This window comes from Chryseobacterium foetidum (genome assembly GCF_025457425.1).
Taxonomy (GTDB): Bacteria; Bacteroidota; Bacteroidia; order Flavobacteriales; family Weeksellaceae; genus Chryseobacterium; species Chryseobacterium foetidum.
In genome coordinates, this window is the sequence record NZ_JAMXIA010000001.1 from 3,168,265 (window position 1) to 3,225,935 (window position 57,671).

Sequence of the window (57,671 nt, forward strand, 5' to 3'; positions counted from 1 at the left end):
CTGCAAAGGCTGATTGGGTTTGTTGCACTGAAGAATCGTGAAAATGCTGAAAAGCAGAATCAGAAAAACGCAAAAAGGATCTTTAAAAAGTTTCATTATTTATAAAAAAGCATCAATAGAGAAAACTCTACTGATACTTTTAAAGGTTACATGGTTAATATTATTTCTGAACGTTTCTGATCAGTACGATCTGTCCGCCTTCTTTGTTGGTATTTACACCTGCTCCGTCAGCATTGGCAAAACCGTTTTTCTGCCATGTGTGAGAGTGAATGTTCACTGCAAAAGTATTCGGAACACCGATGATGTCTGAAACATCGATCATCGCTCCATATTCCCAAGACCCGAATTTCTGTAGATTTCCGGATTGGTTGTAAGCTGTCTGCCATGCAGAGTCTGTTCTTCCGTGCTTCATATTCAACCATGGTTTGTAAGATTTTGTGTTGATATCCAACTGCCAGATGTAAGAATCGTGCGTTGCAGCTGGGTAATATGAGTCACCATCTTCCTGAATGTAAACGAAGTTTTCCGTCACACAAAGGTTGTCAGGATTAATCAGGTTATTTCCTGGGTTTGAATCTCCTTCTGCTACCACTTCAAGCTTTCCAGTCATCATATTGTTTTGGTTTAAAACCAGTTTATATACTCTTCCCCACATCGTCAATCCTGGTTTAGGATTTACACCGTCATTCGATTCTCCGGTAGCTGTGAAGTAGATTTCTCTTCCTTTTCCTGCACCTTTTCTGTAATCAACATCTTCCACTCTTGAAAAACGGATGGCGTTGATATCTAAATTTTTCTGATTGATCTGTGCTCCGGTTAAATTTTTAGCATTGGTAATTTCCACAAACTCCACATCGTACTGAGAACCTTTGGTCATGTCAGTTTCTGTAGTATTGTTGTTGGTTCTTTTTAAAGAATACAGTTTACCGTTATCCAAATCTCCCTGAGTATCGGCAACGTACATCAAAAGCTGACCTGCAGACTGGTGCGAAGTAGAATAAGACTGATCTTCACCAATTAAAATATAAGATTTCCCGTTGGAAACATCTTTAGGAAGCGGAACTGCATTTTCCATGGAAGCTTTACCCAAAGCTGGTTTTACTCTTGTTTTGTCTGAAGCCTGAGACGCTGCCGCCAAAGGATTCAAAGCATGAACCATACTTTCTTCACCGGATTCTCCAGCCGTAAGGAAAGCGCTGAAACCGTGCTCAGCAACCGTCGCCAAAGTAGCAGAACACAATCTCGTCATTCCACCGATTCCGTTAAGGATATATTCACCTTTTACAGGTTTGAAAGTTTTATCCAAATAAACTCTTGAAACCGACTGCGTGATTTCATGGTTGGTGATCATTAAATAACCATTGGAGTTTGGGTCTTTCATAATTCCCATTCCGTCCGGCTGTCCTGCAAATACAAAGTTGGGGCTGTCTGCCAAAACATCAGAACTTGAAATCAAAGTTGTGATGTTTAAGTTTTCAAAACCTGCCATTCCGTAAACGAAAGCCGGTTCTTTAGAAAAGTTTTCAAGTTTGATATCTTCGTTGGTTGGGTTTTCAGTATTGTCATCGTCATTACAACTCTGAAATACTGCAGCAGATAAAAACAAAGCTGCCAAAGTGTGGTTTAGTTTCATAATACTTTCTATAGTTTATTGATGTCACAAAACTAAGAGGAAAGTGTGAACTGAATTTTAACGGGACAAAACCAATCGTTTAATTTTGTTATGATTAAAATGATGATTTGTTAACGGAAAATCAATAATTGGAATGAGTTTAAATAGGAAGGAAGAGGGGAGAGGGAAGATGGGAGAAAGGAGCGGGAAGATGGAGAGATCGGAAGAGAGGGGCGAGGTGTTTTGGGTTTTTGAGATCTTGAAAGTTTTCAAATATGGCTGTAAAGTGTTGGAACGTAATAAATTATACTTGATTGCCTCAACCAAATGGTTGATCGTCTCAACTGAATGCTTGATTGTTTTATCAAATTCTTTATTGAAATTTCATCAAAATTATTTTCCCCGACCCTAAAGGGAGTAATTTTGATAAAATTTTCCGAACATTTTTGCTACAATCAGAGCGTAGGTAAACCTCATTATCTATGTTTTTCAGTCTAAAAGAGGGATAATTTTGATTAGATTTTAAAAACATTTTTCCTCCCTTTAGGGTTGGGGAAAAGAAAAATGGTTTTAAAATCTGTGATAAAATATTTGAAAAAAAATAGCAAAGCAGAAACCCAATGATTTCTGCCTTGTAAAAAAATACAGTAAAAATAGCTCACTCCAACTCCCTTTCCTTCGGAGAGGGCTGGGGAGAGGATCCTAATTCAAGAAATTAAACTTCAACTTAATTCCGAAATTTTCTTTAAACTCTGATGTCTGATAATGCCCGAGTCTGTAAGAAAATCCAAGCCCGAAACTTCTTCCCAGGAAGCGATTCCACAGTACGCCAACTTCCTGATAGTTGTGGTCGAGAACCTGAAAATTAAACTGATGATCCTGTGGATTTTTGAAAGCTCCGATGGCCGACTGATATTCAAGTTCGATGTTGGAGTATCTCGTTCCGATGGTCTGGAATCTGAAAGGCAAATACTGGGTAATTTTAAACCCTGCAAATTTATCGGCAAAGAAAGTTCCGGCAGGCATCGTAGTAAAACCTAAATTGGAAGGTGTGTTGATGTTGGAGTACCATTCATTCGGATTGGCGTCTCTGTGACCTGCAATTTCAAAATTCTTCCATATTGGCGCTGTTCCTGAAGAAATTCCGCCAAAAAGTTTGATGTTGGTGTAGCCGAGTTTTGTTCTGAACTGATGCACAAACATCGCATCCAGCCTATGGTAATCAAGATCGCCGCCTAAGACGTTGAAGCCTTTTTCAAAATTCATATAGACCTGTGGGAAACCTTTTTCGAAGGTGAATTTTCCGCTTGGGGTCATGATGTTCTTGTCGTTTGGCGAATATCTCAGGGAAAGCGTGGCGCTGGTATTGTCAAAACTGTTCCCGAGATTCTGATACTGGTATCCGAAAAGGGCATTCTGTTTCTCTTTATTCAAGGCGATTTTCATGCTTAAAGAATTCGAGAGGTCATAGGAATAGTACGCTCCCCATTTCTGATTTCTGTAAAAATTGGCGTTATGTAGATCGAGATTATTGTCTGCCAGATTCATCATCATATCCCACATATTATTGCTGAAACGCCCTGCTGCAAAGACATCATCCATATAATCAACTCTGAAAACCGAAGTTCTTTTCTGCGAAAGTTTTACATCAACTCCCAAACCGTATTTCCATCTGTGATCCTTAAATCCGTAACCAAAATAGCCGTCAGGAGAAATGGTTTTGCTGAATTTTTCGTTCAGTTTTACACCAGCTCCCAATCGTAATCCCTGATATTTGTCGTAGCTGAAAAATTTGGTCAGATCAAAATCGATTATTTTATAACGTAGATTTCCACGCATCAGCTGGGTCAGGAAGCTGAGTTTCTTTTCAAAATCATGCTTTTCCACAAACTTATCCAAAGTGGCGTAAGTCGAACTTTCCCTTGTGGTAAGGCTGTCTGTACGGTATTTGTCGAGAAGGTTGCCGTCTGAATTCTGCAATTCGAGAGAGTAGCCGTTAAACTCATTGGCTTTCTGCTCTTTGTTCAGTTCAAAATCGAAGAATCGGTTTTTCACGTACAGGTAATTTCCAAAAGTTTTTGAGTTGTATTTTGCTTTTTCGCCCGCTTTGATGCTGTCTTTTTTGGATGTGTCAAAAGACTGGTCGCCCATTTTAAGCCTGATATCTTCATAGTCGAGAAACCATTTTCCGTTGATGGGTTTCCAGACGGAGACGATGTTTCCGGCGTTTGATTTTTTGTTGACGCTTTCAAATTTTTTAAGTGCATACGTCTGCTTGTCAATAAAAATATTTCCATTGAATTTCCTCGGATTCTGTTTTTTCTTGTCTGTAATTTCCTTGAATTTAATCACATAAGTATCTCTCCCGTCAATCTGAATCGTGTCTGAAAGAAAAAAGTAGAAAAGCTGTCTGTTTTCAGGTTTCAGCTGTCTCGGCGTCCGGTTTAAATTTGAAATATTGATTGCCAGAGCTTCATAGATCGGATTTTTAAAACCCGACATTCTGTTGTCGAGGATATTGGTTTTTTCACCAAACTTTTGAGAATATTTGTACTCCGTCGCTTTTTCCCAGAGAAACATCTGCGATTCCTGTGAAGCTTCGATAAACTCTTCGCCAATCAGCGAGTCTTTGATTTCTTTAGGCTTCATTTTCAAATCTTTCTTATCCACTTTTGAAAGGGAATCTTTTCTCACAGAAAGAAAGTTTTTGTAAATGTCGATCGAATCTTTGTCTACATCGATAGAATATTTGGTATAAGATTTAAAATCATAGGAATCCAGAGACTTTGGAGAGTTTTCTTTTTCTCTTTTGTTGAATTCATCAAGAATTTTCAAAGCTCGGTCATCACTTTTGCTGGAAATCACGATCTTATCGATATTCTGCATCTTTTCAGAAAGCGGATTTAGAAAAACTTCCGTATTTTTCTTCACATCAGCCGTTGCATCATCAAAATTATTGGCAATAATTTCTACTTTTTTGCACTTGGTTTTCAAGGACAAAACTCCGTGGATATCTGTTTTCCCCAGCAAAGCATCATCACAGTAAACTGCAGCATTAGCGATGGGTTGTTTATTAGTTTTGTTCATCACCTTCAGCTGATTCTGACTGAAATAAAAGATGCTGAAAAACAAAAAGAGAGCGGATAAAAGTTTATTCATTGAAATAGTATTGATGCAGCAAAACTATTGATTAGTGTGAAATAAAATGGGGTGGGGAAATATAATGTTTTGTTAAATAAGAAAGTGATTGTTTTTCAATTGGATATGGTTAAATTTGACAAAGTTCAATTCCCTTTTTAATGATAATTTTTTTTTTAGTTAAGGTTTTTAAGGATTTTCAAGTTTGTAATTTTTATGTCTATAAAAATCATCTTGTATTGAAATAAAATTGTAAATTTATAGTTACAGTTGAATTCATAAAAGTGAGAGCGAGTATTAATAATGTTGCATTAAGAAGAGTAACTGTTTTCTTCGGGAAGTAAAACAATGCGAGCAAACGAGGAAATTTACAGATAATGAAAGTCTAAAAACTGCGTACAAAATAAAAATAGTTGCAGTTTATTTTCGAATTATTTCACAATCCCAAAACCAGAAATACAGTTCGAAAACGGCAGTCTAAAAATAGGCAGGAAATGTTTAAATTTGTAAAAGAAATTTAAATATAATGCTATGAAAGCGAAATATATAAATCCATTTACAGACTTCGGATTTAAGAAAATATTTGGTGAAGAAGCCAGTAAGCCTTTGCTTATTGACTTTTTAAACGCTCTTTTGCCACAAACGAACAAAATTGTTGATTTAAATTTTAAAAATACTGAACAGCTAGGGCAAACCGAAACTGATAGAAAAGCTATATACGATATCTATTGTGAAAACGAAAATGGCGAAAAATTTATCGTAGAACTTCAAAAAGCTAAACAAAATTATTTCAAGGAAAGAACTGTTTATTACTCCACTTTTCCAATTCGTGAACAGGCCGAAAGAGGCGAATGGAACTATAATCTAAAAGCGGTTTATTGTGTTGGTATTTTAGACTTTACGTTTGACGATTACGAAAGTGAACCAGAAAGAAGCGAAGTTGTACACACTATAAAGCTAAAAAATCAAAACAATAAAATCTTTTATGACAAACTTACTTTTATCTATTTGGAAATGCCAAATTTTTCTAAAAATGAGGAGCACTTAAGCTCTCGCTTAGACAAATGGCTCTATTTCATCAAAAACCTGGAAGATTTTCAAAGTATTCCAACTATTTTCAAAGATGAAGTTTTTACGCAAGCGTTTGAGAAAGCTGAACTCGCAAACTTCGGACAGATAGATTTGGAAAAATATGAAAGTAGCTTAAAAGCGTATCGAGATTTGAAAGGTGTCATTGATACGGCTTTTGACGAAGGAAAAATTGAAGTTGCAAGAAATTTAAAAAAATTAGGAGTTGATATTGAAATTATCTCTAAATCGACAGGTTTAACAAGTAGTGACATTGAAAAACTTTAATATATAAGTTATACCCAACTCACAACGAATTTGCTATAATAGGCGGAATGTCTTTAATTCGCTTTTTATTTTTTAACATTTAACTTTTTAACGTACGAAAACTGATAGTCTACATATATTTTAGTCGATAAAAGCGCTTACATTTCATAATTGGCGAAAAAAAGATATTAAAATGAGATATAGAATATTTATCGTAGTGATATTAACTGCTTTCTTTGCCTGCAGTGAAAAAGAAAAGGATTTTGATTCTTTAGAATATTCTTTTTATGGAACTTTTTCAACTTTCTTTTCAATAAAGTTTACGCAAAGCGACACCATATTTTTAAAAGAGCACTGGAATAGCGGACGCAATGGATATATTAGTTTTCCTAAAGCTGACAGAAATTATTTTTGATTACTGACCCAGCAGCAAAAGGAAGAGTTAAGTGGTTTGCTTCGTAAAACAGATTTTAAGAAAATCAAGTCTAAATATTCTGAAGATTACGTCGATGGCAGTATGTTTCAAATAATAATTAAAAAAGATGACCTTAAAAAAAAGGTTTTTGTTCACAGTTATCATATTCCAAAAGAGCTGGATTCACTTTCTGCTTGGATTTATAATACAAAAATGAAGCTGAAACTAACTGAAACAAATAAGAAGCTGGAATTTGAAAGTGCAAAAGAACTGTTTCCACCACCACCGCCACCGCCAATTCTCCAGTAATATTTTCTAAAGAAAAGCAAATAAAACCCTCACAACGAAACTGCTATTTTTCTTATTAGGTAAATTCTTATTTTAATGACAAAACTTGTTTTTCCATTTCAAAAAAATTCCACTTCCGAAATCTTCCTTACCTTTGCCAAAATTTTTTAAACATAACAAAATGATCAAAAAAGTATTCACCATTTTATTTTTTGCAGGTATTGGTATTTTCGGGACGCAGATGAAAGCGCAAACCATTGAGGAAATTAAACAGAAACAGGAAATTTTTAAAATCTATTCTCAGCTCCTCGATAAAAGTATGGATCTTGCAAAGGAAAGACAGAACAATGTAAAATTGGAAGCTCAGGTTAATTCGCTGAATAAAAAATCTGACAGGAAAACAGATAAGTTTACTTCATCAGACCCAAAAACCACTTCGGCAGATGCAAAGAAAACCGCAAAACTGCTCAAAGAAACCGAAGCTGCCAACCGCGACCTCGCCAAAAGCAACAGCAAAATAAAAAGCATTGAAGCTCAGATGGCAACCATCGTCAGCAAAATGGAAAAATACAAGTATGTAGTTGAGATCAAGAATAAGTAAGTAGAAAAACTCCACTGAATTTCAAACTTAGTCGATAAATTAATAAAAAAAAACAGGCTCAAACATAAAACCAGTTTGAGCCTGTTTTTTTATTTTTTAAAAGTATTCTATCTGATGATGAATTTTGAATCTAAAACCGATTTTACTTCATTTTTTCTATCTATTTAAGTTTCACTAAAAGTTTGGTAAGTTCATCCGGTGATACAACATCAATATTTCCATTTGGTTTTTCAATCACCATTATTTTAGTGAATTTGTTATTGTAATACCAAAAGAAATCTGTTGATATAGGATAAGGATGATTATCGTGAAACTTCTCTACCAGACTTTTCATACCCTGTATAAACTTAACAAAGTCTACAGGCTTTTCTGTAGTGATTTTACAGATGTTAATGAGACCTTTGTTTGGAAAAGCAACAACAGATCCCAAATCACCAACAAAGTCTGTCGAATTATTGATTAGGTCTAAAGCATAGCTGCCAGCATAAGTTTCATTTTCAATAAAGCTTATTTCAATTTTAGAACCTCCTAAATCAATCTCTTGAGTGAGCTTAGTCACAGTCTGTTTATTTATATTTTGCTGAGCTAATGCAAAGAGATCCTTTTCGTCTTTTTTCCAGAAATCAAACATTTCTTTACGCATAACATTTGTAAAAGCTGTAGGCAGATCAAGCATTAAAATTGTGATAGTTCCTTCTAAATCTTTTTTGAATACTACATTCTCCGGTTTGAAATACTGATCAAAATATTCTTCCGGATAAATGCGTAGACTTAAATGTTCTTTTACTTTATTGAAGTCTTTTAAATCCATTGATTTGGAAAAGTCCATAGAATCAAAAAGTCCATCAAAATGTTCCTTTACAATCGCAGCTAAAACTTTGTCATCATTCTGATTTTTAGATTTATAAAGCAGGTTATCCAAACCAGCCTGAAAACCTGATTCTGTTTTTATTACTCCATCATCAAGAGAAAATACTTTTTCACGTTTTGAAATTTCCTTTATTGATAAATCGGCAATCGTTTTATAATTTTTTTCACTGATCTCATTTTTGAATAATTCCGGGACAGTGTACGAAATTTTCTGCGCCGATATTCCAACAAAAAGGAGAGCCGTAAAAATAATGATGATTTTTTTTAGTAACATCTTAAATCATTAAAGATTCAAAGCCTTCTGATACGCATTTTCCAAGCCATCAAGATTTTTTCCGCCTGCAGTTGCGAAGCCAGGATTTCCGCCGCCGCCACCTTGGATTTCTTTGGCTAAATCTTTAATCAGCGCTCCTGCCTGATAGATTCCTGCCAGATCGTCGGAAACGCCAACAGTAATCATCGGTTTGCCGTCTGCATCGGATAAGACAATCGTTATAGAAGTCGGGATTTCTTTCTTCAACTGGAACACGATGTCTTTTACAAAACCTGCATCCAGAGAGGTTTTCTTAACCAATAGAAGCTTGTCGCCTTTTTGTTCGTAAGCCGTTTTCCAGTCGCCGATTTCTCCTTTTGCTTTTTCTTTTTTCAGAGATTCCACTTCAGATTTTAGTGAAGCGTTTTCGTCCATCAGTTTTTCAATTGATTTTACGATGTCTTTGGATTTCAGCAATTGAGATAATTCAATTACCTGCTTTTCCAGACTCTTGAAATATGCTTCAGATTTATCTCCGGAAATCGCTTCAATTCTTCTGATTCCCGCAGCTGCAGAAGCTTCAGAATTGATTTTAAAATGACCGATTTCGCTGGTATGTTTTACGTGAGTTCCTCCGCACAGTTCTTTTGAAGTTCCAAACTGGATCATTCTCACGCTGTCGCCGTATTTTTCACCAAATAATGCCATCGCACCTTTGTCAATCGCCTCCTGAATCGGGATGTTTCTGAATTCCTGCAAAGCAATATTCTCTTTGATTTTCGAATTGACTTTCTCCTCAATTAAAGCCAGTTCTTCCTCCGTCATTTTACTGAAATGCGAGAAGTCGAAACGGAGATAATCCGGGCCAACGAATGAACCTTTCTGCTCAACGTGAGTTCCCAAAACTTCTCTCAAAGCCTCGTGCAGTAAATGCGTTACCGAGTGATTTGCCTGAGAATTTTTTCTGTCGGTCGCATTCACCTTTGCGTAGAAAACTGCTCCGGCATCTTTCGGAAGTCCGTTGATGAGCGAAATAATCAATCCGTTTTCTTTTTTGGTTTCCAGAACTTCAAAGCTTTCAACGGCATTTTCAAGAACACCTTTATCACCGATTTGTCCACCACCTTCTGGATAGAAAGGCGATTCGCTCAATACGACCTGATAAAATTCGCCGTCTTTATTTTCTACTTTTCTGTATCTTGTGATGTAAGTTTCAGATTCAATCTGATCGTAACCTACGAAGTTTTCAGGCTTTTCTTCCAAAACAACCCAGTCGTATACTTTGGAAGCTGAGTCTTTTTTAGAACGCTGTTTTTGCTTTGCCATTTCAGCTTCAAAACCAGCTTCGTCAATGGTCAAACCTTTTTCTTCTGCAATAATTCTCGTTAAATCATCAGGGAAACCGTACGTGTCGTACAGTTCGAAAACTTCTTCAGTCGGCAATACTTTTTTGCCTTCAGAAATCGTCTGCTGAATTAATTTATCAACTCTTAATAATCCGGTTTCAATGGTTTTCAAGAAAGATTCTTCTTCACTTTTAATCACTTCAGTAACCAGTTTTCCTTGTTTTTCCAGTTCTGGGAAGAATTTTCCCATTTGGTTTTGTAGAACAGCCACCAGTTCAAATAGAAAAGGTTCTTTTCTGTCTAAAAATCGGTAAGCGTAAGAAATACCTCTTCTTAAAATTCTTCTGATCACATAACCGGCACCTCCGTTGGAAGGCAGCTGTCCGTCAGCAATCGCAAACGAAACCGCTCTGATGTGGTCAACAACAACGCGAATGGCGATGTCTTTTTCGTCCGTTAAAATTCCGGTATATTTTTTCCCTGAAAGTTCTTCAACTTTAGCAATCAAAGGTGTGAAAACATCAGTATCGTAGTTGGATTCTTTCTGCTGTAAAGCCATGCAAAGACGCTCGAAGCCCATTCCGGTATCGATGTGTTTTGCAGGAAGATTTTCCAGAGAACCGTCTGCTTTTCTGTTGAACTGCATGAAAACGAGATTCCAGATTTCAACCACCTGTGGATGGTCGTTGTTCACCAATTCCAGTCCTGAAATTTTAGCTTTTTCTTCTGCACTTCTCAGGTCAACGTGAATTTCTGAGCAAGGCCCGCAAGGTCCGCTGGCACCCATTTCCCAGAAATTATCTTTTTTGTTTCCGTTGATAATTCTGTCTTCAGAAACGAACTGCTTCCACAGATCATAAGCTTCAGTATCTCTATCCAGATTTTCTTTTTCGTCGCCTTCAAAAATGGTCACGTAAAGATTTTCCTTCGGAATTCCGTAGACTTCTGTCAGCAATTCCCAAGCCCAAGAGATGGCTTCTTTTTTGAAATAGTCGCCAAAAGACCAGTTTCCCAACATCTCAAACATCGTGTGGTGATAGGTATCACGACCCACATCATCCAGATCATTGTGCTTTCCGGAAACTCTTAAACATTTCTGTGTATCGGCAATTCTTGAGGCTTTAGGCTCTTTATATCCTAAAAAATAATCTTTAAACTGCGTCATTCCAGAGTTGGAAAACATCAAAGTCGGATCGTCTTTCAGCACGATAGGCGCCGAAGGAACGATGAGGTGTTGTTTAGATTGAAAAAAGTCTAAAAACTGTTGTCTTATTTCCTGTGAAGTCATATTTGTTGCTTTTTGCTAAATGCTTTCGGCTTTAGCTTTTTTTGATGGGCAAATTTAAAGAAAAGAGACAAGTAAAAAGTAAAAAGAACCAAGTTTTTGAAGAGTGAAGTGATTTTAGTGCTACTTTAAATTAAAATATTTAATATTTTGTAAAGTTTAAACTAAAAGGGAATTGTGATTGACCTTAATTAATAGCAATTTAATTTTAACGGTGTCATTGATAATGTGAATGCTGAATTTACTGTTATGATTATAAGCCGACATCCATCAAAGGAATAGATATTATTGTGCAAGATTTTTTTCCCAGACTTTATCAATAAATAATCCAAATACCATAAATGAAAGACTGGAGTATGGGAAGCTGTCAACTACTGAGAAAATCAATTGACCATCATTTTCAAAATTTAAAAATGCTCCCCAATATAAATAGAATCCCAAAGGATGAACTATAAAATAAAAAATTAACATCATGACTAGAATCTCAAAACCACTTTTATCTGAATGTCTTTTTGCTTCATTTTTTATTACCTTAAATATTACGAATAAAAACAGCAATAAAATAGTTGCTAAAATAAAAATTGCAAGTTTCCCCACATTGCTGTAAGGATTATTATCTACTAATCCGCAAGCAAGAATTTCTACTGGAGTTGCGTGAAGTACAGAAAATATGGGAACTACGAATGTCAGTGTCAATAAAAGAGACATGGTGGTGAAAATTATACCAATTCTAAATGCAAAATATTTACGTTTCATTTTTAAAGTTGGATTTAAATTTATGTCAACCTATTAATAGGCATGCGGATCAAAATAAGCCTTAAAAGTAAGCGGATCTTCCTGCATTTCTTCAGCAATTTCCAAATATTCGTGATACTCTTCGGGATCTTTTCCCATATCGACCATAACGATGGCAAGATTGGTGTAGAGATTTTTGTCTTCTGAACCCAGTTGCTGAGCAATTTTAAGAGCAGCCAGCGCGCCTTTGTATTCACCGGAATCGCACAAAACGGCTCCAAGATTAATGTAGGCGGAAGTATTTTGAGGGTCGGTTTTTAGAATGTCCTGCAGTTCTGTAATCAGCAAGTCATTGATGTCATCCCAATGATCTTCATTTTCCCATCTTTTTGCCTGAAGTTTAATTACTTTTTCTAATCTCTCGGTGATGTTGCTCATCCTACAAATTTCTGAATTGATTTTAGAATGCACAAATTAATCTGATTTTTTCCAAGCGGTCTTTTTGATTTCAAACAAATCCATCGTATTTCCGGAATAATCAATCTGTTTTTTGAAAGTCATGCCGTTATTCAAAGCTACGTTTTTTGAATCATTATTTTCAGGATGAATAATTGAAATTAAGCGGTTGTGAAAATCATTTTCAAAAGCAAAATCTCTGCATTTTTTTGCTGCTTCAATTCCAAAACCCTGTCCACGGAATTGCGGAAGAATAGAGTAGGCGATCTCCAGTTCAAACTCATTCTCGACTTCACGAACCAATAATCCAGATTGTCCGATTAGCTGATCAGTTTCCTTTGAAATCAAAACATTTTGTCCGCCAAGATTGTTTTCATAGCGGTGGAAAGTCCATTCAAACCATTTTTCGCAGCGTTCTTCTGGCGTTTTAAAATAATCCATTCCGAGCATTTTTGCGGTGTGCCCGTCTTTGAATAGTTCCAGCCAGATTTCGAAATCGGAAAGTTGAAGTTTTCTGAAAAGTAACCTTTGGGTTTTTTGGTTAGGTAGAAGGAAAATCGCTTGCATTTATTTCCTTTTGAAAGTGCTTAAAATCTTTTCAAAATCATTAATTAGATTTTTCTCTTGCGGCTTTACAACAGTTAAAAATGTGTAATAGCAATTATCAGAAAATAAGATTGCCTGAATTGCTTTCATCGGTTTCTTATTGTTTTTAATAAGAACATTTGCAGAAATTTGATAACCAGACATACCATCTTGGTTAATATCTTTTGAACTGATTAAGCTTATGTAATCTAACTGTGATATTGCTTTTAATGCATTAATTGATGATCCTTTTTTATCCGCAGGATTGAATTGTCTAATAGATTTGGCAACAATAAAAACTTCTTTTTCTGGTCCTTCAAAAGTTAAAGTTCCACTTATTGATTTCGTGAGTTTGTATGCAGATTTGCTATAATCAATATCAAAATCTAAAGAAGAAAATGGACTAACTTTAATTGATTCATCATATATTAAAGTTAGTACCGAAGATTTTAGATTCATTAAATTTTCTGCTTGATTTTCCGGAACATTAGCATTGATTAAAAGAGTTTTATTTTCGTCGAGTTTATAAATTAAAATTATTTTTGAAAAATAGTAGTTGTGTTGTGTGGAATATTGTTTTGCATCAATTAACAGTGCTGGTTTATTATTAATAAAATATTCTTGTTTGTCGACAAATTCCATACCTTTTTTAGACATGTTTTCTTTTGAAAAACCATCTCTCAGTTCTTTGTAAGGAGCTGGTAGTTCATTGACGATTATGCTACCATCAATATAAGAGTTTTGAAATCCAATAAAGTTGGCCGCTTTTTCGTAACCGTTGGGAGGTAATAAGTGCACACTTGTGCCTTCAATTAATAAATGTTTGTCTGTTTTTTTAGTAGAGATTTTTGTTTGTGAGAAATTAAGTAAGCTTAAAAATAAACAAGCCGTGAATAATATTTTTTTTGTCATTATGATTTTTTAAGGTAATAAACAAATTTGCGGTTTGTGTTTAAGAGACAAAAATATAAAAATTTATTTTTCTAATTACGAATTCATAAAACCAAAGATTTTTTTTGAAAAAAAAACTCCAAAAAGCCTTAACCTTTTGGAGTTTAATTTATAATTAGAAAAAATCCTACCCAAACGCCCTCTTCAACAAACTCTCCACTTTAGGCTCACTTCCTCGGAAATTTTTGTACAATTCCATCGGGTCTTTGGTTCCACCTGAAGAAAGTAAAATCTTAAATTTCGCTGCCGTATCAGGATTGAAAATTCCGGTTTCTTTGAAATACTGGAAGGCATCGGCATCCAAAACTTCCGCCCATTTGTAAGAATAATATCCAGCAGAATATCCGCCTTGGAAAATATGTGAAAAGCTCGGACTCATTGCTGTTTCAGGATTTACAGGATACAGTTGAGTTGCTTTGGTGTATGAATCCTCAAACTCCTTCACGCTCAAATTCTCCAACTCTGCAACTTTCGTATGGTAATTCATATCCAAAATCCCGAAACCAAGCTGTCTCATCGTTTGGTAACCTTCCATAAAATTCTTTGACTGCTCGATTTTTCCAATCTTTTCATCAGGAAGAACTTCGCCGGTTTTGTAATGTTTGGCAAACGTTTTCAAAAATTCAGGTTCGTAGCAGAAATTTTCCAGAAACTGAGAAGGTAATTCCACAAAATCCCATTTCACAATAGTTCCTGAAAGGTTCGGATATTGCGTATTCGCCATCATTCCGTGCAAAGCATGACCAAACTCGTGGAACAATGTCGTCACTTCCTGAAAAGTTAATAAACTTGGTGTATCTTTCGTTGGCTTACTGAAATTACACACAATCGAAATATGCGGACGGGAATTCTCACCGTCTTTCTGATACTGATTTTTATAGCTCGTCATCCAAGCTCCGGCTCTTTTGCCTTTTCTCGGAAAATAGTCAACGTACAACAAAGCTTTAAAAGTATTTTCAGGATTGTCACTTCCATCTTCCATCTTCAGTCTTCCATCTTCAAAAACCTCATACACCTTCACATCTTCATGGTATTTCGGAACATCATTTCTCTCCACAAAAGTCAGCCCGAAAAGCTGTTTTGATAATCCGAAAACTGCTTCCTGAACCTGCTCTAATGGGAAATAAGGTTTCAGTTCTTCATCGTTTAAATCATATTTTGCTTTGCGGAGTTTTTCGGCATAAAAAGCGTGGTCGTAACCCTGCATTTCGTCGATTCCGTCAGCTTTTGCCAGAGATTTTAATTCTTCGATTTCTTTTTCTGCGTACGGTTTTGCTTTTACCAGAAGTTCATTCAGAAAGTCGATTACTTTCGTTGGAGATTTTGCCATTCTTTCTTCCAGAACGTAATCTGCATAATTTGAATAACCTAAAAGTTCAGCTTTCTGCTGTTTTAAATTCAGCAACTCTCTTATTAAATTCTGATTGTCAAACTCGCCACCGTCAAAAGATTTTTTGCCGTTTGCTAATGCGATTTCCTTTCTTAATTCACGGTTTTCAGCATAAGTCATAAGCGGAATATAGCTTGGATACTGCAAAGTGACCACCCAACCTTCGAGATTTTTTTCCTTGGCTTCTTCTGCATACTGCTCGATAATCGCTTCGGGAATTCCGGCTAAATCTTCTTTGTTGGTGATGTGTTTAAAATAATTATTGGTTGAAGCCAACACATTCTGCCCAAACTGAAGCGATTTTAAAGATAAATCCATGCTGATTTTCTTTAATTTTTCTTTGTCTTCTTCATTTAAAAGTGCGCCGCTTCGCACAAAACCTTTGTACGTTTCATCCAAAAGCATTTGCTGCTCTTCGTTCAGATTGTACTTTTCTTTCTGGTCGTAAACTTTTTTAATTCTATTAAATAAAGCTTCATTTTGAGAGATTTTTGAAGAATACTCTGTTAAAATTGGCGAAACTTCCTGAGCAATCTGCTGTAATTCATCGCTGGTTTCGGCAGAATTTAAATTAAAAAAGATATTAGAAACTCTGTCCAGTTGTTCACCAGAAAAAGCCAAAGCTTCGATGGTATTTTCAAAAGTGGGTTCGTCTGAATTGTTGACGATTGCGTCGATTTCGGCTTCAGATTTTTCAATTAAATCTTTAAAAGCAGGAAGATAATCTTCATTTTTAATCTGGTCAAACGGTGCGGAATGATATGGTGTGTTGAATTTTTCTGTTAAAATTGACATTGAATTATTTTTAAGGGTAAATTTAATTAGAATTTAATTCTCAAAAACGATGCCCGGCGAAAATGTGTGACAAAAATGCTCATTCATCAAATAACTTGTCATAGGAAAAGATAAATTTGTTTGAAAAGATATATTTTTGATTTATACTTAAAAAAATAAAAACTATGAAAACATTCTTTAAAATTATCGGAGGATTAATCCTTCTGTTGGTGGTGTATTCTGTAATTGCAATGCTGGCTTTCGGAGATAATTATCATTACGAAAAATCAGTGGTCATCAATGCTCCGAAAGAAAAAGTATGGCAGCACATCAGCTCAATGAAGTCTTTCAACGAATGGAATCCGTGGATGGATTTAGACAAAAACATGACGGTTACCTACACTGGAACTTCCGGAGAAGTGGGAGATAAATACTGCTGGGACAGCAAAAATGATGATGCAGGAGCCGGCTGTCAGGAAATCAGGGAAAATATTGCCAACGAAAGACAGCGTACAGAAATGATTTTTAAAAGACCTTTTGAAGGACAGGCTTTGTCTGATCTCGTTTTGGCTGCTGAAGGGAACACTACAAAAGTAACATGGAGTATGGATACCAAACAGGAAACATGGATGAAAATTATGCGACCGATGATGGATTATCAGATGGGAAAATCTTACGACGAGGGTTTTAAAAAACTGAAAGCTTTGGCTGAAAAATAAGTAAGGCAAAATATTGTGAGAAACTGTTTTCAGATTTTGGAAGCAGTTTTTTTTGTTAAAAACCATTAATGAGATAGTCTAAATTTATAATCTTTAGTTAAACTTTTAAACAGAAATAAAATAAAATATACTTTTGAAAAAAATAATTAATGAAAAAAGAATACTTATTGTTTGTTGCTGTCTGCGTCAGTTTTTTGTCTGCATCATGTACGGTGAAACAAGGAAAAGAATCAAACGCAGATTATCAGGATAAAAATTACCTGCAAGGTAACCAAAGCGACATTGACAGGAATGTTCAGCAACTTCAGAAAAGAAAGGAAGCAGATGAGAGAAAGATTGATGCCTTTGATTATGAACAGAACAAGCCAAAATAAAAATTTTAAAACCGTTTCTTCACAGTGGCGGTTTTTTTGATTTTGATAATTAAAAAAAATATTATCTTTAGGTAAAGATTAAGATGTATGCAGAAGGCGGTTTACAATAAAAACGAGTTGAGGATTTTTGTGCGGGACATGATTTCGGGGAAAGTAAAAACTTTGGAATTTTATCTGAATTTTACGCTGGAAGCCAGTCGGGAAATCAAAAAGACTTCAAAATATGATTCTATTCGGGAAGAAATGCAGGAAGAAATTTACCATTTAGACAAGCAGATGGCGAATCTTAAAAATATGCAGCAGCAGATGAAAATGGTTTTGAATTCTGTGTCTGATCGCGCAAAAATAGGTTCTCTTGTCATCACCAATAAAGCGCGTTTCTACATTTCCGTTTCTCTTGGCGAATTTTTCTTTGAAGGCGACCGTTTCTACGCCATTTCCCCCGAAAGCCCGATGGCCAAGAAAATCATGGGCATGAAAGCCGGCGAAGAATTTACCTTGAATAAAATTCATCAGAAAATTGAAGAAGTGATCTAAAAGAGACAAGGAAAAAGAGCAGGATGGAAGAAACAAGATACAAGTAAAAGGAGCCAGCTGAAAAGTTAAAAGAGCTAGGTAGAATGCCACGAAGGCACGAATTTTTCACCAGTAAAATTTGATATTCGTGCATTCGTGGCATTTGAAAGAAAATTCATGAAAAGTTATTGATAAAATTTTGCGGAAAAAGCAGCATCATTTAATTTTGCTACGCATCCCGCATCCCGCATCCCGCATCCCGCATCCCGCATCCCGCATCCCGAAAAACTTCCATCCTCCAGCCTCCATCTTCCCGCTTTTTCCCTAAATTTGTCTACATGAATAAAGCAGAAGTTTTAAAAGAAATCATAGAGCAGAGAAGAAGTATTTTTCCTAAAGATTATGCTGAAACAGAAATCTCTCAGAAAATTATCGACGAAATTCTATACTCAGCGACGTTGGCTCCCAATCACAAACGGACAAAACCATGGCGTTTTAAAATCTTCAAAGGCGAAGAGAAAGCAAGACTGGCGGTCGAAATGCAGGAAATTTATAAAGCAACACAGGCTCCGCAGACTTTTTTGGAGAAAAAATATCAGGATATCGGTTTTAAAATCAATAAAGCAGATGCAGTTGTTTCCATTGTTGTGAATTTCAGTGGAATGGTTCCTGAATGGGAAGAGATTGCGGCGGTTTCTATGGCGGTTCAGAATATGTATCTGACCTGTACAGCAAATGGAGTAGGCTGCTACTGGAGTTCTCCTAAAATTGTAGATCATCTGAAGGATTCTCTCGCAATTGAGGAAAACCAGAAATGTCTGGGGCTTTTTTATATGGGAAAGGTTGATTAGGCAATGTAACAATTTATCAATGTAGCAGTATAACAATGTAACAATATGTGAGATGTGAACTTTCACAATTTGAAAAGTGATTCTTCTGAAATTGAGATGGTTTTTTGTCGAAATGAAAAAATTTTGATTAACACGAAATACCCTAGCCCTGATGGCAACGGCATCCTTTTGTGATGAGGTACGAAGAGCAAAAGATATAGTGGACAGCAGGTTCCCGGCTCCTAAATATTTAAAATTTAAGATTCAAGATTTAATGCGTTAATATTTTGAATTTTAAATCTTGAATATTAAACTTTTTTTCTATCTTTGCACACTTAAATATTTAATCGGGACGAGTTCCCATAAAATTCAAACATTATGTCAGTAAAAATCAGATTACAAAGACACGGTTCTAAAGGGAAACCTTTTTTTCACATCGTAGTTGCAGATTCAAGATCAAGAAGAGATGGTAGATTCATCGAAAAGATCGGAACTTACAACCCAATTACTAACCCTGCTACTATCGATTTGAACGTTGATTCTGCTGTAAAGTGGTTAAACAACGGTGCTCAGCCAACTGATACGGCAAGAGCGATTCTTTCTTATAAAGGTGCTCTTTACAAAAAACACTTACAAGGTGGTGTTGCTAAAGGTGCTTTTGATGAGGCTGAAGCTGAGAAGAGATTCGGAGCTTGGTTAGCTGAGAAAGATGCTAAAGTACAAGGTAAAGTAGAAGGATTATCTACTGCTAAAGCTGATGCTAAGAAAGCTGCTTTGGAAGCTGAAGTTAAAGTAAACGAAGCCAGAGTAGCTGCTGCTGCTCAACTTGAGGCTGATGCTAAAGCTGCTGAAGAAGCTGCAAACGCACCTGCTGTAGAAGAGGCTGCTGAAACTACTGAAGAGCCTACTGCTGAAGCAGAAGGAACTGAAGAGACTCAGGCTTAATCTTTCTAAAAAATACAAAACAAAGGCACGATTTTTTCGTGTCTTTGTTGTTTAAAAAATAAATTTGATTCCCCAGCCCTAAAGGGTGCAAATTTATTTTAGACTTTATCAAACCACTCCTCTGGATTTCTTCCTCCCTTTAGGGTCGGGGTAAAAGAAGAAATTATTCAGGATTTTTATTATTTTGCAACATGAAAAAAGAAGACTGTTATTTACTGGGAAAAATCACACGCAGACACGGGCTTGCCGGAAATGTAATTCTTAAATTAGATACAGATCAGCCTGAACTGTACAAAAAACTGGATTCTATTTTTGTGGAAATCAACGGTTTGCTGGTGCCTTTTTTTATTGAGAAAACTTCGTTCAGTAAACTTGATGCACTGAATATAGCTTTTAAAAATTCTTCTGAAGCCTTAGTTGACCAGTCTTTGGGTAAAAATGTTTTTCTTCCTTTGTCAAGTCTTCCGAAACTGACTGGAAAACAGTTTTATTATCACGAAATTATCGGTTATGAGATTTTTGATGAGCATGATAACAATTGTGGTGTAATTAGATCTGTAAACGACCAGACGGCGCAGAATTATTTCGTAACGAATCTTGAAGGGAAAGAGGTAGTAATTCCTTTAATTAAAGACTGGATTCTTGAGGTCAACCGTGAGGAGAGATTCATCAAAATGCAGATTCCTGAGGGATTGATTGATGTGTTTTTGGTGCCTTCGAAGAAGGATGAGTAATTACAGTTTTTCTTTCCATTTGTAAAAACCGAAAACTACAATTTTGTCTTCATCAGAGAGGATCTCGTAGACAATCAAATATCCTTTCACAATCAAATCCCGAATGTTGTCATCTTCACAGAAGATAGATTTTCTGTTGATTTTAGGGTAATTTGAAATATCTTTTATTTTGCGGAAGATAAGCTGATTCAGCTTTTTTGCGGCTAGAGGTTTTTCTAAGGCGATGTACTGCATTTGCCTTTTCACTTTATCTCTAAATTGCTCCGTTACTTCAATCTTCATTTTTTTGAGATTGAATTTTCGATATCTTTTTCAGCTTGGTCTAGATCTATCAAAGCCGATTTTCCCGTTTTGTAGTTGGCATAATCTTCATGTACCTGCATTTTTAAATCCTGCAGATTTTCTTTATCTTCCATTTCCAAAACACCGTCTACATATCCAAGAACTCTTTCCAGGATATTTTTCGGAGCATCCTTTAATTTTTCTTTAATTTCCTGATATATAGATTGTTCTAAAGTCGTCATTTGTCTTAAATTTTATCAAAGTTAAAGAATATTTTGATTGTAAGTAAGTGTTTTTGCATAAAAAAAGTTGGCTTTATGGCCAACTTTTTTATTTTCTGCTGTCGGGGTTGTCTACGAAACAGCTTCCGCTCCCGCTGTTGCAACCTCATGGTCATCATCCACTGTGCTTCCGCTTACACCGATGGCTCCGATGATTTTTCCTGATGCGTCTTTGATTAAAACTCCGCCGGGAAAACTAATCAGTCCGTTATTGGAATGTTCGATGTTGTACAAAGGCTGTCCGGGTTGTGATAGTTTCCCGATTTCGCCGCTGTTCATGTCGAAAAATCTTGCGGTTTTGGCTTTCTTTTGTGCGATGTCGGTGGAGCCCAGCCACGCATCATCCATTTTTGCAAAAGCAACGAGGTTGGCGCCGCTGTCAACGATGGCAATGTTCATTTTTACTCCTAATTCTTTTGATTTCTGAAGTGCGGCTTCAATGACTTTCTGAGCCTGTTCTAATGTAATGTTCATATAATTTAGGTTTGATAATTGTGTAAATCTACACAAAATCGTGCCGATAAATGAGAATATTCTTAATTACAATATTAAATTTTAGATTTTTAGTTTTTCAACCAAATCATCAATCTGCTGATACATTTTATTGAAAAATATTTTCCGGTCGCGGTTTCCCGAAGTGCTCAGTGATTTTGAATTTTTAATCTGATGCTCAAAATAATTGTACGTTTCGCTACAGGTTTTTATCTCATTAATCAGAATATATCCGAAAGTATTTAAAGGCATTGCCAGAAGTGAATTTTTGGGATGATTGAAAAATATATCATTTGAAAGTTGCATCAGTTCATTTTCGTAAATCTGATATTTCGGATTGGTGTCGGTTTTTTGCTCGATGTATTCAATGATTTCTTTTACTTCTTTCAGGATAGTTCCGGCTTCATTTTTAAGCAAAAGTCTGGTGTCGAAGTAAAACGAAATTTGTTGAAGAATGCTGGAAATCGTGGTGTCGTTCCAAATCTCGATGACGTTTTGCTCTTCATATTTTCTGCGAAGTTCTTTTGTATTTAAATTAAAATTGGGCGGCGAAAATTCTGAGAACGGAACAAAAAACTGTTTTGCATTCAAAAGATTCATCCAGACGTAAATTTTAAACCGTGAAAGCAATGTATCTGAAAGCGTATAGAAAAACGGAATATCTTTCGCCGAATAATAAATTTTCATCTCATCTGAAAGCGGAAGTTTATCAAATACACTCAGATTATTCTGGAAAAACGACTGCAAATCATCTGTTGAAATGACAGGAGTCGTTTTCTGCACCACCAGCTGATTATCGGAATTGAGAAACTCATTCAATGAAATCTGATAATATTTTGCCAGCTCCAGAGCCTCTTCAAAACTGAATTTTGCTTTGAGCGAAGTTCTTCTGTGTGCAGCATCGTAGCTGATGTTGAGAATATTGGCAATTTCATCATTCAGAGATTTGTCCCCGATTTTCTTTCTGATCTGTTTCAATAAAACTTCCTGATGCATGTTTTTGCGATTTTCACAAATGTAGAAATTTATTTTAATTTTTTTTCGCATTCGGGTGAGATTATTCTGTGGCTAGCTTTGAATTATAATTTTAAAAGAACAGTCATGAAAAATCTAATTTTTTATTTAAGCTTATCGCTCCTGACAGTGAGCTGCGCGAATTTTAAAAATATTGAGTCTGCGAAAACTGTGATCGGAAAAAACGTTGTTGATAACATTGATGGTACGTATAAAAATCTGCCTTCTTCCACAAGTGGTTTTTATGTAAGAGCGCTCACGGATGTTTTTGACCGGAATACAAATATGTTTAGCTGGAAAGAAAAATATGTGGGAGAACATATAAAAGTTAAACTTCAAATGGTTAATAACAAAAGACTTAACGTTATTATTTCTAAAGATAAAGAGGTATTATTCAATAAAAATCTGAGGGTAAAACTGAAAAACGACGGATACTTGTATTTAAAAGAGAAAAGATTGATGATTGATGGAATTCCACTTGTTTTCGGTGGATGGAATGTCCAAAAATCCAGATTAAGAGTTGATGAGAATAATAATCTGACGATTCAGAGCAATTACTTTTTTTGCAACGGATTTGCGGTTGTCATGAGCGATTGGAAAACCCTTCACTATGATTTAACTTTTGAGAAGCAGAAACCATGAAAAATATCACCTTGTGCTTCCTGTTGCTTTTCTGTAGTTTTTTTAATGCTCAAAAATGGCAGCCAATTTATTATGCAGATTACTCCTATGCCAACCGAAATCAGATAAAAGCAGGGTTGGAATGGTTTGTTAGTAATCCGGAAAATGATAACAGAGTTTTCTTAGGTTCTGGTTTTAACGTTGTTTATCATAATAATGAGATACGTTTCTTACCAGATTTGCACATCTCTCATAATTCTGAATCGGGATTTTTTATAAAAACAGGAAGTTCACTCGATCATGCTTATGTTTTGGGAGGTATTTCAATGCTTAATGCCCTTGATTTGGGTGTGGGTTATTCGGTTCCGTATCAGTTGGGCAGATTGCCAATAAAAGGTTTTACTGTTGGATTGACGGTACGATTAACCAATAACAATCAGGTTTACAATAATTTTAACATAGGATTTTGATTCTTAAAAATAAAAAAATGAAAAATATACCTTATTTATTAATCGCCGCACGCTTTCTTTTCGCACCAATTATTTTTAGTTTAGCATATTTCAGTGGCGGAGATTCACGATTTATAATCTTAACCTTAATGTTTATCGGAATACTCACAGATATTTTCGACGGAATTATCGCCAGAAAAGTAGGAGTTTCATCTGAAAAATTACGAAGACTCGACAGTCAGGTGGATTTGGTATTCTGGCTCTCCATCGGTTTTGCAGCTTACTATCTCAATTCTGATTTAATCAAATCTGAGTGGAAAAGTGTTGTATTAATTTTAATTATGGAAGCACTTTGCTACATCGTCAGCTGGATAAAATTTGGAAAAGAAACCTGCACGCATGCATGGCTTTCAAAATTGTGGGGACTGAGTCTGTTGCTGGCTTTCACTTATCTGATAGGCTTTCAAAAAGCAGGCTGGGCTTTCGATTTAACTGTAATTCTCGGACTGATTTCTCATCTGGATGTTATCTTAATTATTTTAATTCTTCCAAAATGGCAGTACGACGTTCCAAGTTCATTCCACGCATGGAAAATCCGTCAGGGTAAGCAGCGGAAAAAATCGGTATTTTTAAACTGAGTCTGATTTTAATTTAAATAACTGATATTTTCTTAAAAAGACGGCGTAAACTTTAATTTGCGCCGTTTTTTTGTAACTTTGCCAACATTAATTTTTTAGACAGAAATTTTATCATCAACAAATGAAAAAGCAGACGATTAAAGAAGTCCTTCAGGACTACAAAAAAGTATTACATCATGACATTACAGTTTACGGTTGGGTAAGAGCATTCCGTTCTAATCGCTTTATCGCGCTAAATGATGGTTCTACGATTAATAATTTGCAAATCGTTGTTGATTTTGAAAATTTTGACGAGGAAATTATTTCTAAAATCAGTACAGCTTCTTCTCTAAAAGTGGTAGGAGAGGTCGTAGAAAGTCAGGGAGCAGGACAAACCGTAGAAATTATCGCTAAAAAAATCATTGTTTTAGGAGATAACTTTACTGAAGAAAGAGACAAAACGATTCTTCAGCCTAAAAAACACTCTTTGGAAGTGTTGAGAGAGCAGGCGCATCTCAGATTCAGAACCAATTTGTTTGGGGCGGTTTTCAGAGTACGTCACGCAGTGAGTTTTGCGATTCACTCTTTTTTCAACAAAAACCAATTCTTTTATATCAACACACCAATTGTAACCGGAGCCGATGCAGAGGGAGCTGGCGAGATGTTTGGTGTAACGAATTTTGATTTAAACAATATTCCGAGAGACGAGCAGGGTGATATCGACTTCGCACAGGATTTCTTCGGAAAGAAAACTAATTTAACGGTTTCCGGACAGCTTGAAGGAGAAACTGCGGCAATGGGATTGGGGAGAATTTACACTTTCGGACCGACCTTCCGTGCTGAAAATTCAAATACCACACGTCACTTAGCTGAATTCTGGATGATTGAGCCTGAAGTTGCTTTCAATAATTTGGAAGACAACATCGATTTGGCGGAAGATTTCCTTAAATACGTGATTCAGTACGTTTTGGATAACTGTAAAGATGATTTGGATTTCTTAGACAAACGTTTTGCAGAAGAACAAAAATCAAAACCTGAAAAAGAAAGAGCTAAAGAAGGACTGATCGAAAAGCTGGAAAATGTAATTGCCAAGCGTTTCAAGAGAGTTTCTTACACGGAAGCGATTGAGATTTTATTAAACTCAAAAGAAAATAAAAAAGGAAAATTTGCTTATCCAATCGAGGAGTGGGGCGCAGATTTGCAGTCTGAGCACGAAAGATTCCTGGTGGAGAAGCATTTTGAATGTCCTGTAGTTTTATTTGATTATCCAAAAGAAATCAAAGCGTTCTACATGAAACTGAACGACGACAATAAAACTGTTGCCGCAATGGATGTACTTTTCCCTGGAATCGGTGAAATCATCGGCGGTTCTGAAAGAGAAGCGAGATTGAATGTTTTGAAAACAAAAATGACAGAAATGCACGTTGACGAGCACGAATTGTGGTGGTATTTAGATACCAGAAGATTCGGTTCTGTTCCGCACGCAGGTTTTGGTTTGGGATTGGAAAGACTGGTACTTTTCGTGACAGGAATGACAAACATCAGAGATGTAATTCCTTTCCCGAGAACTCCGAAAAATGCAGAGTTTTAAATTCAAATAAATTTATATAGAAAACCGCCGAAGATTATTGATTTTCGGCGGTTTTTATTTTTAGATAAAAAAATGACTAGTCATCAGATAATATTTTAGTCATTCCAAAATGTAAATCGAAGAATGAAAGAAGATTTTTCTGAATTTTTAAACATAAAAAAGCCCTAACGACGTATCGTTAAAGCTTTTAAAGTTCCTAATAGTTTATTATGGTGTCTTTATATCAAAAATCATGCTAAAATGCTTTTTTGTCGAAAATTTTTTATAAATTCGTAGAATAACATTTACATACACCAGATAATAATATGCTAAAACAACATTTACAACTTAGACTTGGTCAAAAACTGGCACCACAACAGATTCAGTTGATGAAGTTGATTCAGCTTCACACTCTGGAATTTGAAGAAGAACTTGAGCGTGAACTCGAAGAAAACCCCGCTCTCGAAATTGCAAAAGAAGAAGGTCAGGAAGACGAATATGCGCCGGCAGATGAAACTGTTTATGAAAATGAGGGCAATGAGAGTATTGAAACCGATTTTGACGTAGAACAATATCTATACGATGATGAGCCGAATTATAAGACGGCATCAAGCAACTATTCTGCGGACGATGAAGACTTTGACAACGAAAGTCTGCTTACAGAAGGTCAGTCGCTGTATGATTATCTTAACGAGCAGGTTCATTTGAGCAATATCGCTGAAGAAGATCTTAAAATAGCTGAATATATCATCGGAAATTTGGATACTGACGGATATTTAAGAAGAGAAATAAAAGCTATTGTTGACGATCTGGCGTTTTCTCAGGGAATTTATACCACAAAGGAAAAGGTGGAAGATGTGCTTGAAAACTACGTCCAGAAGCTGGATCCGCCAGGAGTGGGAGCTAGAAGTCTTCAGGAATGTCTTCTTTTGCAGATCGAAAAGAAAGTAAGTTCAGATAAAGCAGTTTCACTGGCTGCGGGTATCCTGAGAAATCAGTTTGATGCGCTTACCAATAAGCATTACAACAAAATCATTCAGAAATACGATATTGAAGAAGAAGATTTGAAGGCCGCTTTGGAAGAAATTTCAAAACTGTCTCCAAAAGTTGGCGGAAACTTCGATACTCAGACGATTACAATCAATCAGGAGATTATTCCGGATTTTGTGATACAGGTGAAAGACGGACAGGTGATTCCGATGCTGAACAGTAAAAATGCACCAACGTTAAGGGTAAGTGAAGAGTATAAAGATATTCTTTCAACATATTCTCATGACAAAAAATCTTCTGAGCACAAGCAGGCAGCTTTATTTATTAAACAGAAACTTGATGCTGCAAAATGGTATATCGATGCTATTAATCAGCGTCAGAATACTTTGCTTCAGACCATTAATGCAATTGTAAAGTTCCAGAAAGCATATTTCCTTACAGGTGACGAAAAGTCTTTAAGACCAATGATTTTAAAGGACATTGCCGATATTACTGGTTTTGATATTTCTACAATTTCAAGGGTTGTAAAAAGCAAATACGCCGATACTCCAAACGGAATTCTTTATCTTAAAGATTTATTCTCAGATTCTTTAACGAATGATGATGGCGAGGAGGTTTCCACAAAGGAAATTAAAAACCATCTTCAGGAAGTCATCAGCAAAGAAAACAAACGAAAGCCGCTTACAGATGATGCTTTGGTGGTGATGTTGAAAGAACAGGGCTACAATATTGCAAGAAGAACAATTGCTAAGTACCGTGAACAGCTCAATATTCCGGTAGCAAGATTGAGAAAGGAATTATAAAAACGAAAAAGCATTTCAGAACGAAATGCTTTTTTTATGTTTGAATTATAAATAAAATTAATTTGCCTGAGAATCAATGTCTTTCAGCTGTTTTAAACTTTTATCAAGTCTACCCATGATGATTCCGTAAACCAGCCTGTAGTAAAGCCAAATCAGAAGCACACACAAAACAGTACTCACGATAATTGCCATGATAAAACCATTTTTAGCGGAAGGATCAAGTTTTATTTGCTGATGATTGATGACATAAAATACAAATCCGGTGAAAGCGCCTGTAAATAACACAAATAAAAGGATATTCGTTAAAATAAATGCGTTGACAGTCTGTTTAAATTTGATAATTCTTGTGATAAATGCTTTCAGATCTTCCTGAATTTTTATTTTCTTATAATTCTGATAAAATTTAATAACAAAATATCCAGTTACAAACAGAGTGGTAATCTTGATGACGAGATAAATCTTTTCAAGGTGATTTCTCAATTCCTCATTTTCTTCCACACCTAATCTCTGCAGTAAGCTCATAAATGAATTCGAATCTTTATCCTGAATGATGTAATAAAATCCAAACAAAGTAAAAAACAGAAATTCTGCCGCGCTGATCCAGAAAATATATTTCATGTAGTTGCGCGATTTTTTATTGAGCATCTTCAAGATCTCACTGTCGTTATATTTATTCTCAACGGGTTGCTTTTGCCATGTGCTTTTAAAGCTGTCTAAATCAAAATCAGGCATATTTTTCCATCTTTTCTTTAAGAATTTTTTTCAGTCTGTTCATTTTTACACGGGCATTTACCTCCGTGATACCAAGGTTTTCGGCAATATCTCTGTACGGCAGATCATCAAGATACATCATCACAATTGCTCTTTCCACATTCGGCAACGTTTTGATGACCTGATAGAGGAGTGAAATCTGCTGTTGCTTATCGTCATTGTCATCCTCATAATCTCTGAGGTTGATATCCAGTTCATTGGTCTGTAAAGATTTGCTTTTTTTTCTGAATAAAGTAATGGCGGTATTCAATGCCACACGATACATCCAGGTAGAAATTTTAGAATTTCCTTTAAAGGAATCATAGCTTTTCCAGAGTTGAAGCACGATTTCCTGGAAGAGATCTTCCTCATCCTCAAGAGAATTGGTGTAAAGACGCGACACTTTTATAATCAATCCCTGATTATTTTTGATCAGCTGCGCAAATTCTTTTTCCTTGGTCACCAATTTAGTTTTTCAACTGCACGAAGATATGATATAATTTGAAAGTTTGAAAATTTACTAATTTGAAAATGAAACATGCAGTTTTTTTTAGAATAAAAATTACTGTAACTCATTATCCGAAGAACATTCTATGAACATTGCTGCTATTAAAGCAAGTGAAAAAATCTTCATAAGATTGCGAGGTTGGAGAAAGTATTATGTTGTGGAGAATACGGGGATCTAACCCATAACCTTCAGACTGCCAGTCTAACACCAAATAATGTGTAAACTGAAAATTTGTAAATAATCTGTGAATCTCAACGCTTAATAAAAATTTTCAAATTATCTCATTATCAGATTTCAAATTATCTATCTTTGCACCCACGAGAAAACCGGCCTGTTGATTCTCATTTTTTTGAGGGTAGGAAAGTCCGGACACCATAGGGCAGCAAAGCGGATAACATCCGTCATCTGTGAAGATAGGACAAGTGCAACAGAAAGTATGTACAGTTCGGCTGTAGTGAAACCAGGTAAACTCTTTGCGGTGCAATGGTAAGTATATCGGTGCTTTTTAGAAATGGAAATAGGGGCGGCCCGTCCTGAAAACCGAGGGGTAATCAGCTCAAGTTGTGCAGCAATGTACAACGTAGATAAATAACAGGCGTCCCGATTCTCGGGATACAGAATCCGGCTTACAGGTTTTCTCGTTTTTTTATAAATGCCACGAATGCACGAATATAATTTGTAATTATAAAAATTCGTGCATTTGTGGCAATTAAACTTGGCTCTTTTTACTTTTGCCTTGGCTCTTCCTCACTCACTTTCCAACTGCTTTTTAGCATCTTCCAAACCTTTTTTGTCTTCCTTGGAAAGTTCAGGGAATTTTAAATCCATTTTTTCCAAAGTTTCTATAATAATCTGAATCGCTGCCAGTCTTGCAAACCATTTATTATCTGCCGGAATCACGTGCCACGGAGCATGATCTTTAGAAGTTTCGTTGATGGCAGTTTCGTAACAGTCCATGTATTTGTCAAACAGAGCTCTTTCGGGAAGGTCTGCTGAAGAAAATTTCCAGTTTTTTTCCTGTTCGTTGATGCGGTCGAGAAGTCTTTTCTTTTGTTCGTCTTTCGAAACATTCAGGAAAATTTTGATGATAGTCGTTCCGTTATTGGCAAGGTGTTTTTCAAAATTACTGATACTTTCGTAGCGGTTTTTCCAGAATTTATCATCAAAATCTTTCACATCATCCCACGTTTTTTCGCTCAAATTATATTCAGGATGAACCTTGCAAACCAAAACACTTTCGTAGTGCGAACGATTAAAAATTCCGATCATTCCCTTTTGAGGAACTGCTAAGTAATGCCTCCAAAGAAAATCATGTGCATATTCTTTTGAGTTTGGAGTTTTAAAACTAGTCACATTACAACCCTGAGGATTTACGCCTCCGAAAACATGCTCGATTAAAGAATCTTTTCCTGCTGCATCCATCGCCTGAAGTACGACCAATAAAGATTTGCTTCCATCGGCATATAATTTTTCCTGAAGTTCACGAAGTTTTTCTTTTTCCTTCATGATCATTTCTAAACCGTCCTCTTTCGTAAGTTTTCCCTTATATGAAGTTTCTGTTTTTTTTATTGAAAATTTTCCTTTTACTTTAAATTCTTCTGAAAAATCACTGTTCATTTTTTAATATTTTATCTAAAATAGCAAAAAAAACCATCCCGATAAGAGATGGTTATATAATATTTTATTTTTTGAAAATTAGTTTGCAGCTTTAGCTTGTTTTGCCGCTTTTTTGGCAGCCTTTTCTGCTTTCTTAGCTTCTTTTGCAGCAATTTTAGCTGCTTTTTTATCAGCTTTTTCTTTAGCTTTGAGTTCTTCTGGAGTTAAAACTATTGGCTCAGGCGCTGGTTCAGGTGCTACCTCTACAGCGTTAGCATCTACGTTTCCTTTAATGTAAATGATGCTTCTGCTGTTTACAGGGTCATTAGAAAATACTTCAATCATTTTTGTAAAAGGTCCTGCCAAGGCGGTGTTGTATCCTACCTTAATTTTTGAAGATTTTCCAGGTAAAATAGGATCCTGGCTCCATTCAGGTGTTGTACATCCGCAAGATGGCTTCACGTTTGAAAGTACCAAAGGCTTGTCTCCAGTATTGGTCACAGTGAAAAATCTTGTACCGTCTGATCCGGGTTTGATTGTTCCGTATTCAAAGGTTGTATTGTCAAAAGTAATGGTTTGCGCAGATGCAAAAGCAACTGTTCCCAAAAACGCAATTCCAGCTAGTAAGTTTTTCATATACTTAAAGTTAATATGTATGTTAGATAATTTTGAGGAACAAAGTTAAAAATTATTTTAATTAGTGCTTACATTTTTTTACTTTAAACTATTTTTGCAAATTGTAAGATAAAGAAATTAGAATTTATGCAGATTTCAGAAAAATATAATCCTCAGGAAACAGAAAAGAAATGGTACAAATACTGGCTGGATAACAAATATTTCCACTCAGAACCCAACGAAAAGCCACCTTACACGATCGTAATTCCGCCGCCTAACGTCACAGGAATTCTTCACATGGGGCATATGTTGAACAATACCATTCAGGATATTCTCGTTCGCCGTGCAAGAATGCAGGGTTTCAATGCCTGTTGGGTTCCGGGAACAGACCACGCTTCGATTGCGACGGAAGCGAAAGTTGTTGCCAAACTGAAGTCTGAAGGCATCAATAAATCTGATCTTACAAGAGAAGAATTTTTGAAACACGCATGGGAATGGACCGACAAATACGGGGGAACCATCCTGGAACAGTTGAAGAAATTGGGTTGTTCGTGCGACTGGGACAGAACGAGTTTTACGATGGAACCGAAACTTTCGAGTCAGGTAATCAAAGCTTTTGTTGATTTGTACAATAAAGGTTTGATTTACAGAGGTTATAGAATGGTCAATTGGGATCCTGAAGCAAAAACCAATATTTCTGACGAAGAAGTAATCTTTAAAGAACAAAACGGAAAATTATATTTCCTAAAGTATAAAATCGAGGGTACAGAAGAATTCCTTTCTGTTGCTACAACGCGTCCTGAAACAATTTTCGGGGACACCGCAGTTTGTATTAATCCTAATGATGAGCGATATGCTCATTTGAAAGGGAAAAACGTACTTGTACCGATCGTCAACAGAGTTATTCCAATTATTGAAGACGAATATGTTGATATTGAATTTGGAACGGGTGCTCTGAAAATTACTCCGGCTCATGATCTGAATGATTACGAAATCGGAAAAAAACACAGTCTTCCGATGATTGACTCTCTGGATGATGACGCAAATCTGAATGAGCACGGACTGCATTATGCAGGTAAAAACAGATTTGATGTAAGAAAGCAAATCGCAAAAGAACTGGAAGAAAACGATCTTTTGCTGAAAGCAGAAGATTACGCCAATAAAGTAGGAACTTCCGAAAGAACAGGTGCCGTGATTGAGCCTAAAGTTTCTGTTCAGTGGTTTCTGAAGATGTCTGAAATCGGGAAACCGGCTTTAGACGTTGTGATGGATGATGAAGTGAAATTCTATCCTGAAAAATTCAAAAATACCTACAAACACTGGATGGAAAACATCCGCGACTGGAATATTTCCCGCCAGCTTTGGTGGGGACAGCAGATTCCTGCTTATTATTATGGTGAAGGCGAAAATGATTTTGTAGTTGCTGAAAACATTGAAGAAGCGCTGGAACTTGCGAAAGAAAAAACTTCCAACTCCGAGCTTCCAGCTTCCAGCTTGAGACAAGACCAAGACGCCCTCGATACATGGTTTTCATCATGGTTGTGGCCAATGTCGGTTTTTGACGGACTGAATAATCCTGACAATCAAGATATTAATTATTATTATCCGACTTCAGATCTGGTTACAGGTCCGGATATTATTTTCTTCTGGGTTGCCAGAATGATTATGGCAGGTTTGGAATACAGAAAAGAAATTCCTTTCAAAAATGTTTATTTTACAGGAATTGTAAGGGATAAAATCGGCAGAAAAATGTCTAAATCTCTTGGAAATTCACCGGATCCTTTGGATTTGATTGAACGATATGGCGCAGATGCTGTTAGAGTGGGAATTATGATGAGTTCAGCTGCCGGAAACGATTTAAAATTTGATTCTGAGCAGATTGATGAAGAAGGAAATGTTTTAACTGAAAAACAGGTAAAACAGAGAATGGAAGAAGGCAAAGATGCAATCTACACTTCTCCGCTTTGCGATTTGGGTAGAAACTTCGGTACTAAAATCTGGAATGCTTTCCGTTTAATCAACATGTGGAAGCATGAAGACAAGCCGGCAAATTCTACAGAAATTCAGACTATTGAATGGTTTGAAAATCAATTAAATAAATCAATTACCGAAATTAATGACCAGTTTGATAAATTCAGAATTTCTGATGCATTAAATTTAATTCAGAAATTAATTAAAGATGATTTCTGCGGCTGGTATCTTGAAGCGATTAAGCCAAATTTCGGAGAGGGAATTTCAAAAGAAGTTTACACAAAAACTATTTATTTATTTGAAGAATTGATGAAGCTGCTTCATCCGTTCATGCCTTTCCTTACTGAGGAGCTGTGGCAGACGATTTCAGAAAGAAAAACTGAAGATGCCTTGATGATTGCCCAGCAGAAGAAATCAGAAGCATTTGAAGACAAAATTATCAAAAACTTCGAGACGGCGTCTGAAGTGATTTCAGGAGTAAGAAATTACCGTCAGACTAAAGGGATTTCACCAAAAGAAAGTGTCGAAATATACACCAATGCTACAGAATTTGCCAACGAATCGGTGATTAAAAAACTTGGAAATATTTCAGAAATTCATTTCGGAACAAAAACAGATAAACCAAGCTTTACATTTTTGGTTGGTTCCACAGAAATTTCAATTCCTTTAAGTGAAAACTTAGATTTGGGTGAAGAAAAAGAGAAAACCGAAGAAGAATTAAAATACCTGAAAGGCTTCCTGATTTCTGTAGATAAAAAACTTTCAAACGAGAAATTTGTTGCCAATGCAAAGCCTGAGATTGTGGAAGTTGAGCGTAAAAAACAGAAAGATGCAATTGATAAAATTGCAATTTTGGAAGAGAAGCTTAAAACTTTATAATTATAAACCTTCAAGGTTTTTAAAATCTTGAAGGTTTCGATACTGAATGAAACATATAGAAAATATTAAAAAACTCTTCTCAAAAGACTTTGTGGAAAGTCCGCTTCTGGAGAGTTTTGAAGTCGGGAAAATTTATCTTTCGAGCGGAAAGCTTGTGGCTTGCGATCCTGTTTTAACAAATGATATGAAGCCTTTCACTACAGAATTTCCAAAAGGTGAATTTCAGGTTTTGCTTCACAAAGAAAGGGAAAGCAATTGCGTGGCGTACGGTGAAATTGTTTTTGACAAGACAGAAGCAGTTTATTGGGAAATGGCAACCACAGAAGGACAAAACCTAAAAGATCTGGCTGATGAAGAGGTTTTCGGTTATCCCGTAGAAAGCGGAATGGGCTGTTTCATGGATTATGAAACCCAAAACAGTCTCAATGAACTTGAGCAAAAGCTTTTTCAAAGAAAAGGAGACGATTTCATGGGAATCTATGAAGAATTTTTCCATGAACATTTTTTTGATGAAAACGGAGCCATTGATCAGTACGCATTTCTGAAACCGGACGAAGAAAATCCGCGAAATATTTTCGCCTTTGAAACAGGTTATGGAGAAGGATTTTATGCAAGTTACATCGGATTCGATGCAAATCATAAGCCTGTGAAGATTGTTACTGAATTTATTGAAATTCAGTAAAACCTATTGTTTTTTGAGTTAAATTAGTCGGCATATTCGTATGTAAATGAAATTCTCAAAATCTCAACCTAAAGTAATTGTAATTGGAAGCTGTACTATCGATCAGATGGTCACAGCAGACAGATTGCCGAAGCCCAACGAGTTTGTTTCCGCAAGGAAATCTGAATATTTTTTTGGTGGAAAAGGAGCCAATCAGGCAGTTGGGATGTCGCGTTTGGGAGCTCAGGTTTATTTTATCGGATGTGTCGGGATGGATCCTGCGGGTCAGCAGATCATGAGAAATCTGGTGAAAGAGAATGTGAATGTAGGTTTTGTTACCGAAACCGATCAGGAAACTACAGGAAGTGCCTTTATCACAAAAACAGATCATGATTATTCCGTTGTGGTTATTCCGGCAGCAAATCAGTGTTTAACAACCCAAAAGATTGATGCTGCTGAAAAATATATACGCGAAAGCGACCTGTTGCTTGTACAGCTCGAAATTTCTGACGAACTTCTGAAACATGCTGTTTTAAAGGCCAAACTTCACCATAAAACTGTAGGTCTTTACGCTTCGCCGGCGCGTAAGGTTGATCAGATTATCTTAGATCAGGCCGATTTTATTATTGTAAGAAGCAACGAGCTTTCTTTGCTTTTTGAAGACGAAGATCTTGAAACCGTTGTAAAGAAATTTTCAAATAAATTATTTGTGCGTGACGAAACCAATTCCACTGTTTATCATGATGGAAATGAAATGAAATATCAAAGAGAGGAAAGTGAGACGATGAAATATCAGATTGGAATGGGAGATGGCTTCACATGCGGATTTGCGTACGCTTTTGCACGTGGAAATGATCTCAAAGACTGTGTAAATCTCGGTAACAAAGTTTCGGCAAAAGTTTCTTTGAAAAACGGAGCACAAACGGGACTTCCTCAATTGAAAGAACTTCTCTAAACGTTATTTAATGCATATTTAAAAAGCTTTTAGGAGTTTTTATAGTCACATAATTTTTCCACCTTTGAGGTGGAATTTTTCTTTATGGAAAGAATATATCTTACCAATCCTGATGGTGCGAAAATTTGTCTGCATATTTTCAAACCCGAAAATGACAGTAGAAAACTTTTGCTCATCAACTCTGCAACGGGTGTTCGGCAGCAGATTTATTTCTCTTTAGCTGCATTTTTAAAAAGAAAAGGCTTCACCGTTATTACTTATGATTATGAAGGAATTGGGCTTTCAAAACCTGTTAATTTCAAAAAATCAAAGGCATCAATGCGGTCATGGGGAACTTCGGATTTTAAAATAATCACTGAATTTTTAATTAAAATCTTTCCAAATCATACCAAATTTTGCCTCGGACATTCGGTTGGTGCATTGATTTTAGGAATGAATGAATATTCTAAAATATTTGAAAAATTTATTTTCGTTGCAACTCAAAATGCCTTTATCGGAAACCTAAAATGGAAAACAAAACTCGAAGCTTTTCTCGGGTTCGGATTTGTTCAGCCATTTTTTACAGAGCTATTTGGTTATTTTCCAGCACATTGGTTTGGACTGGGAGAAAGTCTTCCAAAAAATTGCGCTTATGACTGGAGAACCTTAATTTTGAACCGGAAATCCACCAACAGATTATTAGAAAAGACGATTGATTATTCTAAAGATTTAAATCAAAATGTTTTGGTTTTATACGCTGAAGATGATGTCTGGCTGACGGAAAAAGGGGTGAAGTCTTTAATGAATGAAACTTACTCCAATTTAAAACCTCAATTCAGAATTCTAAAAACTTCGGAATCTGAAAAAGGAAAAATAGGTCACATCAATTTTTTCAGAAGCTATAATGAGAATCTTTGGGATATCATTCTGCATGAGATGGAATCGTGACCATTCCTCTCTTTTGGAAATCGAGGAACGAGATTCGCCGAATCAATTAAATAAAATATTGAGGCATTGGTGGCGAAAAATCTTCGATTTTTTGACGGGGTGGTTTTCCGCGAATAACTAAATTAAAATTTAAAAATGAAGAACGTAATAGACAGCACAATAGAATTCGTAAAACAAAAACTTGAAGGCGCAGAAGCCGGTCACGACTGGTTTCACATCGAGAGAGTCTGGAAATTATCGAAAAAAATTGCCCAAACTGAAAACTGTAATCTTGAAGTTGTTGAACTTTCTGCTTTACTTCACGATATTGCTGATCCTAAATTTCACGATGGCGACGAAACTTTAGCTTTGAAAATTTCAGGAGAATTATTGGAAGGCTTAAAAGTCGATGAGAACGTTATTCAGCAGGTTTTATTTGTAATTCAGAACATTTCATTTAAAAACAGAGGAGAAGCACCAAAAGATTTACCAATTGAATTAAAAATTGTTCAGGACGCCGACAGAATCGATGCCATCGGAGCGATTGGTGTGGCTCGAACGTTTAATTTCGGTGGTTTTAAAAATAATCTGATGTATCATCCTGATATTCAGCCAAAACTCAATATGTCGAAGGAAGAATACAAAAAATCAGACGGAACAACAATTAATCACTTCTATGAAAAACTTTTGCTGTTGAAAGATTTAATGAACACCGATGAAGGAAAAAAAATAGCCGAAGAAAGGCATCAGTTTATGCTCTCTTTCCTCGACCAGTTTTATAAAGAATGGAATGTAGATTAATGTTTTAGGCTAAAAAATCTATTCATATCTTTGTTTCATGGGATTTATTCTTTCATTGGTTTTCGTGATTCTTGTGCTGTCTCTTTTTCTGTCGAAAATAAAAAAGGGACGGGCGGGGGAGCTGGCCAGATTATTCAGGGTTTTGAGTCTCGTTTTTGCCATTTCACTTTTTACCTATTGGTTTATTAAGAAGAGCACGATTCGGATTGTAGATCATTCGGTTTCGCTCCAGCTCATCAACAAACTCCCACAGCCGCTTGATTTTTATTTAATCAAAATCAACAAAAGTGAGACAGCAGAGGCGCTGGAAACAAGTCATGTCGGAAAAATCCGTCCCGAATATTACAGAGTGGAATATCTGAATATGAAAAATTCCGACGAATACTGGATTGCAGGATATTTAGGCAAAAAAAATCTTGTTTATTTCTCGCAACATGCTGTTCCCAATAAAAATATGGATCAGATAATTGAAGTTCAGAATTACATCAATCAAAGCGAAAAACTTTCAGCCATCGCAAAAAAGGAAATTGAGGAAGACAATTATAAAAACATGTTTTCAGGAATTTGGGTAACCCTGAATCTCCTCCTGATTTTCCTGAATCTCGTCCTGATTTTGAGAAAGAAAAGTTAAAACAGACTCTGGGGATTTTCCTGAGCAAGTTTAGGAATGTGAATATCAGTTTTCCATTCTTTATTCATCTCTTCAATCAAATGGGCTGAAAGCAGTGGTGAAGCTTTTTCAAGATTTTGGTGAACAAAAAAGTAGAGATTCTGCAGACCTTCTTTCTTCCATTTCGTCAGATGTTTCAACCAGTCATCAAGTCTTTCGTAATCGCTTTCATGATTGGCTCCAACGTATCTGATAAAAGCGGTTGGAGTCGTCAGTCTCATGTGAAGCATATCTCTTCTTCCGGCGGTATCAACAATGATATTCGTAATATTATTATCCTCAAAAAGCTGACAGATTTTATCAAAAATCTCTTCATCACTAAACCATTCCGTATTTCTGAGTTCGATGGCTAAGGGCACCTCTTTCGGCCATTTATTCACAAACTGCTCGAGCCTTTCGTAGTCTTTGGGTTTAAAATTATCATGAAGCTGAAGGAAAACCATTCCCAGTTTTTCATCAAAATTCAAAACTGCCGTTGCAAACTGAGTTACGACATCATCGATATTCAAAAGTCTTCTGAAATGGGAAACGGTATTGGTTATTTTCGGAAAGAATTTAAAATCTGCCGGAGTTTTTTCCTTCCATGTCAAAACCTGTTCGGAGGTCGGCATTCCGTAGAAAGTAGCGTTCAGTTCGATAGAATTAAACTGCGTAGAGTAGTAGCCCAATTCGTCCTTTGTACCTTTCGGATAAAAACCTTTCAAATCAGTTTTGTTCCATTTTGCACAACCGATCGAGATATTTTCAAGTCCCTTTTTATTTTGCTTTAAAATTTCCTTGGTTCTTGAATGATCTTTTGGTAATGTAAAATCTATTTTTGACGGGTCTTCTACTTGTCCGAATTTCATTTGGCTTAAATTTTAAGAATTATTGGAAGGATTAGATTTAAACAAATATAAATAAATTAATGCGATTGATTTGAATTTTGAGAAACAAGAATTTCATCGATTTTCTCATTAATTTCTGAAATTATTTTGTCTAAATCTTCCATAATTTCATTATTCGAAAATCTGATCACTTGTAGACCATTGCTTTCTAAAATCTCGGTTCGTTCTCTATCTTTTTTTATTTGTTCTTGAAAGTTATGATATTGACCATCAATTTCTATAATTAATTTCAATTGATGACAATAAAAATCAGCAATGAATAAGTTAATTGGATGTTGTCTTCTGAATTTAAATCCTCTGAATTGATTATTTCTCAATTTTTCCCAAAGAATTTTTTCCGTCTGGGTTTCATTTATTCGTAGTGACTTAGCTTTGCTAAAAGAACTTCCTGAAGCACCTTTCCACATTCCTTCATCATAGTTTGGTTTGAATTTTTTCATTTGTGATTTTTATTAAAACTAAGAAATTTTTAGCAAATCAAAATCTTTACCCCAGCCCTAAAGGGAGGATTTTTGAAAGAGCATTTTATGCTTTTTCAGTAATAACCTCTTAAAATGCAGAAACGTGAATTGAAATTTGCTCCCTTTAGGGTCGGGGCAACAAATTTCATAGCTCAAATGTTGTACGAAAAACATTTTTATACATTCAATCCCCATCCTCCAGCTCAAAAATATCCTCCACCTTCTTCCCGAAATATCTCGCAATCTTCAAAGCCAAAACCGTAGACGGAACGTATTTTCCCGCTTCCATAGCATTGATGGTTTGCCTCGAAACGCTGATTACTTTTGCTAAATCTTCCTGCGTGATGCCTTTTAAAGCTCTTTCGATTTTAATGGTATTTTTCATTTTTTAAGCAGTAAATAATTAAATCTGAAAACATATAAAACCAGTGGCAGAAACATAATGAGAATCATCACGGTAAGAAATAAACTTCCAAAAACGGTAACGAATAGGATAAAAACTATAGAGTAGGAGACGATCAAACTCCAGAAAACCGATTTTAATCTTAAGCTCGAAATATACTCGTCTTCAATTTTCTCTTTTGAAAATCCTACCAAAATTCCGCCGATGATAATTAAAATCCCAAAAAAATTTGGAAATAAATCAATATCTGCAGTTTTCAAAAAACCTTGATTTTCATCACTGAAAAATCCCGAATTGTAGACAACCGGCAATGAGATTTCAAAATTTATCACTCCCGAAAGAGAAATCAGTCCCAAAATTAATGAGGGAAGAAAAATAAACCAACCGATAGTTTTAAAACGGTTCGGTAAAAGTTGTAATGTGTTCATGTTGTAAAATTTTGTTTCAACAAATGTAAAAAATATTTTACAATATGTAAAGTTTATTTTACTTTTCGTTTTAAATCGAAAAGAAAGAAACTAATTTTAATTAGATTTTTAAAACCACAAAAGTCACAAAAGGTGGAGCGAAAATTATAATCCTTTAAAGTTCAAATAAGCAGAATGTAACCAAACACCTTTTTTGCTCTTTTCAAAAGTTTATTTTTAACTTTTTCCGTCAAGCATTTCTTTTGTGACTTTTGTGGTTGTAAATTTTTGGTACAAAAAAAACCGCAGGAAAAACTCCCACGGTTATATATTCACAGCCACCTGGCTCTTTTTACTTTTTACTTGTTTCTTCCTTTAAGCTTCACAAGCCGAACACGTCACAAAGTTCACCATCATCTCCTTAGAAACAGATGAACTTCTTTGGTAATACAAAGTTTTCACACCTTTCTTCCAAGCCTCGATGTAAAGGTAATTGACATCTTTCACTGGCATCGTGGACGGGATCTGTAAGTTCAATGACTGCGCCTGATCGATATATTGCTGTCTCTGTGCAGCCTGAGAAATAATCTCCATCGGAGAAATTTCTTTGAAAGTTTTAAATACTGCTTTTTCCTCTTCAGTCAGTTCAGCAAGATGCTGTACAGAACCGTGGTTCAGCATAATCGTTCTCCATGTTTCTTCATTGTCAAGACCTTTCGCTTCGAGTAATTTTGCGAGATATTTATTCTTACGCATGAAGTTTCCTTTTGCCAGACCAGCTTTGTAATAGTTTGAAGCAAAAGGCTCAATTCCTGGAGAAGTCTGTCCCAAAATTGCCGAACTTGAAGTGGTAGGAGCAATCGCCATTACCGTTGTATTTCTCATTCCGTAACCTTTCAGTAATTCTGGTTCACCGTAGATGTTGGCCAGTTCTTTTGATGCGATATCTGCCTGTGCTCTGATGTGTTTGAAAGCTCTTGCATTAAACTGCGTTGCCTCAAAACTCTCAAAAGGAATCATGTTTTTCTGAAGGTAAGAGTGGTAACCCAAAACTCCCAAACCAAGCGCTCTGTGACGCATTGCGAAGTCTCTCGCTCCTTTCAGGTAATAGTTTCCTTCCGTTTTTTCGATAAACTCAGACAAAACAGCATCAAGGAAATAAATCGCCAACTGTACAGCGTTCGTATCTTTCCATTCGTCGTACAATTCTAAGTTCATAGAAGAAAGACAGCAGATGAAAGATTCCTCTCTGGTAGAAGGAAGCATAATTTCCGAACAGAGATTACTCGCATTAACGGTTAATCCTAGGTCTTTATAAACTTGTGGCTTGTTTCTGTTCACGTTATCCGTAAAGAAAATGTAAGGAAGACCTTTTTGCTGACGGCTTTCCAAAACTCTCGCCCAGATTTTACGCTTGTCGGCATCACCATCAATCATATCCTGCATCCAGTAATCCGGTACGCAAATCCCTGTAAACAGGTTCTGAATTGGACTTCCGATGTCTTTAATTGATAAAAATTCTTCAATATCACCGTGGTCAACATCAAGATATGCCGCAAAAGCACCTCTTCTCACACCGCCCTGAGAAACGACATCCATCGACGTGTCAAACAGTTTCATAAACGAAACCGCACCAGAAGATTTTCCGTTATCGGTTACCGCAGTTCCTCTGTTACGAAGCTCGCCGAAATAACCCGAAGTTCCACCTCCGATTTTCGTCTGCATAATCACTTCACCCATTTTGTGGGTAATTCCTTCGATGCTGTCCGGAATATGCACGTTGAAACAAGAGATTGGAAGACCTCTCTGCGTTCCCATATTCGCCCAAACCGGAGAAGAAAAACTGATCCATCCTTTCGTAATCATCTCCTTGAAAGCCGGCTGCAGTTCAGGTTTGTAAAGTTTTTTTGCTGCGGCAGTTGTGATTCTGTCGATTGCACCGTCTACGGTTTCGCCCTTCAGAAGGTAACCTCTGTTCAGCATTTGCTCAGATTCTTCGTTGAGCCACCAGATATCGCTTTTTTGTTCTTCCATCTTTTTATATTGTTATTGTCGCTTCCATTCCCGCTTGTCATTGCCGGGAATAGAGCAATCTGTTGTTTTAATATTTTTTTTAGGAGCAGAAAATATTGTCTTTCTCTTCACTCCTGTACCTGCTTTCCGCTATATCTTTTTTGTGATTGCTAACCACATTATTTTATCATTTTCACTTTTCTGCCATCGCAATCACAAAAAAGGATGCCGCTGCAATCAGGGCTAAGACGACGTTTCGTTTTTCCTTACTACCGAATCCTTTCATTGCGACCACTTTGTCATTGCGAGGAACGAAGCAATCTCTTTCAATTTGACTTTTCTGCTTTTATTTAAATCGACCTTGTCAAGGTCTTTTGCGCAAAAAATACTTTTTTAAGTTTTGGCTAAAGCCAAATGAATTTCTTTTTTTTACAAACGGGCTAAAGCCCGTTCCTATTGAAGTTTCCAGCCAAACCTCATAGGTTTCCAAAACCTATGAGGTTTTATCTAATTCTCCGTCATTGCGAGGAAAGAGGCAATCTTTTCTTTTTGTGGAAATGCTTCGACAAGCTCAGCATGACATCTCTAATACTATTCTTTCGTTTCTCGAATCACTCGCGCCCCGACTTGAACGGAGCTCTTTTTGTTATTGTGATTCGAAAATAGTTCAAAAAACTACTTCTGCTCTGTCGCAATAACAAAAAAGCGGGAGTGGAAGGCGGAAACAGGCGCCCAAATAATCTTAAATCTTGAATTTTAAATCTTAAATCTAGAATAGATCATTCGCCGTAATACTCTTATCGTGCTTCGTATAATCCACCGGTCTTTTTGCGAAGAAATCGTCCATAGAATTGGCAAAAACTTCCTCTTCAAACCATTTCATCGGGCTATATTGTTCTGCAGTGGTGTTGTAACGTTTTTCCATGTTGATTTTGGTTAAACTTTCGTCAACACGGTATTTCATAAAGTTGATTAAATCCTGTTTTGAGAACTTATCCAGTTCGCCCATTTCAAAGATCCAGTCCAGAATTTCTCCTTCCACCTCGATAGATTGGTCTACCAAAGTATAAATATCTTCAATATCAGAATCAGTCAAAAGGTCAGGCTGCTCTTCACGGATTTTGTTGATCAGATAAATCCCACCGTTCGCATGAATCTGCTCATCAATAGACGTCCATGCAATAATATTGGAAACATTTTTCATGAAACCTTTAAATCTTGTAAACGACAAAATAATGGCAAACTGCGAGAACAAAGACACATTCTCAATCAGAATACTGAACAGAAGCAGTGACGAAACATACTCTTTCGGAGTCGCTGAGTTAGCATGCTTCAGTACATTAGATAAAAACTGAATTCTCTTTTTCAGGGCAGGAACTTCGATTACGTGAAGAAATTCTTCATTGTATCCCAACACCTCAAGCAAACGCGAATACGCTTCCGAATGACGGAATTCGCACTCTGCAAACGTAGCACCCAAGCCATTCAGTTCAGGCTTTGGAAGGTGGTTGTAAAGATTACCCCAGAATGATTTTACAGAAACTTCGATCTGAGCAATCGCCAAAAGTGCATTTTTTACCGCATTTTTCTCGTGCGGCTCCAGCTGCGACTGAAAATCCTGAACATCTGCCGTGAAATCTACTTCTGAGTGTACCCAGAAAGACTTGTTGATTGCTTCTGTAAACTGAAGAACTTCAGGATACTCAAATGGCTTGTAGCTTACTCTTTTATCAAAAATTCCCATATCGAATTGTATTGTCTTTAAAATTTAAAAAAATGATCACTGTGTATAAAACTCAGGAGAGGGATAACTTTCTGATTCATCGATGTTTGAATCTTCAACTTATCAACTTTTGCGCTCACTCATCTCCTGTACCGTGCGAAGCACAAAGTTCGAAAAAAAGAAACGATTTGGAAAGGGCTAAAGACTAATTGGCTGTCTTTTAACCTTAAAAGTTTTCCACAATTACCTCAAACTCGCTCTGCCATTGGTTTAGAGTGGTTTATGCTTTTTAAAAGCCGTCTCTGTGAAATCTGGAATTAAACAGTGTTCTGTATTTATTTGATTATTAAAATTTTATATATCAAACACATCTTTTTTTTTAATTAATTGCGCAATCTGTAACAAATCTTTTCTCCAAGCTACTTATTGAATACAAAAACAAGAATCACTGCATGCTAGTAATTGAGGATTTACACAAATCATACGATACAGGAAAAAGCAAACTTCACGTACTGAAGGGCATTAACCTTACTATTTCTGCCGGCGAATTTGTCTCCATTATGGGAAGTTCGGGCTCTGGAAAATCCACTTTACTGAACATCATCGGGATTCTGGATGAGAAAGACAGCGGCGTTTACGACCTCGACGGCATTCCCATCGAACACCTGAATGAAGTGAAAGCAGCGGAATACCGTTCAAAATTTCTGGGTTTTGTTTTCCAGTCATTCAATCTGATTGGATACAAAACAGCTTTGGATAATGTTGCGCTCCCTCTTTACTACCAAAATGTTCCGAGAAAAGAGCGTAACATACGGGCCATGGAGTATCTTGAAAAGGTAGGCCTTGCACAGTGGGCAAATCATTTACCCAACGAGCTTTCGGGTGGACAGAAACAGAGAGTCGCCATCGCGCGGGCTTTGATTACCGACCCAAAAGTCGTTTTAGCCGATGAACCAACCGGAGCATTAGACTCAAAAACCACTCACGATATTATGAAACTCCTTCAGGACATCAACAACGAAGGTAAAACCATCATTGTAGTAACCCACGAAAATGACGTAGCTGCACAAACCAAAAGAAACGTGATTTTAAGAGATGGCATTATTGAAAGTGATGAGTTTATAAAGCAGATTGTTTTGTAGATGGAAGATGGAAGATGGAAGATGGAAGTTTTGAGTGTGTGTTGAAGAAAATTTTAATTACAAAACTTTGGTTTCGTAAAATTAGAAAAAAACAGACAATATTTATTAAATAAAACAGCGGAAGATTGGAGACTTCGGTCTTCTATCTCCCCGCTTCAAACTAAAAAAATCAGCGGTCAGCTTGGAAACTTCCATCATCCAGCTTCCCGCTTCAAACTTAAAAACTATGTTTGACTTAGACCGTTGGCAGGAAATATTCAGTTCGATCCGAAGCAATGTTTTGCGTACGGTGCTTTCGGGTTTTACCGTGGCATTGGGGCTTTTCATTTTCATTGTACTCTTCGGAATTGGTAAAGGTTTACAGAATGCCTTTACAGAAGGGTTTGCGAGAGATGCGCAGAATCTGATTACCATCGTTACAGGAAAAACCACGATTGCATACAATGGTCTGCAATCTGACCGTCAGGTCACGATGAATAATGACGATTACGATTTTCTTGTCAATGCTGATAAAGAAAAAGTAGGATACGCGAGTCCGAGATACACGGCTAATCTTTTGGTTAAATACGGAAAAGAAAGCGGAAATTACCAAATAAACGGCTCGGTAACTGATGAAAAATTTATTGAAAACAGAAAACTTTTAGACGGCAGATATCTTTCACCGAATGACGTTAAAAACAAGCAAAGTGTCGCAGTGATCGGTAGAATGGTGCAGCGTGATTTAATTAAAAACGGTAATCCTGTAGGAAAAGATATCGATATCAACGGAACCATGTTTAAAGTAATCGGTGTTTTTTCAGATGACGGCGGCGACTGGGACGAAAGGCATATTTCTGTGCCGATTTCCACACTTCAGCAGATGAAAAAGGGCTCTGATACGGTAAGTACAACTTTCATTGCTTACGATGAAAAACTGACTCCCGATCAGGCAATTAAATACGGAGACGAACTGAAAGAGAAACTTAAATCAAGAAAAAATGTTTCGCCTGATGATGAAAATGGTGTCCGTGTCTGGAATAATGCCCAAAATATGAGCGATACTTTTGTATTCATTGCCGTGCTTACTGCAATCGTAGGTTTTATCGGTTTGGGAACTCTGCTGGCAGGGATTATCGGTATCAGCAACATCATGGTGTACATCGTGAAAGAACGAACCAAAGAGATTGGCGTAAGAAAAGCCATTGGAGCAAAACCAAAAAGTATTGTTGCATTAATTGTTCAGGAAAGTGTTGTAATCACCGTCGTTTCAGGACTTGTGGGTGTAGGAATTGGAATTTTAACGTTACATCTTATCGGCGACAGTCTTGAAGAGTATTTCATCAAAAATCCAAGTGTTGGAACCACGGAAATTATCATGGCATTTATCGCACTTGTACTTTCTGGGTTAATCGCAGGATTTGTTCCGGCATACAGAGCTTCGAAAATTAAACCGATTGAAGCGTTGAGAACGGAGTAAAAGAGCCAAGGCAAAAGTACAAAGAGCCAAAGCGAAATTGGAAGAGCCAAGGTGAAATGAAATGAAAAGAATCACTTGAATTCATAGATTTAGAGGGAAATATAAATTTCCAGTAATAAAGATATTAAAAAATGAATATTTTATTTAGCAAAGATACATGGCAGGAAATTTATTATTCTTTGAAGAATAATAAGCTTCGTACCTTCCTCACCATGATTGGAGTGGGCTGGGGAATGTTTCTCTATGTAAGTCTTCTCGGCGCCGCAAAAGGAATGGAAAATGGTTTTGATAAACTTTTTTCCGGATTTGCAACCAATACGATTTTCCTCTGGGCACAGAATACATCTATTCCTTATGATGGTTTTCCTAAAGGCAGAGAGATGAGTCTTCGCCTTTCAGATATTGATCTTTTAGAAAGAAAAGTATCGCAGGTAGATTATATTTCCCCGCAAAATTCACGCGGTAATTTCGGAAGTGCCGGCGAGCAGATGTCAAGAAACGGAAAATATGCAACGTATACTTTAACAGGAGATTCACCTATTGGAAATAAAATTTCAGAGAAAAAACTGATTTTCGGCAGATATCTGAATGATGCCGATCTTTCACAAAATAAAAACGTAGCGGTCATTGGAGAAGAAATTTATAAAAACTTTTTTGATGCGAAGAAAAATGAAAATCCACTTGGAAAATCAATCAATGTAAAAGGCGTTTTCTTTAATGTCATCGGCGTTTTTAGGGTGAAAAGAGGTGGGCCAATGGAAAATGACAGAACAGCGTATATTCCGCTTTCTTCATTCACAAGATTATTCAACAACGGAGATAAAATCGATGTTTTTTCAGTCGTAAGTAAGCCCGATGCCGAAGTAAGTGAGGTTGAGGTCAAAATTAAAGATGTTTTAAAAACTAAAAATAAAGTTTCACCAGAAGATACCAATGCTTTCGGAAGTTTCAATCTCGGAAAGGAATTTAAAAAACTAACCGGATTTTTGGATGGAATGCAGCTTTTAACAATCATTGTAGGAACCCTTACAATTCTCGCCGGAGTAATTGCTATTTCAAATATTTTATTAATCACAGTAAAAGAAAGAACCAAAGAAATCGGAATTAGAAGGGCCTTAGGTGCAAAACCTTCGGAAGTCCGTAACCAGATTTTGCTGGAAAGTGTTGTAATCACACTCTCATCCGGACTTTTAGGGTTTATTTTCGGAATTCTTTTGCTGATGGTATTAGATCTGGCAACGCAGGGACAGGAGGAATTTCCTTTTTACAACCCTACAGTTAATTATGGAAATGTTTTCAGTGCGATGTCCGTAATGGTTTTCTTAGGCTTAATTATCGGAATGATACCTGCGCAGAGAGCGGTGAAAATTCGGCCGATTGAGGCGTTGAGGTCGGAGTAGGTTTAATAAGAGCCAAGGTAAAAGTAAAAAGAATCAAGGGGAAGAGCCAAGTTAAAAGTAAAAAGAGCCAGAGAGAAGAGCCAGGGAAAAAGTAAAAAGGGTCAAGTGTGATGCAGTTTGTATGAAGTTTACTTTAAAAGATAATAAGTCCTGAAAGGACGGGCTAAATTAGCATAGGGTGAAGCCCTATGAATTTGATAAGGAAATTTCATCCAGCCCTGAAAGGGCGACGTTCATTAGCTTGGGGAACAGGACCACGATTGAGTTAATGGATTTTTGATACGAATCCTGAATGGGCGAATTCATTTTTAGAAAGAAAAAAAACGAAGAAATATAAATTGCATTCATTAAAATTCAATTTAAAGAAAAATTAAAAAAATAAACTATATATGAAAAAGAAGTTCAGCTGGAAAAAAGCGATCTACATCGTCCTAGGAATTATTTTCGCAGGCGTCCTTATCATGGGAATTACGTATTTGGTGAAGTCAAATTCAAAGGAAAGTGTCACTTTTTTAACGAGAAAACCAACCGTTCAGACCATGGATGATAAAGTGATGGCGACGGGTAAAATTATTCCCAAAGAAGAAATTGAAATCAAACCCAATATCGCCGGAATTATCGATAAAATTCTGGTAGACGAAGGCGACAGAGTAGAAGCAGGACAGTTGATTGCTACTGTGAGAATTATTCCAAATATTGCGGAGGTAAATAATGCGACACAGAACGTTCAGAATTCGCAGCTTCAGATCAGCAATGCCAAAATGAATCTTTCCAACGCGCAGACTCAGTTTGGAATGTCGGAAAAACTGTTCAAACAGGGTGTGATTTCAAAACAGGAATATCTTACCGCTCAACAGCAACTTTACACACAGCAGCAGGCTCTCAGAAATGCAAATCAGCAGTTGGTAACGGCTCAGAAATCTTTACAGATCGTGAAAACGGGTGCTATTCCTGAATTACAGGGCTTGGCGACTACACAAATCCGTTCAAAAGCTGCCGGAACAGTGCTTGAAGTTCCTGTGAAAGTGGGAAGTCAGGTAATTGAGGCGAATTCATTCAATGCGGGAACGACCATCTGTTCGATTGCAGATTTAAATTCACTGATTTTTCAGGGTGAAATTGATGAAGCTCAGGCAGGAAAACTGAAGCAGGGCATGGGAATGAACATCGTGATCGGTGCACTTCAAAATAAAACTTTTCCGGGAACACTTACGATGATTGCCCCAAAAGGAAAAGATGAAAACGGAACCATTAAATTTCCTGTTGAGGGCGACGTGAAAAACCCAAATAACGAATACATCAGAGCCGGATTTTCTGCTAACGGAGAAATTGTTTTGAAATCAGAAAAAAATGCTTTGCTTTTGGATGAATCTTTAATTCAGTACGATAAAAAGAACGGAAAAGATGTTCCTTTTGTGGAAGTAAAACAGCCAGACGGAAAATTCAAAAAAGTAAATGTGAAACTGGGAGCCAGCGATGGTATCAACGTTCAGATTCTTTCAGGAATCGACAAAAATGCAGAGGTGAAAGTTTGGAATCCTTCAGATAAAGATAAAGAAGAATTGAAAGAAAAAGCGAAGAAGTAATTTCAATTTTCAGCTATAAAGAAAAAGTCCCGGTTGATTCGGGACTTTTTTGCGTTTGTGATCGACTGTTGATGTATTTGATCAGTGAGAATTAGCTTAAAAACTTGATTTCCTTATCTTTAAATTTATTTTTAACGACAATTTTATTCATTGTTTTCATCATTTTTCTGCGAAGTTCGGCGAGTTTTCTTACGTTTTTATCTTCGCTGTAATCAAAAATATTGTCTTTAAAACTGAAAGTGTCGCCGTCCTTAAATTCAATTTTGTTTTTTTTGAATTCGCCCAAAAGCATCAGATTGGTCATGCTCTCCAAAATGTAGTGTTCGGTTGTGCTCAGCGATTTCAGAGAATTCAGCAGTTGTTTCTTATATTTTTTCTTTCCCATAATTCAGACTTTTCAATTTTTTAATTTATGCAAATATATCATTTTCATTAAAACCAATTGTCGTGCCTTACGGTGCATTATTTAATAATTTCCGGCTGAGTTGAAAATGAAATTTTACATTTGAAGGTGTCATTGATTGTTTTAAAATTAATTCTACATCAATCCAACTTTTGTCTTTAGATTTAATCTAAATTGAAGTTGATTATGATGATAAGTATCTGTTTTGACATTAACATTTAATTAACTCAACAATCCTGAGTTTTTAAAATCCAGACATCAAAAAATCTCGTAAATCAATATAAACCGGATAGAGATTATCATTTGAGTTGAGACAAAATCAGCCTGAAAATTGATTGTTTTTTGATGGTTTTAAAAATGATAAACAGTAAACAATGTTCAATAAAGATAAAATGAAAAATATATTGGTTTTGATGGCTTTTGTTTTCGGTATTACAGCTTTTGCCAATTCATGCGAAAAGGCTGTAAAATCTAAAGAAAGTTTTTCTGAACGTGAAAAGAAAGAGGAAATGGAGAATAAAAATCTGAAGGAGGTTTATTTTGCAGGAGGCTGTTTTTGGGGAACCGAGCATTTTTTCCAGCAAATAAGAGGAGTGGTTTCAACAGAGGTTGGTTATGCAAACGGAAACAAGAAAAACCCAACTTATGAAGAGGTGATCAGTCATACAACAGGTTTTGCCGAAACTGTGAAAGTGAAATACGATCCAGAGCAGGTGGATTTAAAGTTGTTGATTGATCTTTATTTCAAAACCATCGATCCTACAAGCAAAGATCAGCAGGGAAATGACAGAGGAGATCAGTACAGAACGGGAATTTATTCAACAGATAAAGAGACTGAGGCGATTATCAAATCTGAGGTTGAGAAACTGGCGAAAAATTATAAAAAACCGGTTTTGGTAGAAACAATTCCTTTGAAAAATTTCTACAGTGCAGAGGCCTATCATCAGGATTATCTTGAGAAAAATCCGGGAGGCTATTGTCACATTGAGCCGGGATTGTTTGAAATGGCAAAAAATGCAAATCCTCCAAAAGCTGTGAAATATCAGAAGCAGGATAAAAAAACTTTAAAAAGTAAATTGACTTCAGAACAGTACAGTGTTACTCAGGAAAATGCAACCGAAAGACCTTTTGAAAATGAATATTGGGACGAAACGAGAGAAGGAATTTATGTCGATATCACAACAGGCGAACCATTATTTGTATCAACGGATAAGTTCGAATCAGGTTGCGGATGGCCAAGTTTTTCAAAACCGATTACGCAAAAACTGATTGAAGAAAAAAAAGACGGCTCGGCAGGAATGGAAAGAATTGAGGTTAGAAGCAAAACGGGTGATGCCCATTTAGGTCACGTTTTTGATGACGGCCCGAAAGATAAAGGCGGTTTAAGATACTGTATCAACTCGGCATCGCTGAAGTTTGTTCCGAAAGCGGAAATGAAAGCAAAAGGTTATGGAGATTATATTTCTCTTTTAGATAAAAAATAATACGTTTTCATAGTTTATTAGTGTTTGGTTAGAGATCGCCGCGAGGCGGTCTTTTTTTTTATTGATAAATCCACATCAGAACCGGTTTTGAAGATTTTTCTAAAATTGGATCTACTGCTCTGAAGGCATTGTTGGAAAGGGTAGGACAACCCCAACCTTCCGGTGAGCCTTTCGGAAAAATTTCCTCATCGCTCATTCTTTCCCATGAATGAAAAACGATAACTCTTTTCAGCGCATTATTATTTGTGTTTTCAAGGCCGTGCATGAGATATTTTGTTTTGACACCCCATTCGCTTACACCCCGAGCACCGATTTTATATTTGCCTAAAGATGAAAGATGGCTTCCATCCACATTGCTGAATTCCGGACTGTCTTTGGACTCATCTGAACTCCAGTCATTGCTTCCGCAACCGTGTCCGACCAAATGTTGGTGAGTAATTTTTTCAGTTTTAAAATCATAAACAAAAAATCTTTTTAGACCCGAATGCAGACTCATATCGATTAAAATTGCAAAATCTGTATTGAATTTATTTTTCTTACAGAAATCCAATGCTTCCAATGCTTTTTTGTAAGTTTTCGCTGAATCTAAAATTGGTTTTTCTTCCCTCTCATTATTTTCAAAAGCGACAGACAATCCAGTTTTATCCTGAGATTTGGAGCAGGAAATAATGCTTATCAAAAGTAAAAAAAGAAATAGATTAATGATGAATTTTGTTTTCATCCAAATTTAATTTTATTTAAAAGTATTAAAAAAATAAAAGCGATCCTTTTTAAGAACCACTTTTTATAATATTTAATGTGTTACGTTTATTCAAATATCAAATATCAAATATCAAATATCAAATCAACTTACCAATCTCTCTTCTTCAAAATCATATAAGACCCTCCGATGAAGATTGCACACCAAACGATGCAGGCAATTAAACTTTCTGTTGGGTAGGTGAATTCGTATTTTAAATTCATCATTTTTGCCATGTTGGTTCTTACCATCGGATTGGGAATTAGACTCGACATACTTTCCAAAGGAAAAAGTTTACTGATAAAAAAATCGTTCTGTAAAATTTTCATGCGTTCAGCGGCTTGCGTACCGGCAACTTTAGTATAAGTTTCAATTCCGCCAAGAATACCTTCGGCCACCCAGATCCCAAAAAAAGCAAGGAAAACAAAGATGGATTTTCTAAGCAATATGGATAAAAACATCAGAAAACAGAAAAATGTAAACAGTTTCAGGAAATAATTTCCGATGAAAAATATTTCTTCATAAATCAAAGCTGAATCTGTTGTGTTTGAATACCGATATCCCAAAAACAGGGTGATTGCAAAAACAAGAATTGTGGAAATCAATGTAAAAATACCGATAGTCAAAAGTTTTGAACCAATAAATTCTTCTCTGCTTAAACCGTCAATCGTATTTTGTTTAAACATTCTGTTGCTGAATTCCTGACAAATTGAAAAAACGATAATCAACCCTAAAAATATTTTCAGCAGGGCAACAGTCCAGGTTGTGAAATTCCACACTCCTGGAAAGTTATACATTCCCTGTTCTTTCAGATTGATGGTACTTCCGAAGACTTTCACGTCAATCAAACCGATACAAAGAAAAATAACGAGTATCGCAAAATACATAATCGTAAAAACCTTAAACGGTGTGTAATTCAGATTTTTGTAGTATTCTAATTTTAATAGTTTAGTCATGATTATTTAGTGTTTTTTACAAGTTCAAGGAATTGAGTTTCAAGAGAAAGTTTTTTCTTGTTGAGGTGTGAAAGGTAAATGCCTTTTTCCGCAAGATTCTGGTTGAGCATTGAAGCTGATACCGAAGCATCGTCACGCACGTGAGCTTTTACAAATTCACCCTCAGATTGCACCGAACTGAACCAGTTTAAAGATTCCAGTGCTTGTAGAAGTGCAGCATTATTATCAGCTTTCAATTCAAAAAATCCTTTATTGCTGGTCATTTCATCCACTCTTCCGCCGTAGATGGCAGTTCCCTGTTTCAAAACAATCACATGGCTGCATATTTTTTCAATTTCATCCAAAAGGTGACTGGCGATAATGATCGTAATTCCCTGTTTTGCAATCGTTGAGATAATTTCCCTGATCTGAATAATTCCTTCAGGATCAAGCCCATTGGTTGGTTCATCCAAAATTAAAACTTCCGGATTGTTGAGGAGAGAAGAAGCGATCGACAGACGTTGCTTCATTCCCAGAGAAAATGTTTTAAAAGCATCTTTTTTTCTTTCTAAAAGCCCTACTGTTGCCAAAACTTCATCAATTCGGCTGTGAGGAGTTCCTTTAATTTCAGCTACGATTTTCAGATTTTTTTCAGCGCTCAGATAAGGATAAAAATTGGGCTGTTCGATGATGGCACCGATTCTTTTTAGGGTTTCGGGATCTGTACCTTTTTTTCCAAACCAATACCATTCTCCCGAAGTAGGATTGATGGTGGAAAGAAGCATTCCGAAAGTCGTGGACTTTCCGCTTCCGTTGGGACCAAGAAGGCCGTACACGTTGCCTCTTTCAACATCAAAAGAAATTCCGTTCACAACGACTCTTTTGAATTTTTTTGTCAGATTTTTTACTGATAAAACTTTTTCCATGTTTATTTTGCTTTACGTTTAAATAGTAGAACAATTCACGGGTTTGTTACAAAGTCGATGAATGTTTTAAATAACTAAATTTCTAATCTGTAAGAAAAACATTCAATACGGTAAGTTTTAACTTTAAATTTAAATTCATCTTTTTTTCTGCTATCATTTATAAATTCGTAAACTCTACCATTTTTACTGTCCAAATAGAATTGACTATTTCCTAAAGCTTCTTTTCGATTAAAGTTTTTCAAAATTTGATTATAAATCTCATTTGTTTTCCGTAAACAAGAATCAATTTCTTCAATTTTATATTTATCGACTCTATTAATACTATAAATATAATGTTGAAATATTTTTGGTTTTAAATGTAAATTTTTTTCAGTATTTAAAATACTTTCCATTAATTCTTCAATGATCAATCCAAATTCTTCCGGGGTAAGATTTAGCTCAGTAACAATCTTTTTTAGTTGAATAGAGAAGTTAGTATTAGTTTTCTCATATAGTTGTTTTTGTTTTTCACCCTCAAAATTCCAATAATCAAAATACATGTTTGAAAAGAAAGGAATTGCATAAAATTTATTTTTTTTACGAAAAACTAAAATTTCATCATAATCAATTTTTTCAGGATTTCTATATAGAGAAATAGATAAAGAGTCTAAATCTAATTCCTTAGATTTCTCTAATTTTTTATCTATCATCGGAAAATTTTTTAAAATAGAATTAATACTTTTTTCAGCACTGTCAAAACCTGAATTTTGTTTTTCACAAGAGGTTATCAAAAAAGATAATAAAAGAAGTAGAAAATTTATAAGTAATCTCATGATTTTCTCCCGATAATTTTAGTTTGTTATAGAACCTAAATATAAGAATAATTTGTTACTGAAGTTTTCGAAATCAATATTCAAATCTCAAATCTTGAATCTTCATCTTGAATCTTGAATCCTGAATCTTGAATCTTGAATCTCAAATCTTGAATCTTGAATCTTGAATCTTGAATCTTGAATCTTGAATCTTGAATCTTGAATCTAAATTTTGCAAAAGCAAAATTTAGTATATTTGAATATGAAGCTTACAGAACTCGCCCACGAACTCAGCATATCTCCGGAAGCCATTAAAAGATTTATTCAGGATTTCGATCTTGAACTTGGAGAGTGCATTTCTACTAATTTCGACGTAAAAGATGATTTTGAAAAATTTGCCCGCGAAAATTCAGATTTTCTGCGTCAGTATGAGAAAGATTTGGATGAAAATAAATCGGCAAAAGAAATTGCAGAAACTATACAACAACCCGAAGAAAAAGTAGAACAGATAATTAAAGAAAGTCAGAACAATATTTTTGACAATGGCTTTTTCAGATCATCGGTTTCAAGTTTTGGGGTCGATCAGAAGCTGGGTGGAAATTACCAGTTTGTCTATAATTATTTTGGAAATAAAACCAGCCTCCAACAGCGTGATTTTATAGGTTACCGAGACTTATTCTTTTATATTTCAGGAGTTTTGGAGCCATTTCTCGATCCGCAACAGATCAAAGACTGGGGAATCCACAAACCTGCGGGAATTATTTTGTACGGGCCTCCGGGAAGCGGAAAAATTTTCTGGGCTAACAAAATTGCTGAGATCATCGGCTATAAATTTAAAGAAATCAAAAAACACTATCTTTCAAATTCGCTTATAGATGGTAATCAGACAAATTTTAATGATTTCATCAACACCATGTTGAAAGATGGAAAAGCAGCTCTTTTTCTGGAAGATTTCGATGAAATTATGATGGAACGAAATGCCGAAAACAATGTTGCCACCTGCAATCTGGAAACTCAGGAAGTTATTTTGCATCACATCAGCAAATTTACCTCTTCAGATATTTTAATGTTAGGTTCGGCCAACTCGGTTTCAGGAATTGATGAAGAAGTTATTGCACCAGGAAGATTTGATGTTCTGGTTCCTGTTTTTCCTCCCAACGCGGCGGAGAGAGCGGAAATTATTCTCTATTCGATGCTGAAAGGTCTGGAAGAAGACTCTTTATTATTTAAAATTCTGAAGAGCAACAAAGCAGATAAAATTCCTTTCTGGCACAGTGTATCTACACAGATGAAGACGTTCAGCAACACCATGATCATTGATTTTAGCCAGAGTTTGAAAAAGAGGATTAAAAATCTTTACCAAAAAACAAGAAATGAAAAGTTGGTAATTGATCAAAATCTCATCAACGGCGCTCTGCGTGAAGCGGCATCCAAACTTACCGAAGAATATCTTGGGCAAGTTGCTCAGTTTATTCATGATGCCATCGTTAATAATCTTGAAGATTTTCAATTCAGAATTAAATCTTTAAAAGATGAACTGGAATCCTATCGTGCAGTAGAGCAGCCAAGAAGAGCGATCGGTTTTCAACATGGGGAAGAGGAGGAGAAAAAATGATTAGATACAAATTTAATCTTAATATTTTATCACCAATTAAATATTCTTAGAAAACAAAAGACCAGACCTAACCGCTGGTCTTTTGTTTTATTAAGATATGATGTAAATATTATTTATTCGCAAAATTGATTTGTTTTTCATGATTAATTTTCATCATTTATCCCTTTTTTAGCCATTTTCCTTAGCGTAGAGTATGTAGTGAGTACCTGTGTTTATGCGATTTACAGCTATATTTGAAAAGTAAAACATCTTATATTGGTGAATATTTATTTTTCATCTAATATTCATTTTGTATGTTATTTAAAAGGTGAATTGAAGTTTAGTTTGTCTTTTTACTAATCATTTGTGTGAATATTTAACAATTAAAAAATGAACTCATAATATTTTTTTAAACACTAGCCAAATACGCTCATCTATGAAAAAACAACTCCTTTCTCTTAGTTTGATCTTAGCTTCTTTTGCTGTTAATGCACAAACTTACCAAACTCTTTCGCTATCTGGATTTAATGCTGATGTCATTGCAAATGGTATTGGTGGTGCGTCTACGTCAACCAATGCAAGTCTGGACAAGCCTACAGACAATTTCGCTTACATGTCTAAAGATTTTAAAGTTACTGCATCATCTGCAACACTCACTTACGGTTTGCCTGAAAACGGTTTAATCACTTCTGCTGTTCCAGGTACTAGTGGTCTTACTTATCAGTTGGCTTCTTATAACGGAAATAATTCTTTAAGACTTCCCAACGCCAATGATACCGGTACGTTAACCCTTGCAACTCCGGGCTCTGCAAATACACTTTACGTTTTGGCGGTTAGTGGAAGTGGCCCTTCTACTGGTGAGATCACGGTGAATTTTGCAGATTCTACAACGCAGATTTTTGCCAATATCAATTTTCAGGATTGGTACGATGGAGCAAATTTTGCAATCAAGGCAATCGGTAGAATTAACAGGGGTTCAAACAGTATCGATGCTCCCGGTACAGCGGAAAATCCAAGGATTTATCAGATTCCGTTAGCTATTTCTGCGGCAAATCAAGGTAAAGTGATTACTTCAGTTACGGTAAAGAAAACGTCAACTGCCGTTACAGTCATTAATGTTTTTGCAATCTCTGCTCAGGGGCTTGTACTTTCTGTAAAAGATGCAGAAGCTCTGGAAAAAACAGGAATTTATCCAAATCCTTTCTCAGATTATTTAAATTTTAATGACATATCTGAGGTTGCCTCAATTAGTGTTCTAGATTTTTCAGGAAAAACTCTTTTAAAGGATGTAAAACCGGAATCTCAACTTAATTTATCAGCTCTTGAAAGCGGTGTTTATACTTTAATCATCAAAGATAAAAACGGGAAACAGACTTCAAAAAAAGTGACAAAGAAATAATCTGTTTTCAGATATTTTTTCAGAAGAATTAATGTTAGATTTTAAGATCAGACCTGTAGTTGATACAGGTCTGTTTTTTATATCTAAAGCTTTACAGAAAGTGATGATATTATGCGTAAATTTGCATTTCAAATTTTTTAGCTTTGATCAATAACGACCAGATAAAAGACACACAGGCAAGAATAGAAGATCTCAGAAAATATCTTCAGATCGATAAAAAGAAAATCGAGATTTCTAACGATGACGAAAAAACCGCTGCACCCGAGTTTTGGGACAATCCTAAAACTGCTGAAGCATTTCTGAAACAGCTACGGTCCAAGAAAAAATGGGTGGAAGCTT

At 36.0% G+C, this 57,671-nt stretch carries 58 protein-coding genes and 1 other RNA gene (2 of these 59 only partly in view); 30 read left to right on the forward strand and 29 right to left on the reverse strand.

The window, feature by feature from the left end; genetic code table 11:
- The 3 genes from NG809_RS14760 to NG809_RS14770 all read right to left on the reverse strand — a co-directional run.
- Positions 1-96, reverse strand: partial view of a cytochrome-c peroxidase gene (locus tag NG809_RS14760; RefSeq protein ID WP_262151899.1) — the start only. It extends 1,713 nt beyond the left edge of the window; 96 of the gene's 1,809 nt are visible here — the first part of the coding sequence; its start codon is at positions 94-96; the stop codon falls past the left edge of the window.
- Positions 97-160: 64 nt separating this feature from the next.
- On the reverse strand, positions 161-1,633 hold the full coding sequence (locus NG809_RS14765; protein ID WP_262151900.1) for a PhoX family protein: 1,473 nt from the start codon (positions 1,631-1,633) through the stop codon (positions 161-163).
- A gap of 681 nt (positions 1,634-2,314) precedes the next feature.
- The gene (locus NG809_RS14770) at positions 2,315-4,771 is read right to left on the reverse strand and encodes a hypothetical protein (RefSeq protein ID WP_262151902.1); all 2,457 of its coding nucleotides are present in this window, start codon (positions 4,769-4,771) and stop codon (positions 2,315-2,317) included.
- Between the two features lie 510 nt (positions 4,772-5,281).
- On the opposite strand from NG809_RS14770, the gene NG809_RS14775 reads away from it, so the two are divergent.
- The 4 genes from NG809_RS14775 (at position 5,282) to NG809_RS14790 (ending at position 7,389) form a co-directional block, all read left to right on the forward strand.
- Positions 5,282-6,106, forward strand: coding sequence for an Rpn family recombination-promoting nuclease/putative transposase (locus tag NG809_RS14775; protein ID WP_262151904.1), 825 nt, complete (start codon positions 5,282-5,284; stop codon positions 6,104-6,106).
- Between the two features lie 172 nt (positions 6,107-6,278).
- Positions 6,279-6,500 (forward strand): hypothetical protein, encoded by a 222-nt coding sequence (locus tag NG809_RS14780; protein WP_262151906.1) that lies wholly within the window; start codon positions 6,279-6,281, stop codon positions 6,498-6,500.
- Positions 6,501-6,536: 36 nt separating this feature from the next.
- Complete coding sequence (locus NG809_RS14785; protein ID WP_262151908.1) at positions 6,537-6,809, forward strand: hypothetical protein; 273 nt, start codon at positions 6,537-6,539, stop codon at positions 6,807-6,809.
- Between the two features lie 160 nt (positions 6,810-6,969).
- Positions 6,970-7,389, forward strand: coding sequence for a hypothetical protein (locus NG809_RS14790; protein WP_262151909.1), 420 nt, complete (start codon positions 6,970-6,972; stop codon positions 7,387-7,389).
- 160 nt (positions 7,390-7,549) lie between these two features.
- On the opposite strand, the gene NG809_RS14795 is transcribed toward NG809_RS14790, so the two are convergent.
- From NG809_RS14795 to NG809_RS14825, 7 genes are all read right to left on the reverse strand, one after another.
- The gene (locus NG809_RS14795; protein WP_262151910.1) at positions 7,550-8,533 is read right to left on the reverse strand and encodes a hypothetical protein; all 984 of its coding nucleotides are present in this window, start codon (positions 8,531-8,533) and stop codon (positions 7,550-7,552) included.
- 9 nt (positions 8,534-8,542) lie between these two features.
- A complete protein-coding gene (gene alaS / locus NG809_RS14800) occupies positions 8,543-11,146 on the reverse strand; it encodes an alanine--tRNA ligase (RefSeq protein ID WP_262151912.1) in 2,604 nt (867 codons plus the stop codon).
- Positions 11,147-11,428: 282 nt separating this feature from the next.
- On the reverse strand, positions 11,429-11,899 hold the full coding sequence (locus tag NG809_RS14805) for a hypothetical protein (RefSeq protein ID WP_262151914.1): 471 nt from the start codon (positions 11,897-11,899) through the stop codon (positions 11,429-11,431).
- A 33-nt stretch (positions 11,900-11,932) separates the two neighbouring features.
- Positions 11,933-12,316 (reverse strand): tetratricopeptide repeat protein, encoded by a 384-nt coding sequence (locus NG809_RS14810; protein WP_262151916.1) that lies wholly within the window; start codon positions 12,314-12,316, stop codon positions 11,933-11,935.
- Positions 12,317-12,352: 36 nt separating this feature from the next.
- Positions 12,353-12,901, reverse strand: coding sequence for a GNAT family N-acetyltransferase (locus tag NG809_RS14815; RefSeq protein ID WP_262151918.1), 549 nt, complete (start codon positions 12,899-12,901; stop codon positions 12,353-12,355).
- The gene (locus tag NG809_RS14820; protein ID WP_262151920.1) at positions 12,902-13,831 is read right to left on the reverse strand and encodes a hypothetical protein; all 930 of its coding nucleotides are present in this window, start codon (positions 13,829-13,831) and stop codon (positions 12,902-12,904) included.
- Between the two features lie 166 nt (positions 13,832-13,997).
- On the reverse strand, positions 13,998-16,055 hold the full coding sequence (locus NG809_RS14825; RefSeq protein WP_262151922.1) for a M3 family metallopeptidase: 2,058 nt from the start codon (positions 16,053-16,055) through the stop codon (positions 13,998-14,000).
- 164 nt (positions 16,056-16,219) lie between these two features.
- Here NG809_RS14825 and NG809_RS14830 point away from each other — a divergent pair, with 164 nt between their 5' ends.
- From NG809_RS14830 to rimM, 6 genes are all read left to right on the forward strand, one after another.
- Positions 16,220-16,753: an SRPBCC family protein gene (locus NG809_RS14830; protein WP_262151924.1), complete on the forward strand. Its 534-nt coding sequence runs from the start codon at positions 16,220-16,222 to the stop codon at positions 16,751-16,753.
- A 149-nt stretch (positions 16,754-16,902) separates the two neighbouring features.
- Entirely contained in the window at positions 16,903-17,127 is a 225-nt protein-coding gene (locus tag NG809_RS14835; RefSeq protein ID WP_262151926.1) for a hypothetical protein, read from the forward strand.
- An 87-nt stretch (positions 17,128-17,214) separates the two neighbouring features.
- A complete protein-coding gene (locus NG809_RS14840; RefSeq protein WP_262151928.1) occupies positions 17,215-17,664 on the forward strand; it encodes a GreA/GreB family elongation factor in 450 nt (149 codons plus the stop codon).
- A gap of 317 nt (positions 17,665-17,981) precedes the next feature.
- Complete coding sequence (locus NG809_RS14845; protein ID WP_262151930.1) at positions 17,982-18,494, forward strand: nitroreductase family protein; 513 nt, start codon at positions 17,982-17,984, stop codon at positions 18,492-18,494.
- 357 nt (positions 18,495-18,851) lie between these two features.
- On the forward strand, positions 18,852-19,418 hold the full coding sequence (locus NG809_RS14850; protein ID WP_262151932.1) for a 30S ribosomal protein S16: 567 nt from the start codon (positions 18,852-18,854) through the stop codon (positions 19,416-19,418).
- A gap of 191 nt (positions 19,419-19,609) precedes the next feature.
- Complete coding sequence (gene rimM, locus NG809_RS14855) at positions 19,610-20,152, forward strand: ribosome maturation factor RimM (protein WP_262151934.1); 543 nt, start codon at positions 19,610-19,612, stop codon at positions 20,150-20,152.
- Here the strand turns inward: rimM and NG809_RS14860 are convergent, their stop codons facing one another.
- From NG809_RS14860 to NG809_RS14875, 4 genes are all read right to left on the reverse strand, one after another.
- On the reverse strand, positions 20,153-20,434 hold the full coding sequence (locus NG809_RS14860) for a type II toxin-antitoxin system RelE/ParE family toxin (protein WP_262151936.1): 282 nt from the start codon (positions 20,432-20,434) through the stop codon (positions 20,153-20,155).
- Positions 20,431-20,676 (reverse strand): hypothetical protein, encoded by a 246-nt coding sequence (locus NG809_RS14865; protein ID WP_262151938.1) that lies wholly within the window; start codon positions 20,674-20,676, stop codon positions 20,431-20,433. The genes NG809_RS14860 and NG809_RS14865 overlap by 4 nt, the downstream gene beginning before the upstream one ends.
- A gap of 111 nt (positions 20,677-20,787) precedes the next feature.
- Positions 20,788-21,189, reverse strand: coding sequence for a GlcG/HbpS family heme-binding protein (locus NG809_RS14870; protein ID WP_262151939.1), 402 nt, complete (start codon positions 21,187-21,189; stop codon positions 20,788-20,790).
- Positions 21,190-21,270: 81 nt separating this feature from the next.
- Positions 21,271-22,203: an XRE family transcriptional regulator gene (locus tag NG809_RS14875; RefSeq protein ID WP_262151940.1), complete on the reverse strand. Its 933-nt coding sequence runs from the start codon at positions 22,201-22,203 to the stop codon at positions 21,271-21,273.
- A gap of 105 nt (positions 22,204-22,308) precedes the next feature.
- Here NG809_RS14875 and NG809_RS14880 point away from each other — a divergent pair, with 105 nt between their 5' ends.
- The 5 genes from NG809_RS14880 to rpoN all read left to right on the forward strand — a co-directional run bounded on the left by NG809_RS14880 (position 22,309) and on the right by rpoN (position 27,271).
- On the forward strand, positions 22,309-22,863 hold the full coding sequence (locus NG809_RS14880; RefSeq protein ID WP_262151942.1) for a hypothetical protein: 555 nt from the start codon (positions 22,309-22,311) through the stop codon (positions 22,861-22,863).
- Positions 22,860-23,312, forward strand: coding sequence for a hypothetical protein (locus tag NG809_RS14885; RefSeq protein WP_262151944.1), 453 nt, complete (start codon positions 22,860-22,862; stop codon positions 23,310-23,312). The genes NG809_RS14880 and NG809_RS14885 overlap by 4 nt, the downstream gene beginning before the upstream one ends.
- Positions 23,313-23,329: 17 nt before the next feature.
- Positions 23,330-23,929, forward strand: a complete 600-nt coding sequence (locus NG809_RS14890) for a CDP-alcohol phosphatidyltransferase family protein (protein WP_262151946.1) — start codon at positions 23,330-23,332, stop codon at positions 23,927-23,929.
- Between the two features lie 121 nt (positions 23,930-24,050).
- Positions 24,051-25,499 (forward strand): asparagine--tRNA ligase, encoded by a 1,449-nt coding sequence (asnS, locus tag NG809_RS14895; RefSeq protein ID WP_262151948.1) that lies wholly within the window; start codon positions 24,051-24,053, stop codon positions 25,497-25,499.
- A gap of 305 nt (positions 25,500-25,804) precedes the next feature.
- A complete protein-coding gene (rpoN, locus tag NG809_RS14900) occupies positions 25,805-27,271 on the forward strand; it encodes an RNA polymerase factor sigma-54 (protein WP_262151949.1) in 1,467 nt (488 codons plus the stop codon).
- A 57-nt stretch (positions 27,272-27,328) separates the two neighbouring features.
- Here rpoN and NG809_RS14905 read toward each other — a convergent pair whose 3' ends face one another.
- The gene (locus tag NG809_RS14905; protein ID WP_262151953.1) at positions 27,329-28,003 is read right to left on the reverse strand and encodes a beta-carotene 15,15'-monooxygenase; all 675 of its coding nucleotides are present in this window, start codon (positions 28,001-28,003) and stop codon (positions 27,329-27,331) included.
- Positions 27,996-28,487, reverse strand: coding sequence for an RNA polymerase sigma factor (locus tag NG809_RS14910; RefSeq protein WP_056077017.1), 492 nt, complete (start codon positions 28,485-28,487; stop codon positions 27,996-27,998). Before NG809_RS14910 ends, NG809_RS14905 begins: the two co-directional genes overlap by 8 nt.
- 360 nt (positions 28,488-28,847) lie before the next feature.
- Here NG809_RS14910 and rnpB point away from each other — a divergent pair.
- Positions 28,848-29,174, forward strand: an RNA gene (gene rnpB, locus NG809_RS14915) — RNase P RNA component class A.
- Positions 29,175-29,276: 102 nt separating this feature from the next.
- On the opposite strand, the gene NG809_RS14920 is transcribed toward rnpB, so the two are convergent.
- A complete protein-coding gene (locus tag NG809_RS14920) occupies positions 29,277-30,146 on the reverse strand; it encodes a PPK2 family polyphosphate kinase (protein WP_262151957.1) in 870 nt (289 codons plus the stop codon).
- Positions 30,147-30,224: 78 nt separating this feature from the next.
- A complete protein-coding gene (locus tag NG809_RS14925) occupies positions 30,225-30,761 on the reverse strand; it encodes a DUF1573 domain-containing protein (protein ID WP_262151959.1) in 537 nt (178 codons plus the stop codon).
- 126 nt (positions 30,762-30,887) lie between these two features.
- Between NG809_RS14925 and NG809_RS14930 the strand changes: the two genes are divergently transcribed.
- From NG809_RS14930 to NG809_RS14955, 6 genes are all read left to right on the forward strand, one after another.
- Positions 30,888-33,590, forward strand: coding sequence for a valine--tRNA ligase (locus tag NG809_RS14930; protein ID WP_262151961.1), 2,703 nt, complete (start codon positions 30,888-30,890; stop codon positions 33,588-33,590).
- A gap of 46 nt (positions 33,591-33,636) precedes the next feature.
- The gene (locus tag NG809_RS14935) at positions 33,637-34,272 is read left to right on the forward strand and encodes a DUF4241 domain-containing protein (RefSeq protein WP_262151963.1); all 636 of its coding nucleotides are present in this window, start codon (positions 33,637-33,639) and stop codon (positions 34,270-34,272) included.
- 46 nt (positions 34,273-34,318) lie between these two features.
- Positions 34,319-35,206 carry a ribokinase gene (locus tag NG809_RS14940; protein WP_262151965.1) on the forward strand — a complete coding sequence of 296 codons (888 nt, stop codon included), beginning with the start codon at positions 34,319-34,321 and terminating at the stop codon, positions 35,204-35,206.
- A gap of 84 nt (positions 35,207-35,290) precedes the next feature.
- Positions 35,291-36,133 carry an alpha/beta hydrolase family protein gene (locus NG809_RS14945; protein WP_262151967.1) on the forward strand — a complete coding sequence of 281 codons (843 nt, stop codon included), beginning with the start codon at positions 35,291-35,293 and terminating at the stop codon, positions 36,131-36,133.
- Between the two features lie 135 nt (positions 36,134-36,268).
- Entirely contained in the window at positions 36,269-36,913 is a 645-nt protein-coding gene (locus NG809_RS14950; protein ID WP_262151968.1) for an HD domain-containing protein, read from the forward strand.
- A 37-nt stretch (positions 36,914-36,950) separates the two neighbouring features.
- Entirely contained in the window at positions 36,951-37,544 is a 594-nt protein-coding gene (locus NG809_RS14955; RefSeq protein ID WP_262151970.1) for a hypothetical protein, read from the forward strand.
- Here the strand turns inward: NG809_RS14955 and NG809_RS14960 are convergent.
- The 6 genes from NG809_RS14960 to NG809_RS14985 all read right to left on the reverse strand — a co-directional run bounded on the left by NG809_RS14960 (position 37,541) and on the right by NG809_RS14985 (position 43,498).
- A complete protein-coding gene (locus tag NG809_RS14960; RefSeq protein WP_262151972.1) occupies positions 37,541-38,431 on the reverse strand; it encodes a DUF72 domain-containing protein in 891 nt (296 codons plus the stop codon). The genes NG809_RS14955 and NG809_RS14960 overlap by 4 nt on opposite strands.
- 56 nt (positions 38,432-38,487) lie before the next feature.
- Positions 38,488-38,910 carry an endonuclease domain-containing protein gene (locus NG809_RS14965; protein ID WP_262151974.1) on the reverse strand — a complete coding sequence of 141 codons (423 nt, stop codon included), beginning with the start codon at positions 38,908-38,910 and terminating at the stop codon, positions 38,488-38,490.
- Between the two features lie 205 nt (positions 38,911-39,115).
- Positions 39,116-39,316 (reverse strand): helix-turn-helix transcriptional regulator, encoded by a 201-nt coding sequence (locus NG809_RS14970; protein WP_262151976.1) that lies wholly within the window; start codon positions 39,314-39,316, stop codon positions 39,116-39,118.
- Complete coding sequence (locus NG809_RS14975) at positions 39,313-39,762, reverse strand: hypothetical protein (protein WP_262151977.1); 450 nt, start codon at positions 39,760-39,762, stop codon at positions 39,313-39,315. Before NG809_RS14975 ends, NG809_RS14970 begins: the two co-directional genes overlap by 4 nt.
- A gap of 354 nt (positions 39,763-40,116) precedes the next feature.
- The gene (locus tag NG809_RS14980; RefSeq protein ID WP_262151979.1) at positions 40,117-41,775 is read right to left on the reverse strand and encodes a ribonucleoside-diphosphate reductase subunit alpha; all 1,659 of its coding nucleotides are present in this window, start codon (positions 41,773-41,775) and stop codon (positions 40,117-40,119) included.
- A 748-nt stretch (positions 41,776-42,523) separates the two neighbouring features.
- On the reverse strand, positions 42,524-43,498 hold the full coding sequence (locus NG809_RS14985) for a ribonucleotide-diphosphate reductase subunit beta (protein ID WP_262151980.1): 975 nt from the start codon (positions 43,496-43,498) through the stop codon (positions 42,524-42,526).
- 431 nt (positions 43,499-43,929) lie between these two features.
- Here NG809_RS14985 and NG809_RS14990 point away from each other — a divergent pair, with 431 nt between their 5' ends.
- The 4 genes from NG809_RS14990 to NG809_RS15005 all read left to right on the forward strand — a co-directional run bounded on the left by NG809_RS14990 (position 43,930) and on the right by NG809_RS15005 (position 49,061).
- Positions 43,930-44,619 carry an ABC transporter ATP-binding protein gene (locus NG809_RS14990; RefSeq protein WP_262151982.1) on the forward strand — a complete coding sequence of 230 codons (690 nt, stop codon included), beginning with the start codon at positions 43,930-43,932 and terminating at the stop codon, positions 44,617-44,619.
- Positions 44,620-44,845: 226 nt separating this feature from the next.
- Positions 44,846-46,075, forward strand: a complete 1,230-nt coding sequence (locus NG809_RS14995) for an ABC transporter permease (RefSeq protein ID WP_262151984.1) — start codon at positions 44,846-44,848, stop codon at positions 46,073-46,075.
- Between the two features lie 131 nt (positions 46,076-46,206).
- Positions 46,207-47,475, forward strand: coding sequence for an ABC transporter permease (locus tag NG809_RS15000; RefSeq protein WP_262151986.1), 1,269 nt, complete (start codon positions 46,207-46,209; stop codon positions 47,473-47,475).
- Positions 47,476-47,864: 389 nt separating this feature from the next.
- Entirely contained in the window at positions 47,865-49,061 is a 1,197-nt protein-coding gene (locus NG809_RS15005) for an efflux RND transporter periplasmic adaptor subunit (protein ID WP_262151988.1), read from the forward strand.
- A gap of 91 nt (positions 49,062-49,152) precedes the next feature.
- On the opposite strand, the gene NG809_RS15010 is transcribed toward NG809_RS15005, so the two are convergent.
- Entirely contained in the window at positions 49,153-49,446 is a 294-nt protein-coding gene (locus NG809_RS15010; RefSeq protein WP_056077064.1) for a hypothetical protein, read from the reverse strand.
- A gap of 410 nt (positions 49,447-49,856) precedes the next feature.
- On the opposite strand from NG809_RS15010, the gene msrB reads away from it, so the two are divergent.
- Positions 49,857-50,948, forward strand: coding sequence for a peptide-methionine (R)-S-oxide reductase MsrB (gene msrB, locus NG809_RS15015; protein ID WP_396124876.1), 1,092 nt, complete (start codon positions 49,857-49,859; stop codon positions 50,946-50,948).
- A gap of 58 nt (positions 50,949-51,006) precedes the next feature.
- On the opposite strand, the gene NG809_RS15020 is transcribed toward msrB, so the two are convergent.
- The 4 genes from NG809_RS15020 to NG809_RS15035 all read right to left on the reverse strand — a co-directional run bounded on the left by NG809_RS15020 (position 51,007) and on the right by NG809_RS15035 (position 54,360).
- Entirely contained in the window at positions 51,007-51,669 is a 663-nt protein-coding gene (locus NG809_RS15020) for a murein L,D-transpeptidase catalytic domain family protein (protein ID WP_262151990.1), read from the reverse strand.
- A 128-nt stretch (positions 51,670-51,797) separates the two neighbouring features.
- Positions 51,798-52,643, reverse strand: coding sequence for an ABC transporter permease (locus NG809_RS15025; RefSeq protein WP_262151992.1), 846 nt, complete (start codon positions 52,641-52,643; stop codon positions 51,798-51,800).
- 2 nt (positions 52,644-52,645) lie between these two features.
- A complete protein-coding gene (locus NG809_RS15030; RefSeq protein ID WP_262151994.1) occupies positions 52,646-53,548 on the reverse strand; it encodes an ABC transporter ATP-binding protein in 903 nt (300 codons plus the stop codon).
- Between the two features lie 74 nt (positions 53,549-53,622).
- Positions 53,623-54,360, reverse strand: a complete 738-nt coding sequence (locus NG809_RS15035) for a hypothetical protein (protein ID WP_262151996.1) — start codon at positions 54,358-54,360, stop codon at positions 53,623-53,625.
- A 241-nt stretch (positions 54,361-54,601) separates the two neighbouring features.
- On the opposite strand from NG809_RS15035, the gene NG809_RS15040 reads away from it, so the two are divergent.
- The 3 genes from NG809_RS15040 to prfB all read left to right on the forward strand — a co-directional run.
- Positions 54,602-55,954: an ATP-binding protein gene (locus NG809_RS15040; protein ID WP_262151998.1), complete on the forward strand. Its 1,353-nt coding sequence runs from the start codon at positions 54,602-54,604 to the stop codon at positions 55,952-55,954.
- Positions 55,955-56,369: 415 nt separating this feature from the next.
- Positions 56,370-57,332 carry a T9SS type A sorting domain-containing protein gene (locus NG809_RS15045; RefSeq protein WP_262152000.1) on the forward strand — a complete coding sequence of 321 codons (963 nt, stop codon included), beginning with the start codon at positions 56,370-56,372 and terminating at the stop codon, positions 57,330-57,332.
- Between the two features lie 143 nt (positions 57,333-57,475).
- Positions 57,476-57,671: the start of a peptide chain release factor 2 gene (gene prfB, locus NG809_RS15050; RefSeq protein ID WP_262152002.1), read on the forward strand. 917 nt of this gene lie beyond the right edge of the window; only the first 196 of its 1,113 coding nucleotides appear in the window; the start codon lies at positions 57,476-57,478; its stop codon lies beyond the right edge, outside the window.

Coding starts and splice junctions, on each gene's coding strand:
- rpoN (WP_262151949.1), top strand. CDS start 25,805: ATGCTAAAACAACATTTACAACTTAGACTTGGTCAAAAACTGGCACCA.
- NG809_RS15035 (WP_262151996.1), bottom strand. CDS start 54,360: ATGAGATTACTTATAAATTTTCTACTTCTTTTATTATCTTTTTTGATA.
- NG809_RS14865 (WP_262151938.1), bottom strand. CDS start 20,676: ATGACGACTTTAGAACAATCTATATATCAGGAAATTAAAGAAAAATTA.
- NG809_RS14765 (WP_262151900.1), bottom strand. CDS start 1,633: ATGAAACTAAACCACACTTTGGCAGCTTTGTTTTTATCTGCTGCAGTA.
- NG809_RS14875 (WP_262151940.1), bottom strand. CDS start 22,203: ATGCATCAGGAAGTTTTATTGAAACAGATCAGAAAGAAAATCGGGGAC.
- NG809_RS14885 (WP_262151944.1), top strand. CDS start 22,860: ATGAAAAATATCACCTTGTGCTTCCTGTTGCTTTTCTGTAGTTTTTTT.
- NG809_RS14810 (WP_262151916.1), bottom strand. CDS start 12,316: ATGAGCAACATCACCGAGAGATTAGAAAAAGTAATTAAACTTCAGGCA.
- NG809_RS15030 (WP_262151994.1), bottom strand. CDS start 53,548: ATGGAAAAAGTTTTATCAGTAAAAAATCTGACAAAAAAATTCAAAAGA.
- NG809_RS14945 (WP_262151967.1), top strand. CDS start 35,291: ATGGAAAGAATATATCTTACCAATCCTGATGGTGCGAAAATTTGTCTG.
- NG809_RS14995 (WP_262151984.1), top strand. CDS start 44,846: ATGTTTGACTTAGACCGTTGGCAGGAAATATTCAGTTCGATCCGAAGC.
- NG809_RS15020 (WP_262151990.1), bottom strand. CDS start 51,669: ATGAAAACAAAATTCATCATTAATCTATTTCTTTTTTTACTTTTGATA.
- NG809_RS14770 (WP_262151902.1), bottom strand. CDS start 4,771: ATGAATAAACTTTTATCCGCTCTCTTTTTGTTTTTCAGCATCTTTTAT.
- NG809_RS14990 (WP_262151982.1), top strand. CDS start 43,930: ATGCTAGTAATTGAGGATTTACACAAATCATACGATACAGGAAAAAGC.
- NG809_RS15045 (WP_262152000.1), top strand. CDS start 56,370: ATGAAAAAACAACTCCTTTCTCTTAGTTTGATCTTAGCTTCTTTTGCT.
- NG809_RS14790 (WP_262151909.1), top strand. CDS start 6,970: ATGATCAAAAAAGTATTCACCATTTTATTTTTTGCAGGTATTGGTATT.
- NG809_RS14870 (WP_262151939.1), bottom strand. CDS start 21,189: ATGAACATTACATTAGAACAGGCTCAGAAAGTCATTGAAGCCGCACTT.
- NG809_RS14880 (WP_262151942.1), top strand. CDS start 22,309: ATGAAAAATCTAATTTTTTATTTAAGCTTATCGCTCCTGACAGTGAGC.
- NG809_RS14965 (WP_262151974.1), bottom strand. CDS start 38,910: ATGAAAAAATTCAAACCAAACTATGATGAAGGAATGTGGAAAGGTGCT.
- NG809_RS14815 (WP_262151918.1), bottom strand. CDS start 12,901: ATGCAAGCGATTTTCCTTCTACCTAACCAAAAAACCCAAAGGTTACTT.
- NG809_RS15010 (WP_056077064.1), bottom strand. CDS start 49,446: ATGGGAAAGAAAAAATATAAGAAACAACTGCTGAATTCTCTGAAATCG.
- NG809_RS14795 (WP_262151910.1), bottom strand. CDS start 8,533: ATGTTACTAAAAAAAATCATCATTATTTTTACGGCTCTCCTTTTTGTT.
- NG809_RS15040 (WP_262151998.1), top strand. CDS start 54,602: ATGAAGCTTACAGAACTCGCCCACGAACTCAGCATATCTCCGGAAGCC.
- asnS (WP_262151948.1), top strand. CDS start 24,051: ATGAAAAAGCAGACGATTAAAGAAGTCCTTCAGGACTACAAAAAAGTA.
- NG809_RS14905 (WP_262151953.1), bottom strand. CDS start 28,003: ATGCCTGATTTTGATTTAGACAGCTTTAAAAGCACATGGCAAAAGCAA.
- NG809_RS14805 (WP_262151914.1), bottom strand. CDS start 11,899: ATGAAACGTAAATATTTTGCATTTAGAATTGGTATAATTTTCACCACC.
- NG809_RS14955 (WP_262151970.1), top strand. CDS start 36,951: ATGGGATTTATTCTTTCATTGGTTTTCGTGATTCTTGTGCTGTCTCTT.
- NG809_RS14775 (WP_262151904.1), top strand. CDS start 5,282: ATGAAAGCGAAATATATAAATCCATTTACAGACTTCGGATTTAAGAAA.
- NG809_RS14975 (WP_262151977.1), bottom strand. CDS start 39,762: ATGAACACATTACAACTTTTACCGAACCGTTTTAAAACTATCGGTTGG.
- NG809_RS14840 (WP_262151928.1), top strand. CDS start 17,215: ATGCAGAAGGCGGTTTACAATAAAAACGAGTTGAGGATTTTTGTGCGG.
- msrB (WP_396124876.1), top strand. CDS start 49,857: ATGAAAAATATATTGGTTTTGATGGCTTTTGTTTTCGGTATTACAGCT.
- alaS (WP_262151912.1), bottom strand. CDS start 11,146: ATGACTTCACAGGAAATAAGACAACAGTTTTTAGACTTTTTTCAATCT.
- NG809_RS15025 (WP_262151992.1), bottom strand. CDS start 52,643: ATGACTAAACTATTAAAATTAGAATACTACAAAAATCTGAATTACACA.
- NG809_RS14985 (WP_262151980.1), bottom strand. CDS start 43,498: ATGGGAATTTTTGATAAAAGAGTAAGCTACAAGCCATTTGAGTATCCT.
- NG809_RS14930 (WP_262151961.1), top strand. CDS start 30,888: ATGCAGATTTCAGAAAAATATAATCCTCAGGAAACAGAAAAGAAATGG.
- NG809_RS14850 (WP_262151932.1), top strand. CDS start 18,852: ATGTCAGTAAAAATCAGATTACAAAGACACGGTTCTAAAGGGAAACCT.
- NG809_RS14835 (WP_262151926.1), top strand. CDS start 16,903: ATGAAAAAAGAATACTTATTGTTTGTTGCTGTCTGCGTCAGTTTTTTG.
- NG809_RS14940 (WP_262151965.1), top strand. CDS start 34,319: ATGAAATTCTCAAAATCTCAACCTAAAGTAATTGTAATTGGAAGCTGT.
- NG809_RS14935 (WP_262151963.1), top strand. CDS start 33,637: ATGAAACATATAGAAAATATTAAAAAACTCTTCTCAAAAGACTTTGTG.
- NG809_RS14860 (WP_262151936.1), bottom strand. CDS start 20,434: ATGAAGATTGAAGTAACGGAGCAATTTAGAGATAAAGTGAAAAGGCAA.
- NG809_RS14780 (WP_262151906.1), top strand. CDS start 6,279: ATGAGATATAGAATATTTATCGTAGTGATATTAACTGCTTTCTTTGCC.
- NG809_RS15005 (WP_262151988.1), top strand. CDS start 47,865: ATGAAAAAGAAGTTCAGCTGGAAAAAAGCGATCTACATCGTCCTAGGA.
- NG809_RS14970 (WP_262151976.1), bottom strand. CDS start 39,316: ATGAAAAATACCATTAAAATCGAAAGAGCTTTAAAAGGCATCACGCAG.
- NG809_RS15000 (WP_262151986.1), top strand. CDS start 46,207: ATGAATATTTTATTTAGCAAAGATACATGGCAGGAAATTTATTATTCT.
- NG809_RS14980 (WP_262151979.1), bottom strand. CDS start 41,775: ATGGAAGAACAAAAAAGCGATATCTGGTGGCTCAACGAAGAATCTGAG.
- rimM (WP_262151934.1), top strand. CDS start 19,610: ATGAAAAAAGAAGACTGTTATTTACTGGGAAAAATCACACGCAGACAC.
- NG809_RS14845 (WP_262151930.1), top strand. CDS start 17,982: ATGAATAAAGCAGAAGTTTTAAAAGAAATCATAGAGCAGAGAAGAAGT.
- NG809_RS14830 (WP_262151924.1), top strand. CDS start 16,220: ATGAAAACATTCTTTAAAATTATCGGAGGATTAATCCTTCTGTTGGTG.
- NG809_RS14925 (WP_262151959.1), bottom strand. CDS start 30,761: ATGAAAAACTTACTAGCTGGAATTGCGTTTTTGGGAACAGTTGCTTTT.
- NG809_RS14890 (WP_262151946.1), top strand. CDS start 23,330: ATGAAAAATATACCTTATTTATTAATCGCCGCACGCTTTCTTTTCGCA.
- NG809_RS14950 (WP_262151968.1), top strand. CDS start 36,269: ATGAAGAACGTAATAGACAGCACAATAGAATTCGTAAAACAAAAACTT.
- NG809_RS14825 (WP_262151922.1), bottom strand. CDS start 16,055: ATGTCAATTTTAACAGAAAAATTCAACACACCATATCATTCCGCACCG.
- NG809_RS14960 (WP_262151972.1), bottom strand. CDS start 38,431: ATGAAATTCGGACAAGTAGAAGACCCGTCAAAAATAGATTTTACATTA.
- NG809_RS14820 (WP_262151920.1), bottom strand. CDS start 13,831: ATGACAAAAAAAATATTATTCACGGCTTGTTTATTTTTAAGCTTACTT.
- NG809_RS14920 (WP_262151957.1), bottom strand. CDS start 30,146: ATGAACAGTGATTTTTCAGAAGAATTTAAAGTAAAAGGAAAATTTTCA.